At 74.3% G+C, this 56,494-nt stretch carries 45 protein-coding genes and 1 pseudogene (1 of these 46 cut by a window edge); 22 read left to right on the top strand and 24 right to left on the bottom strand.

The window, feature by feature from the left end; all coding sequences use genetic code 11:
• From ACH4SL_RS00230 to ACH4SL_RS00210, 5 genes are all read right to left on the bottom strand, one after another.
• Window positions 1-804 carry the 5' portion of a low temperature requirement protein A gene (locus ACH4SL_RS00230; protein WP_398441010.1) on the bottom strand. 504 nt of this gene lie to the left of the window's left edge, so the window shows 804 of its 1,308 coding nt (coding positions 1-804); it begins with the start codon at window positions 802-804; its stop codon lies beyond the left edge, outside the window.
• Window positions 805-812: 8 nt separating this feature from the next.
• Window positions 813-1,907: a threonine/serine exporter family protein gene (locus ACH4SL_RS00225; RefSeq protein ID WP_398441008.1), complete on the bottom strand. Its 1,095-nt coding sequence runs from the start codon at window positions 1,905-1,907 to the stop codon at window positions 813-815.
• Window positions 1,904-3,319, bottom strand: coding sequence for a dipeptidase (locus ACH4SL_RS00220; protein WP_398441006.1), 1,416 nt, complete (start codon window positions 3,317-3,319; stop codon window positions 1,904-1,906). Before ACH4SL_RS00220 ends, ACH4SL_RS00225 begins: the two co-directional genes overlap by 4 nt.
• Window positions 3,320-3,605: 286 nt before the next feature.
• The gene (gene htpG, locus ACH4SL_RS00215) at window positions 3,606-5,543 is read right to left on the bottom strand and encodes a molecular chaperone HtpG (protein WP_398441005.1); all 1,938 of its coding nucleotides are present in this window, start codon (window positions 5,541-5,543) and stop codon (window positions 3,606-3,608) included.
• A gap of 114 nt (window positions 5,544-5,657) precedes the next feature.
• On the bottom strand, window positions 5,658-6,599 hold the full coding sequence (locus ACH4SL_RS00210; RefSeq protein ID WP_398441004.1) for a DUF5996 family protein: 942 nt from the start codon (window positions 6,597-6,599) through the stop codon (window positions 5,658-5,660).
• Between the two features lie 306 nt (window positions 6,600-6,905).
• On the opposite strand from ACH4SL_RS00210, the gene ACH4SL_RS00205 reads away from it, so the two are divergent.
• A complete protein-coding gene (locus ACH4SL_RS00205; protein ID WP_398441003.1) occupies window positions 6,906-8,540 on the top strand; it encodes a TROVE domain-containing protein in 1,635 nt (544 codons plus the stop codon).
• 119 nt (window positions 8,541-8,659) lie between these two features.
• Here ACH4SL_RS00205 and ACH4SL_RS00200 read toward each other — a convergent pair whose 3' ends face one another.
• Entirely contained in the window at window positions 8,660-10,498 is a 1,839-nt protein-coding gene (locus ACH4SL_RS00200) for a discoidin domain-containing protein (RefSeq protein ID WP_398441002.1), read from the bottom strand.
• Between the two features lie 582 nt (window positions 10,499-11,080).
• Here ACH4SL_RS00200 and ACH4SL_RS00195 point away from each other — a divergent pair.
• Window positions 11,081-12,280 (top strand): Ig-like domain-containing protein, encoded by a 1,200-nt coding sequence (locus ACH4SL_RS00195; RefSeq protein ID WP_398441863.1) that lies wholly within the window; start codon window positions 11,081-11,083, stop codon window positions 12,278-12,280.
• A gap of 178 nt (window positions 12,281-12,458) precedes the next feature.
• On the opposite strand, the gene ACH4SL_RS00190 is transcribed toward ACH4SL_RS00195, so the two are convergent.
• From ACH4SL_RS00190 to ACH4SL_RS00180, 3 genes are all read right to left on the bottom strand, one after another.
• Complete coding sequence (locus tag ACH4SL_RS00190) at window positions 12,459-13,088, bottom strand: hypothetical protein (RefSeq protein WP_398441001.1); 630 nt, start codon at window positions 13,086-13,088, stop codon at window positions 12,459-12,461.
• A gap of 82 nt (window positions 13,089-13,170) precedes the next feature.
• On the bottom strand, window positions 13,171-15,585 hold the full coding sequence (locus ACH4SL_RS00185) for an FtsX-like permease family protein (RefSeq protein ID WP_398441000.1): 2,415 nt from the start codon (window positions 15,583-15,585) through the stop codon (window positions 13,171-13,173).
• A 538-nt stretch (window positions 15,586-16,123) separates the two neighbouring features.
• The gene (locus ACH4SL_RS00180; RefSeq protein ID WP_398440999.1) at window positions 16,124-16,807 is read right to left on the bottom strand and encodes an ABC transporter ATP-binding protein; all 684 of its coding nucleotides are present in this window, start codon (window positions 16,805-16,807) and stop codon (window positions 16,124-16,126) included.
• Between the two features lie 134 nt (window positions 16,808-16,941).
• Here ACH4SL_RS00180 and ACH4SL_RS00175 point away from each other — a divergent pair, with 134 nt between their 5' ends.
• Both ACH4SL_RS00175 and ACH4SL_RS00170 read left to right on the top strand, forming a co-directional pair.
• Complete coding sequence (locus ACH4SL_RS00175; RefSeq protein ID WP_398440998.1) at window positions 16,942-18,222, top strand: sensor histidine kinase; 1,281 nt, start codon at window positions 16,942-16,944, stop codon at window positions 18,220-18,222.
• A complete protein-coding gene (locus ACH4SL_RS00170; RefSeq protein WP_398440997.1) occupies window positions 18,195-18,860 on the top strand; it encodes a response regulator in 666 nt (221 codons plus the stop codon). The genes ACH4SL_RS00175 and ACH4SL_RS00170 overlap by 28 nt, the downstream gene beginning before the upstream one ends.
• On the opposite strand, the gene ACH4SL_RS00165 is transcribed toward ACH4SL_RS00170, so the two are convergent.
• The 3 genes from ACH4SL_RS00165 to ACH4SL_RS00155 form a co-directional block, all read right to left on the bottom strand.
• Window positions 18,857-19,189, bottom strand: a complete 333-nt coding sequence (locus ACH4SL_RS00165; RefSeq protein ID WP_398440995.1) for an MmcQ/YjbR family DNA-binding protein — start codon at window positions 19,187-19,189, stop codon at window positions 18,857-18,859. The genes ACH4SL_RS00170 and ACH4SL_RS00165 overlap by 4 nt on opposite strands.
• Before the next feature lie 10 nt (window positions 19,190-19,199).
• Window positions 19,200-19,949: an alpha/beta hydrolase gene (locus ACH4SL_RS00160; RefSeq protein ID WP_398440994.1), complete on the bottom strand. Its 750-nt coding sequence runs from the start codon at window positions 19,947-19,949 to the stop codon at window positions 19,200-19,202.
• 406 nt (window positions 19,950-20,355) lie between these two features.
• On the bottom strand, window positions 20,356-20,919 hold the full coding sequence (locus ACH4SL_RS00155; protein WP_398440992.1) for a TetR/AcrR family transcriptional regulator: 564 nt from the start codon (window positions 20,917-20,919) through the stop codon (window positions 20,356-20,358).
• A gap of 118 nt (window positions 20,920-21,037) precedes the next feature.
• Here ACH4SL_RS00155 and ACH4SL_RS00150 point away from each other — a divergent pair, with 118 nt between their 5' ends.
• The 3 genes and pseudogenes from ACH4SL_RS00150 to ACH4SL_RS00140 all read left to right on the top strand — a co-directional run bounded on the left by ACH4SL_RS00150 (window position 21,038) and on the right by ACH4SL_RS00140 (window position 22,995).
• Complete coding sequence (locus ACH4SL_RS00150) at window positions 21,038-21,211, top strand: hypothetical protein (RefSeq protein ID WP_398440991.1); 174 nt, start codon at window positions 21,038-21,040, stop codon at window positions 21,209-21,211.
• Window positions 21,212-21,225: 14 nt separating this feature from the next.
• A pseudogene (locus ACH4SL_RS00145) lies at window positions 21,226-22,204 on the top strand (ATP-binding cassette domain-containing protein).
• 11 nt (window positions 22,205-22,215) lie between these two features.
• Window positions 22,216-22,995, top strand: coding sequence for an ABC transporter permease subunit (locus tag ACH4SL_RS00140; RefSeq protein ID WP_398440990.1), 780 nt, complete (start codon window positions 22,216-22,218; stop codon window positions 22,993-22,995).
• Between the two features lie 381 nt (window positions 22,996-23,376).
• Here ACH4SL_RS00140 and ACH4SL_RS00135 read toward each other — a convergent pair whose 3' ends face one another.
• The gene (locus ACH4SL_RS00135) at window positions 23,377-25,701 is read right to left on the bottom strand and encodes a hypothetical protein (RefSeq protein ID WP_398440989.1); all 2,325 of its coding nucleotides are present in this window, start codon (window positions 25,699-25,701) and stop codon (window positions 23,377-23,379) included.
• 220 nt (window positions 25,702-25,921) lie between these two features.
• Between ACH4SL_RS00135 and ACH4SL_RS00130 the strand changes: the two genes are divergently transcribed.
• Entirely contained in the window at window positions 25,922-26,251 is a 330-nt protein-coding gene (locus ACH4SL_RS00130) for a deoxyxylulose-5-phosphate synthase (RefSeq protein WP_398440988.1), read from the top strand.
• An 88-nt stretch (window positions 26,252-26,339) separates the two neighbouring features.
• On the opposite strand, the gene ACH4SL_RS00125 is transcribed toward ACH4SL_RS00130, so the two are convergent.
• Both ACH4SL_RS00125 and ACH4SL_RS00120 read right to left on the bottom strand, forming a co-directional pair.
• Window positions 26,340-26,690, bottom strand: coding sequence for a hypothetical protein (locus ACH4SL_RS00125; protein ID WP_398440987.1), 351 nt, complete (start codon window positions 26,688-26,690; stop codon window positions 26,340-26,342).
• Between the two features lie 135 nt (window positions 26,691-26,825).
• On the bottom strand, window positions 26,826-27,692 hold the full coding sequence (locus tag ACH4SL_RS00120; RefSeq protein WP_398440986.1) for a haloalkane dehalogenase: 867 nt from the start codon (window positions 27,690-27,692) through the stop codon (window positions 26,826-26,828).
• 106 nt (window positions 27,693-27,798) lie between these two features.
• Between ACH4SL_RS00120 and ACH4SL_RS00115 the strand changes: the two genes are divergently transcribed.
• On the top strand, window positions 27,799-28,263 hold the full coding sequence (locus ACH4SL_RS00115; protein ID WP_398440985.1) for a MarR family winged helix-turn-helix transcriptional regulator: 465 nt from the start codon (window positions 27,799-27,801) through the stop codon (window positions 28,261-28,263).
• Window positions 28,264-28,305: 42 nt separating this feature from the next.
• On the opposite strand, the gene ACH4SL_RS00110 is transcribed toward ACH4SL_RS00115, so the two are convergent.
• Entirely contained in the window at window positions 28,306-29,502 is a 1,197-nt protein-coding gene (locus ACH4SL_RS00110) for a methyltransferase domain-containing protein (RefSeq protein WP_398440984.1), read from the bottom strand.
• 364 nt (window positions 29,503-29,866) lie between these two features.
• Between ACH4SL_RS00110 and ACH4SL_RS00105 the strand changes: the two genes are divergently transcribed.
• Window positions 29,867-30,610, top strand: a complete 744-nt coding sequence (locus ACH4SL_RS00105; RefSeq protein ID WP_398440983.1) for a hypothetical protein — start codon at window positions 29,867-29,869, stop codon at window positions 30,608-30,610.
• A gap of 231 nt (window positions 30,611-30,841) precedes the next feature.
• Window positions 30,842-34,456 (top strand): choice-of-anchor D domain-containing protein, encoded by a 3,615-nt coding sequence (locus ACH4SL_RS00100; protein WP_398440982.1) that lies wholly within the window; start codon window positions 30,842-30,844, stop codon window positions 34,454-34,456.
• Between the two features lie 132 nt (window positions 34,457-34,588).
• On the opposite strand, the gene ACH4SL_RS00095 is transcribed toward ACH4SL_RS00100, so the two are convergent.
• A complete protein-coding gene (locus ACH4SL_RS00095) occupies window positions 34,589-35,266 on the bottom strand; it encodes a TetR/AcrR family transcriptional regulator (RefSeq protein ID WP_398440981.1) in 678 nt (225 codons plus the stop codon).
• Window positions 35,267-35,384: 118 nt separating this feature from the next.
• Between ACH4SL_RS00095 and ACH4SL_RS00090 the strand changes: the two genes are divergently transcribed.
• The 4 genes from ACH4SL_RS00090 (at window position 35,385) to ACH4SL_RS00075 (ending at window position 40,542) form a co-directional block, all read left to right on the top strand.
• Entirely contained in the window at window positions 35,385-36,890 is a 1,506-nt protein-coding gene (locus tag ACH4SL_RS00090; protein ID WP_398440980.1) for an MFS transporter, read from the top strand.
• 497 nt (window positions 36,891-37,387) lie between these two features.
• Window positions 37,388-38,023 carry a GNAT family N-acetyltransferase gene (locus ACH4SL_RS00085; RefSeq protein ID WP_398440979.1) on the top strand — a complete coding sequence of 212 codons (636 nt, stop codon included), beginning with the start codon at window positions 37,388-37,390 and terminating at the stop codon, window positions 38,021-38,023.
• Between the two features lie 143 nt (window positions 38,024-38,166).
• The gene (locus ACH4SL_RS00080) at window positions 38,167-38,835 is read left to right on the top strand and encodes a TetR/AcrR family transcriptional regulator (protein ID WP_398440978.1); all 669 of its coding nucleotides are present in this window, start codon (window positions 38,167-38,169) and stop codon (window positions 38,833-38,835) included.
• Between the two features lie 183 nt (window positions 38,836-39,018).
• Window positions 39,019-40,542, top strand: coding sequence for an MFS transporter (locus tag ACH4SL_RS00075; protein ID WP_398440977.1), 1,524 nt, complete (start codon window positions 39,019-39,021; stop codon window positions 40,540-40,542).
• A gap of 91 nt (window positions 40,543-40,633) precedes the next feature.
• Here ACH4SL_RS00075 and ACH4SL_RS00070 read toward each other — a convergent pair whose 3' ends face one another.
• Window positions 40,634-41,083, bottom strand: coding sequence for a DoxX family protein (locus ACH4SL_RS00070; RefSeq protein ID WP_398440976.1), 450 nt, complete (start codon window positions 41,081-41,083; stop codon window positions 40,634-40,636).
• Between the two features lie 230 nt (window positions 41,084-41,313).
• On the opposite strand from ACH4SL_RS00070, the gene ACH4SL_RS00065 reads away from it, so the two are divergent.
• The gene (locus ACH4SL_RS00065; protein WP_398440975.1) at window positions 41,314-41,784 is read left to right on the top strand and encodes a helix-turn-helix domain-containing protein; all 471 of its coding nucleotides are present in this window, start codon (window positions 41,314-41,316) and stop codon (window positions 41,782-41,784) included.
• A gap of 63 nt (window positions 41,785-41,847) precedes the next feature.
• On the opposite strand, the gene ACH4SL_RS00060 is transcribed toward ACH4SL_RS00065, so the two are convergent.
• The gene (locus tag ACH4SL_RS00060; protein ID WP_398440974.1) at window positions 41,848-42,810 is read right to left on the bottom strand and encodes a class I SAM-dependent methyltransferase; all 963 of its coding nucleotides are present in this window, start codon (window positions 42,808-42,810) and stop codon (window positions 41,848-41,850) included.
• Window positions 42,811-42,888: 78 nt separating this feature from the next.
• Between ACH4SL_RS00060 and ACH4SL_RS00055 the strand changes: the two genes are divergently transcribed.
• A complete protein-coding gene (locus ACH4SL_RS00055; protein ID WP_398440973.1) occupies window positions 42,889-43,518 on the top strand; it encodes a helix-turn-helix domain-containing protein in 630 nt (209 codons plus the stop codon).
• A 7-nt stretch (window positions 43,519-43,525) separates the two neighbouring features.
• Here the strand turns inward: ACH4SL_RS00055 and ACH4SL_RS00050 are convergent, their stop codons facing one another.
• Window positions 43,526-45,334: a hypothetical protein gene (locus tag ACH4SL_RS00050; RefSeq protein WP_398440972.1), complete on the bottom strand. Its 1,809-nt coding sequence runs from the start codon at window positions 45,332-45,334 to the stop codon at window positions 43,526-43,528.
• Window positions 45,335-45,830: 496 nt separating this feature from the next.
• Here ACH4SL_RS00050 and ACH4SL_RS00045 point away from each other — a divergent pair, with 496 nt between their 5' ends.
• The 3 genes from ACH4SL_RS00045 (at window position 45,831) to ACH4SL_RS00035 (ending at window position 49,154) form a co-directional block, all read left to right on the top strand.
• Window positions 45,831-46,394 carry a hypothetical protein gene (locus ACH4SL_RS00045; RefSeq protein ID WP_398440971.1) on the top strand — a complete coding sequence of 188 codons (564 nt, stop codon included), beginning with the start codon at window positions 45,831-45,833 and terminating at the stop codon, window positions 46,392-46,394.
• 92 nt (window positions 46,395-46,486) lie between these two features.
• Window positions 46,487-47,797 (top strand): PQQ-binding-like beta-propeller repeat protein, encoded by a 1,311-nt coding sequence (locus ACH4SL_RS00040; RefSeq protein WP_398440970.1) that lies wholly within the window; start codon window positions 46,487-46,489, stop codon window positions 47,795-47,797.
• 52 nt (window positions 47,798-47,849) lie between these two features.
• Window positions 47,850-49,154 (top strand): PQQ-binding-like beta-propeller repeat protein, encoded by a 1,305-nt coding sequence (locus ACH4SL_RS00035; RefSeq protein WP_398440968.1) that lies wholly within the window; start codon window positions 47,850-47,852, stop codon window positions 49,152-49,154.
• A gap of 61 nt (window positions 49,155-49,215) precedes the next feature.
• Here ACH4SL_RS00035 and katG read toward each other — a convergent pair whose 3' ends face one another.
• Window positions 49,216-51,441, bottom strand: coding sequence for a catalase/peroxidase HPI (gene katG / locus ACH4SL_RS00030; RefSeq protein WP_398440966.1), 2,226 nt, complete (start codon window positions 51,439-51,441; stop codon window positions 49,216-49,218).
• A 182-nt stretch (window positions 51,442-51,623) separates the two neighbouring features.
• Here katG and ACH4SL_RS00025 point away from each other — a divergent pair, with 182 nt between their 5' ends.
• A complete protein-coding gene (locus tag ACH4SL_RS00025; protein ID WP_031512347.1) occupies window positions 51,624-52,067 on the top strand; it encodes a Fur family transcriptional regulator in 444 nt (147 codons plus the stop codon).
• On the opposite strand, the gene ACH4SL_RS00020 is transcribed toward ACH4SL_RS00025, so the two are convergent.
• Genes ACH4SL_RS00020 through ACH4SL_RS00010 form a run of 3 tightly spaced genes read right to left on the bottom strand, consistent with a single transcriptional unit; the run spans window position 52,051 to window position 53,477 of the window.
• Window positions 52,051-52,503, bottom strand: a complete 453-nt coding sequence (locus ACH4SL_RS00020) for an SRPBCC domain-containing protein (protein WP_398440965.1) — start codon at window positions 52,501-52,503, stop codon at window positions 52,051-52,053. The genes ACH4SL_RS00025 and ACH4SL_RS00020 overlap by 17 nt on opposite strands.
• 18 nt (window positions 52,504-52,521) lie before the next feature.
• Window positions 52,522-52,983 carry an ArsR/SmtB family transcription factor gene (locus ACH4SL_RS00015; RefSeq protein WP_398440964.1) on the bottom strand — a complete coding sequence of 154 codons (462 nt, stop codon included), beginning with the start codon at window positions 52,981-52,983 and terminating at the stop codon, window positions 52,522-52,524.
• Window positions 52,984-52,985: 2 nt separating this feature from the next.
• The gene (locus tag ACH4SL_RS00010) at window positions 52,986-53,477 is read right to left on the bottom strand and encodes an SRPBCC domain-containing protein (RefSeq protein WP_398440963.1); all 492 of its coding nucleotides are present in this window, start codon (window positions 53,475-53,477) and stop codon (window positions 52,986-52,988) included.
• A gap of 255 nt (window positions 53,478-53,732) precedes the next feature.
• Here ACH4SL_RS00010 and ACH4SL_RS00005 point away from each other — a divergent pair, with 255 nt between their 5' ends.
• Entirely contained in the window at window positions 53,733-56,324 is a 2,592-nt protein-coding gene (locus tag ACH4SL_RS00005; RefSeq protein ID WP_398440962.1) for an FtsX-like permease family protein, read from the top strand.
• Window positions 56,325-56,494 lie beyond the last annotated feature (170 nt).

Raw genomic sequence — 56,494 nt, 5'->3', positions numbered from 1 at the left:
GTCCCACGTCCACATCGTGCCGTCCCGGCCGCCGAGGAGTTCACCCGAAGAGGCGACGGTGCCGACGACGCCCTCCCCCAGGGTGATGATCGCGAAGAGGCTGTAGCGCTCGGCGACATGGTGCGGATGCCACGGGGTGCCGCCCGCGCCGCCCTGGCCGAACACCGGCAGCAGCAGTTCGAGGACCGCCAGGACGGCGAAGACCGTGAAGGCGGCGGCCGGCGGCATCCGCACGAAGCCGACGACCACCCAGCCGGCCTGCACGACCACCGTCCAGCGGATGCTGGCCATGCCGACGTCGTGGAAGTCCGGCGCCGCGCGCGCCGCCCGCCACCACTGGGCGACCATCGCGACGCGCATCACGACGTAGCCGATCACCATCGCCCGCAGCTCCAGATGCCCGCCCTCCTTGACGGAGTGGAACATCGCGGGCAGGCCGAGGGCGAAGACGACGACGCCGATCATCTGGAGCATCGTCAGGAGGCGGTAGAGCCAGTCGTCGGTGCCGAAGGCCGAGGAGAACCAGCTGAAACTGATCCAGGCGACGGAGATCGCGAACATGGCGAGGACGAAGGCCACGACGCCCTTGCCGTAGAGGCCCTCGGCGACCATGTCGGCGAACTGCTCGGCCGCGGTGCCCACGGCGACGACGAAGGTGAGGTCGAAGAGCAGCTCCAGGGGCGTGGAGACGCGGCCGTCCTCCTCGGGGTCGCGGCCGCTCATCGGGACGAGGCTGTGGGCGAGCGCGCCGTCCTGCTCGCCGTCCCGCGTACCGCCGCCCGTGCTGTTGTCGGACTCGCTCATACGCAGCATCATGCCGTGGGCGCGGCTCCCGGCCGGTGTTCCGCGGCGACCGCGCCGACCAGCAGGCCGAGGGCGACGGCGGTGACGATCGTGACCAGCTTCGTCAGGTCGCGGAAGCCCTCCACCGGATATCCGCCCGCGAGCGCGGTCAGGCCGCGCAGGCCCAGCGAGCCGACCGTCAGGGTGAAGAAGCCGGGCAGCAGCAGGACCAGGCGGGGCGGCAGGCGCGGGCGGGCGCCGAGCCAGGTGGCCGCCGCGCCCAGCGCCACCGCCGCGACGAAGGTGCCGCCGACCTCGCCGACGAGCTTGGTGGCGCCGGTCTGGACACCCACCGTCGCGTACACCAGCGCGAGCAGCGGGCCGAGGTGCCGTACGGGGACGGCGAAGGCCAGCACCGTGCCGGCGGTGAAGACGATCCAGGCCAGGAAGAGCGCCCAGCGCGGCAGGTCGGAGGCGGCGGCGAGCGTCGCGGTGATCGCGCCGAGCACGGCGGACGTCCCGACCTCGTACCAGGTGGGCTGCATGAGCGGCGCGAAGCCGACCGCGAAGAGCGTGATGCCCAGCAGCCGCAGGAACCAGGGGTACGGCTGCGGCGCGTCGCGGACGGCTGCGAGGCGGCGGGCGGCGGCGGGGGTGTCCAGGCCGCCCGCCGACACGTCCGCGAGCAGCGGTTTGAGGGCGATGACCTGGTCCATCCGGAAGGCCTCGGGGAAGCCGCGGACGGTCACGGTACTCAGCTCGCCGTGCGAGGTGACGGTGACGGTGGCGCCGTCCGGGACGACGACGAGGTCCGCGTGCGCGCCGAGCCCGCGGGCGGCGGCGCCGACGGAGCGGTGGACCTGCTCGGCTCCCTCGCCGCTGGTGTCGAGCAGGAGGCGGGTGAGGTCGGCGAGGAAGGCGACGGTCGTGCGGTGGGCGGCCAGGTCGGCGGGGGCGGGGGGCGCGCCGGACGGGTCGCCGGTGGGGACGGTCCAGGGGGCGGGGCTGCTGTCGGGGGCGCCTCCGGGGGCACTTTCCGGGGCGTTTTCCGGGGCGTTTTCCGGGCCGTCCGGGACCGGGCCCTGCGGCGTACGGCGCTCCGGGGGCGGCTCCGGGAGGCTCACCGGGGGGAGGCGCCGAAGAGCGTCAGGAAGCGGGCCTCGACCTCGGCCATGAGCTGGATCTCGGCCGGGTCGACGCTCTCGTTGGGGGCGTGGATCAGGCACAGCGGTTCCTCGACGCCCATGAGGATGATCTCCGACCGCGGGTAGCTGTCGGACAGCACGTTGCACAGCGGGATGGAGCCGCCCTGCCCGACGAGGGCCATCGGCTTGCCGTAGACCTTGCGCATCGCCTCGTCGAGCGCGCGGTACGCGGGACCGTCGGTGACGGCGGCGAAGGGCTCGCCGACACCCTCCGGTTCGACGGTGACGCGGACGCCCCAGGGCGCGGCGTTCGCCAGGTGGTCCGTCAGGGAGCGCTCGGCCATGTGCGCCTGGAGCCCCGGCGGGATGCGCAGCGAGACGCGGGCGCGCGCGGTGGCGGGGACGGCGGCGGCCGAGCCGACGACGGGCGGGCAGTCGATACCCAGGACGGTGACGGCAGGGCGGGCCCACAGCCGGTCGGCGACGCTGCCGGTGCCGGTGAGCGGGACGCCGTCGAGCACGCCGGCGTCGGTGCGGAACTGCTCCGCGTCGTACTCCTCGCCCTTCCAGCGGCCGTCGCCGGGCAGGCCCTGGACGCGGGTGCCGCCGGTCTCCGGGTCGCGCAGGGTGGCGAGCAGGTGGATCAGCGCGGCCAGCGCGTCGGGCGCGGGGCCGCCGAACATGCCGGAGTGCACCTCGCCGCCCAGCGTCTCGACGGTCACCACCACGTTGACCAGGCCGCGCAGCGACACGGTGGCCGTGCCCGTGCCGGCCTCGGCGTTGCCGGTGTCGCACACCAGCAGGGCGTCGGCGGTGAAGAGCTCGCGGTTCGCGGCGACGTACCGCTCCAGGCCGCCGGTGCCCTGCTCCTCGGAGCCCTCGGCGACGAACTTCACGCTCACCGGCAGGTCGTCGCCGAGGGCGCGCAGCGCGGTGAGGTGCATGACGACGTTGCCCTTGCAGTCGGCCGCACCGCGCCCGTACCAGCGGCCGTCGCGCTCGGTCAGCTCGAAGGGCGGGGTGCGCCAGGCCTTGTCGTCCAGCGGCGGCTGGACGTCGTAGTGGCAGTAGAGCAGCACGGTGGGCGCGCCGGGCGGACCGGGGCGGTGGCCGAGGACGGCGGCGCTGCCGTCGGGGGTCTCGGCGAGATGCACGTCGTGCAGGCCCGCCTCGGTGAGGGCGTCGGCGACCCACTGGGCGGCGCGGCGGCACTCCTCGGGCGGATACTGCCGCGGGTCGGCGACGGAGGGAATGGCGACCAGCTCCGCGAGATCCGCTTTGGCGCGCGGCATGAGGGCGGCGATCCGCGCGGCAAGGCCTTCGGGGGCCTTCCCGTCACCGGCGGCACCCTCCCCGCCCCCGGCGCCGGCGCCGGGCTGCTGCGCGTTCATCCGCTCTTCCGCCTCCCGGACCGGAACGGCCACCTCCCGGTGGCCCTTCCGGCCAGCATTCGCCCGCGCCGCCGCAGCCGCATGCGGGCTGACCCGAACGGACGACGGACGCGGCCGGCCGCCGGGCCCCCTCCCGCCGAAAAGGCGGCGGCGCGGGGCCCGGCACCGGGCGGGGCGGGGCGGGAGGTCGCCCGGGGAGGGGGCCCGGCGCGTGGGCAACCCGGCGGGGTGCTCGGGGTGGTGCGGTGCCCGGCGCGCGGAGGGTCCGGCGCCGGGCGGGGGCGGGCTAGAGGCCAGCTTGCAGGCGGCCGGTCACGAGGGAGACGAAGCGGGACGGGTCGGTGAGTTCGCCGCCCTCGGCCAGCAGGGCGAGGGAGTGCACGAGTTCGGCGGTCTCGCCGAGCGCGGGGTCGTCGGGGCGGTCGGCGCGGGCCTTGTTGAGCCCGGCGATGAGCGGGTGCCCCGGGTTGACCTCCAGGATTCGCTTGACCTGCGGGACCTCCTGGCCCATGGCCCGGTAGATGTTCTCCAGCGCGGGCGTGATCGCGTCGGCGTCCGAGACGATGCAGGCGGCCGAGACCGTCAGCCGGGAGGACAGCCGGACCTCCTTGACCTTCTCGCTCAGCGACTCGGTCATCCACGCCAGCAGGTCGGCGTACTCCTGCTGCTGCTTCTCCCGCTCGCCCTCGGCCTTCTCCGCGTCCTCCGTGCCACCGAGGTCGACCTCGCCCTTGGCGACCGAGCGCAGCTGCTTGCCGTCGAAGCCGGGCACGACGTCGACCCACACCTCGTCGACCGGGTCGGTCAGCAGCAGCACCTCCACGCCCTTGGCGCGGAAGGCCTCCATGTGCGGGGAGCTCTCCACCGCCTGGCGGGACTCGCCGGTCAGGTAGTAGATGTGCTCCTGGCCCTCCTTCATACGGCCCACGTAGTCCGCCAGCGTCGTCGGCGTGTCCTTGTCGTGGGTGGTGGCGAAGGTGGACGCGGCGAGGATCGCGTCCCGCTCCGTCCCGTCGCCGAGCAGGCCCTCCTTGAGGACGCGGCCGAACTCGCGCCAGAAGGTGGCGTACCGCTCCGGCTCGGCGGTCATCATCTCCTTGACCGTCGACAGCACCTTCTTGGCCAGGCGGCGGTGCATGAGCTGGATCTGCCGGTCCTGCTGGAGGATCTCGCGGGAGACGTTGAGCGACAGGTCCTGCGCGTCGACGACGCCCTTGACGAAGCGCAGGTACGACGGGAGCAGCGCCTCGCAGTCGTCCATGATGAACACGCGCTTGACGTAGAGCTGGACCCCGCGCCTGTAGCCCTGCATGAACAGGTCCTGCGAGGCGTGCGAGGGGATGAACAGCAGGGCCTGGTATTCGAAAGTGCCCTCGGCCTGGAGGCGGATCGTCTCCAGCGGGTCGATCCAGTCGTGGCTGATGTGCTTGTACAGCTCGTGGTATTCGGCGTCGGTGACCTCGTCGCGGGAGCGGGCCCACAGCGCCTTCATCGAGTTGAGCGTCTGCGGCTCGGGGGCGGCGGCCTCCTCCCCCTCCTCCGCGCTCTCCTCGCCGGCCGCGGCGGCGGGCTGCTCGGCGGCCATCCGGATCGGCCAGGTGATGAAGTCCGAGTAGCGCTTGACGATCTCCCGGATCTTCCACGGCGAGGTGTAGTCGTGCAGCTGGTCCTCGGAGTCCTCGGGCTTGAGCTTCAGCACGATCGAGGTGCCCTGCGGCGCTTCCGGGACGTCCTCGATCGTGTACGTGCCCTCGCCGCCGGACGTCCAGCGGGTGCCCTGCGTCTCGCCCGCCCGGCGCGTCAGCAGCGTGACGTCGTCGGCGACCATGAAGGCGGAGTAGAAGCCGACGCCGAACTGCCCGATGAGCCGCTCGCCCGAGGCGGCGTCGCCGGACTGCTGCATCTCCTTGAGGAAGGCCGCCGTACCGGACTTCGCGATCGTGCCGATGAGCTGCACGACCTCCTCGCGCGACATGCCGATGCCGTTGTCGCGGACGGTGAGGGTGCGCGCCTGCGGGTCCGTCTCGATCGTGATGTGCAGGTCGGACACGTCGGCCCCGAGCGTGTCGTCGCGCAGCGCCTCCAGCCGCAGCTTGTCCAGCGCGTCGGACGCGTTGGAGAGCAGCTCCCGCAAGAAGACGTCCTTGTTGGAGTAGATCGAGTGGATCATCATCTGCAGAAGCTGGCGCGCTTCCACCTGGAACTCGAACGTCTCGGCAGACATGGCGGCTGGCCCTTCTCCGGTCACCTATGGGTGGGTTGCACTGACTCCCAGAACCATAGATCAACCGGAGCACCCCCCGAGGCGCCCCGTCCTCAGCCTGTGGATAACTTCCGGTCACGCCGCCAGTCGCGGGTCGGTGACCCCGCCGGGGCACTCGCGGCACTCCGGGCGCCGCGGCCAGCCCGCCAGCTCCGCGCCCGCGTGGTAGGCGCTGTCGTAGAAGGCCAGCACCGTCGCCCACGGGTCGGGCGTCGCGCGCGCGTCGTCGTACATCAGCAGCGCGATGTGGCTGCCGCGCGCCTCCGACCAGCTCGCCTCCGCCGGTTCCAGCGGTCGCGCGGCCAGCCCCGGCGGCTCGGGCGCGGTGTAGGAGTAGAAGGCCGGCGCCGGCACGGTGTCGTCCCCGAACCAGAACCCGGCGCTGATCACCTCGCGCGAGTACGCCTCCCGCGTGACCGGGTCCGCAGTCGCCGGCTGCCCGATCTCGCGCTCGGCGAACCGTGTCACCGCGATGTCGAAGGTGTGCCAGAAGTGGTGGACGGGGCTGGTCTTCCCCGAGTAGCCCGCGGCGAAGGCCTCCAGGACGAGATTCACCTGGCTGAGGATGCGCCAGTAGCGCCCGACCGCGACCGGGTCGTACGTCCGGTGCTCGTGGTCCTCGGCGAACGGCCGCCGGGAGTCCGGGAGATCGTACGGGTACGGGTGCTCGGGCGCCGCGTCGATGTCCAGCGCCACAAGGGCCTTGAGGGTGTCGCGGTAGAAGTCCGCGACCGACCGCCCGGCGAGCGGGAAGGACTCCTCGCGGCCCGCGAGGGTGCGCACCAGCAGGCGGTGCGCGACGAAGTCGAAGTCGATGCAGAAGGCGTCGCCGCCGTGGACCGGGCCCATCGGACGCGTGGTGATGCCGCGCCCGGTGAGGTGGAAGGGCACGTTCCACCAGTGGTTGCGGCGGGGGCTGCCGGCGAGGCGGATCTTGCCGACGATCTGCACGAAGCGGTGCAGCGTCTCCTTCGAGTCGCGCCACTCGTCGAGCGCGAGCGCCGGGAACAACTCCACGTCACCCTCCTCCAGGGCCCGCGGCCCATCGCGCTCCAGCCTCGCCCCCGCCCCACGCCCCGGCCACCCGGGAAGCCCACCCGGGTGAGGGCGCGGATGCCCTGCCGGGCCCGCGCGCTCCGCGTGGCGCAATTGCGCCCCCGGCGGGAAACCGGGTGCCGCCGCCGGGAGGGGCGGGTAACGTCAGGCCCGGCCTCCCGGTGCGCAGGTTGCGGTTACTTCCTTTGTCGAATTTGCCCCCATGGGGCGAATGGGTCCCTCGTGGCCCAGAAACCGTCGCCGACTCGATCTCGGGAGGCCTTTGCCATGGCTCGCTTCAACACCCGCCGCACCGCCGCGGCAGCGGTCGGCTCGCCGGTGCGGACGACCGGGGAGCGGGTCGCGACGTACGAGGGCGCGTCCGGTTACGCGCGCGACGCGCGGTCCGAGCTGTTCCTGCTCGCGGCCGGCAACTACGTGGGCATGGACACCTTCTACGAGCAGGCGGACGCGCGCGACGAGCGGTACGCCTCGCTCGTACGGGAGTTGGCCGTCACCGACCCGGCGTGGACGGCGGCGCTGCTGGGCTGGCTGCGGCAGGAGGCCCACCTGCGGACCGCCGCGCTGGTGGGCGCGGCCGAGTACGTGCACGCGCGGCTGGGCGCGGGCGCGGACGCCGCCCCGGCCGAAGGCGCCGCCGCCCATCGGGCCGTCGTCGCGAGCGTGCTGCAACGCGCGGACGAGCCGGGCGAGTTGCTGGCGTACTGGATCTCGCGCTACGGGCGGCTCGTGCCGCAACCCGTCAAGCGCGGCATCGCGGACGCGGTGCGGCGGCTCTACACCGAGCGGGCGCTGCTGCGGTACGACACCGAAGGCGCCGCCTTCCGCTTCGGCGACGTCCTGGAGCTGACGCACCCGCGGCCGGCCGCGCCGTGGCAGGGCGACCTCTTCCGGCACGCCCTCGACCGGCGGCACGGGCGCGGCGCCGAGATCCCCGAAGTGCTGCGCACGGTACGGGCGAGGGCCGCACTGCTGGCCGAACCCGTCGAGCGGCGGCGGGAGTTGGTGCGCTCCGCCGGAGGAAGGGAGCGGCTGGCGGCGGCCGCCATGTCCTGGGAGGCGCTCGCGGGCTGGCTGCAGGGCCCGATGGACGCGGCGGCGTGGGAGGCGGTGATCCCCGGCATGGGCGTCTTCGCCCTGGTGCGCAACCTGCGCAATTTCGACGAGGCCGGGGTCGGCGACGCGGCGGCCGAGGAGGTCGCCCGCAGGCTGTCGGACCCGGCGGAGGTCGCGCGCTCGCGCATGCTGCCCTACCGCTTCTGGGCCGCGTACAAGCACACCGCGTCGTTGCGGTGGGCGGCTGCGCTGGAGCAGGCGCTGACCCTCTCGCTCGCCAATGTGCCCTCGCTGCCGGGGCGTTCGCTGATCCTGGTGGACCGCTCGCCCTCGATGTTCCCCGGCTACCCCTTCTCGACCCCGAACCGCTCCGACATCCCGCTCGCCGAGCAGGCGGCGGTGTTCGGCGCGGCTCTCGCGGTGCGGGCGCAGGCGCCCACGCTCGTGGAGTTCGGGATCGCCAGCAAGGAGCTGCCGGTGCCGAAGGGCGGCAGCGTGCTGCGGCTGGTGGAGTCCTTCGGGCGGCACGACGGGACGGACATCCCGTCCGCGGTGAAGCGGCATTTCGACGGCCACGACCGGATCGTGGTGGTGACCGACGAGCAGACCCGCAGGGGCTGGCTTCCCTCCAACGGGGCCTCGCACGGCGGCATGCCGCCCACCGAGATCGACGCCCTCGTGCCCGTCGACGTCCCCGTCTACATGTGGAACATGGCCGGTTACGCCCCCGGCGCCACCCCGTCCGGCAGCGGGCGGCGGCACACCTTCGGCGGGCTGACCGACCAGGCCTACGGGATGATCGCCCGGCTGGAGTCCGGGCGGGACGCCCGCTGGCCGTGGGCCTGACCGCTCAACTCCGCTGCCCTGTACGTGCCCTGCGCGGAACGCACGGCGGCCGCTCCGGTACGCGGGGAGGCGTACCGGAGCGGCCGGAATGGCGTCCGTCGTGCGGTGCGGGCGGGGGATCAGGTGCCGTAGACCTGGAACTCCCAGAGCGAGTAGCCGTATTGCGTGGTGCGGGCCGTCCCGTACATCCGGACGTAGCGGCCGGTGCCGCTGACGTTCAGCGTCTGGGTGCCGCCCGTGCCGGCCGTCGTGCTGTAGATGTTCGTCCAGTTGGTGCCGTCGTTGGACGTCTGGATCTGGAACGACTTGGCCGCCGCCGTCTCCCAGTTGAGCACGACCTGGCTGACGGTGTGGCTCGCGCCGAGGTCGACCTGGAGCCACTGCGGGTCGGTGAAGCCGCTCGACCAGCGGGTGCCGGTGTTGCCGTCCACCGCCATCGGCGCGGTGAAGCTGCCGTTCTCGCTGGACGACGCCGTGGCGGTCTTGCCCTGCGAGAGCAGGGTGGCCTGGCCGGGGCCGCCCGGGTCGCCGCCGCCGGAGGTCGGGGTGCCGAACAGGGCCAGTTCGTACAGCGAGTTGCCGTACGCCGAGGCTCTGGCGGTGGAGTAGACCCGGACGTATCTGGCGGTCGCGTTCAGGTTGGTGTCCTGGATGTCGGCCGGTGAGTTGTTGTTGCTGTAGACCGTGGTCCAGGTGCTGCCGTTGGTCGACGTCTGCAACTGGTAGGCGGAGGAAGCCGCCGCCTCCCAGGTCAGGGTCGCGTGGTTGAGGTTGTAGTTCTGGCCGAGGTCGACCTGGAGCCACTGCGGGTCGGAGAAGCCGCTCGACCAGCGGGTGGTGACGTCGCCGTCGGTCGCGTTGGAGGCCGGGAACTGCGCGCTCTCGTTGGACGACGACGTGGTCGGCTTGCCCTTGGCGATGTTCGTGCCGTGGTCGGGCGTCTTGTTGTAGACGGCCACGTAGTCGATGTTCATCTGGCCGCCGGAGACCGTGGCGGCGTTGGGGCCGCCGCCGAAGGCCGCGGGGAAGCCGCCGCCGATCGCCAGGTCGAAGATGATGTAGAAGCTGTGGTCGACCGCGTTGGCCCAGGTGGCGGCGTCGACCTGGTTGGAGTTGATCGTGAAGTAGTTCGCGCCGTCGAGGTAGTAGCGGATCTGCTCGGGGGAGGTCGAGCGGTCGATCTCGACGGCGTAGGTGTGGTAACCGGTCTGGCAGCCGGAGCAGGCGCGCTCGCCGCTGCCGATGCCGGTGGTCTCGTTGCAGGGGCCGCCCGAGCCGACACCGCAGTGCAGGGTGCCGAACACGGAGCTGCGGCCGTTGATGTCCTCCATGATGTCGACCTCGCCGGAGCCCGGCCAGGTCACCCCGACGCGCAGCGGCGCACCGAGCATCCAGAAGGCGGGCCAGTAGCCCGCGCCGTTGGCGGTCGAGACGTTCGGCTGCTGGATCGAGGCCTGCATCCGGACGACACCGCCGGGCGGCGCGCCGAAGCCGTCCGCCTGCGTCTCGACGCGGCCGGACGTCCAGCCGGTGGCCGGGTCGCTGCCGTCGTGCAGGGCACGCAGCACCAGGTGGCCGTTGCCGTCGGTGTAGACGTTGGACGTGCTGTTGGTCATCGTCTCGATCTCACCGGTGCCGAACGTCCAGCCCGCGCCCGCGTCGTAACGCCAGGTGTCGGTGTTCAGCCCGGTGTTGGCGGCGCCGTTGAAGTCGTCGCTCCAGGTGGTGGTGAAACCGGACGGAGCCGCGGGGACCGCCGAGGGGGCGACGGCCGCGGGCTGCGCGGCGGGCTTCGCGGCGGTCGGCGCGGCCGAGGCCGGGCCGGATCCCGTGAAGGTGACCGCCGCCATCGCGGCGGCGGCGAGCAGCCCCACGCCGAGGCGTCGGAAGAGCCGCTGCGGGGAATTGCTGGTTCTGCCCCGGATGCCTGAGATGTCTCTCATGTCTGTCGTCGACATGCGGAACGTACTCCTTCTCCTGTGGGGGGCGGCAGCACAACGTGCGTGGCGCGCTGCCGGGTTGGGGAGTGCTGAGAGCGCTCTCAGGAGCGTCCCGTCCCGCATCCGGCGTGTCAAGACAACCGGCAACGTTTACGGAACGAACCCGCCGCCCCGAACGTCCGTACGATGAGGGCAACCGGAACGGCGAGGTGGCCGGTTCAACGGTCAGGGACCGGCGCCGCCCGTCGCGGGCGACGTCAGCGGTACGTGCGGCAGCTCACCCGTAAGCCGACGCTTCGGACACGGCGGCGGCGGGGAGAGTCGGGAAGGCGGTCCGGGCGGGGCAGGAACCGCCCTGGTCAGGTCGCACACAGGAACGTGACGTATCAGTCATGCAACAGCCGCAACCACGGACCGGGAATGCGGTCTCCTAGAGTGCGACCTTTGCGGAAATGGGGAGACACGAGAGTGATGACGGACAAGACGGCGGCCGACACCGCCACCGGGGCGGAGGCGGCCGCGCCTGACGGCTGGACAACCCGGGCGATATCGGGCACTTCACGGATATTCGGCACCCGCGGGCGGCGCCTCCGGCACGGTATGACGGCGCTCGCGGTCGGCGCGGTGCTGCTCGGCGCGGCGGCCTGCGGCGGCAACGCGGACGCGCACTCCGACTCGTCCGACGGCAAGAACGGCTCCGCCGCCCAGGGCCAGGCCGCGGACAACGCCTCGCAGGCCAAGCTCACCGTGACCCCGGCGAACGGCGCGACCGGCGTCGACACGTCCGGCGCGCTCAAGGTCGCGGCCGCGCAGGGCAAGCTCACCAAGGTCGCGGTGACGGCGAAGGACGGCACCGCGGTCGACGGCACGATCTCCGCGGACGGCGCCACCTGGACGCCGAAGAGCAACCTGCGCACCGGCACGCAGTACGCGGTCGCCGCGACCGCGACGGACGCCAAGGGCAAGGAGGCCACCACGCAGTCGGCCTTCACCACCCTGACCCCGACCGACTCGACGGCCAACTACGGCGTCTTCAACGTCGCCGCGAACGCCACGTACGGCGTCGGTATGGAGGTGTCGATCCACTTCAACAAGGCCGTCACCAACCAGGCCGACGTGCGGCACGCGATCACCGTCACCGCCGAGCCGAACGTGCCGGTCGAGGGCCACTGGTTCAGCGCGCAGCGCCTGGACTTCCGCCCCGAGGCCTACTGGGCGCCCGGCACCAAGGTCACGCTGCACCTGAAGCTGGACGGCGTGAAGATGTCCAAGACGACCTACGGCAAGCAGTACAAGGACGTCAGCTTCACGATCGGCCGCTCGCAGACCTCGGTCGCCGACAACAAGGCGAAGACGCTCACCGTCTACCGCGGCAACAAGGTGCTGCGCACCCTGCCCGCGAGCCTCGGCGACGCGCAGAACACCACCTACAACGGCAAGATGGTGATCGAGGAGAAGTCCAAGGTGGTGGACATGGACTCGCAGACCGTGGGTCTGGGCAACGCCTACCACATCAAGGACGTCCCGCACGGCATGCGGCTCTCCGACTCGGGCACCTTCGTCCACGGCAACTACTGGCGCCCCGCCTCGGTCTTCGGCCACGAGAACACCAGCCACGGCTGCGTCGGCCTGCACGACGTCAAGGGCGGCAACGACCCGAGCACCCCGGCCGCGTGGTTCTACAACAACTCGCTGATCGGCGACGTCGTGACGGTGGTCAACTCCCCGGACAAGACCATCCCGCCGAGCAACGGTCTCAACGGCTGGAACATGTCCTGGACGAGCTGGGTCGAGCACTGATCCACCCCGCGGGCCGGACACCGACCCGCCCCTGAGGCCCTCCCGGCCTCCCCTGCCGCAACCCCGCAGGCCCCGCCCCGCGCCCTCCGCGCCGGGCGGGGCCTGCGGGGTTCTGCGCGTGGGGGGTTCGCGTACGGGCAGGCCCGCGTCAGCCGTACGCGTACGGGGGCGGTCCCGGCTACGGGGCGGGTATCGGCACCTCGGCGGGTATCGGCACCTGCGCGGGCGGGAAGCCGAGGGCGTCGAGCAGGTCGCAGAACAGCTCCTCCGCGAAGGGGTCCGGGGTCGTGCGCAGCAGCGCCTCGATCGCGGCCGCCTCCACGCCCGAGCCGACGCCGGCCGCCGCCGCCCACGCGAGCGCGTCCCGCGCGTCCCCGGGGACGTCCGCGTCGAACTCGGCGACCTTGCGGGCGATCGCCTCCGCGCATTCGGCCGAGGAATACCAGGAGATCGGGTCGCCCGGCAGATCGTCCGGCGGCTCGACGCGCAGTCCCGCCGCGATCTCCATGCCCACGGTCGCCCCCCACTCCTGCCCGCCCGGGGTCAGCCCGCGCACGTAGACGACGTCGCTGTCGTACACGTACCCCAGGCACGCCGGAGCGCCTGACCACTCGACGATCTCGCGCAGGATCTCCTCGTCCCAGTAATCCCCGCCGACGCTCGCCGTCCGCCAACCCCCCGGTCGTGGCCACCATTCGCCGTTGGCGACCAGCTCCTCCCGGACCTCCTCCTGCAGCGTGTCGAAGACCTCCGCCTCCGCCAGCGGACGCTCGCTGCGGCAGAAGACCAGCGTTCCCGAGAAACCCATGTGCCCCACCCCTGAGATCGTTCTGTCCTGCTTTGACAGTAGGGGTGGGGTCTGACACAGGCCCTGACCAGCGCGAACGGTTCTACGGGCGCGCCCGGGTCCGGCGCAGGTGGAGGAGGACCGGGACCGCGGTCGCTGCGACCGCCGCCGCCGCGCACACCGTGGTCGTCAGGGTCAGCTCGCGCCAGGGAAGGGCCAGGGGGTGGGGGACGGAGAGGCGGGAGAGGGCGGCGTGGAGGGTGGCGAGGTCGAGGGCCGCCGCCAGGAGGCCGATCGCCGCGCCGACCGCGACGGGGAGGAGCGATTCGGCCGCGGTCAGGCGGAGGAGCTGGAGGCGGGTCGCGCCCGACCGGCGCAGGAGGGTCAGCTCGCGCGTGCGGGCCGCGGTGGACATGGCCTGGGCGGTCGCGAGGGCGAGGGTGGCGTAGAGGAGGGCGATGCCCAGGGTCAGGGCGAGGCCGAGGCGGGTGGCCGCGGTGGCGTGCGGGGCGGTCGCCCGTACCCACGCGGGCCCGGTACGGACATCGGCGCCCGGCACCGCGCGGCGCAGCTCCGCCGTCACCGCCGCCGGGGACGCGCCCGGGGCCAGGCGGATGCGGACCAGGGCGGGGGCCGCGCCGGGCGGGGCGTTGCGCGGGGTGAGGTAGACGCCGTTGTCGCCCGTGCCCTGCGCCAGGACGGCGGCGATCCGCAGCCGCCGCTTCGTGCCGTCGGCGAGCCATACGGTCACGGTCTCGCCGGCCGTGTGCCGCTGCCATTCCGTGGTGACGACGATCGAACCGTCGTCGAGGTCGGCGAGGCGGCCCGCGACGACCGGCAGCCGTACGGTGTCCGGCAGCGTCGCCGGGTCAACGGCCCAGCCCTGCGCGCGGATCAGCGCGACGCTGTCCTCAAGGGTGGTGACGGACGCGGCGGTTGCGGCGGAGGCGGTACGTACGCCCGGCGCGGCGCGGACGCGGGCCAGTTCGGTGGCGTCCAGGCCGCCCGCCGCCGTCAGGACGAGGTCGGCGGTCGTCGCGCGGGCGATCTCCGCGGACTTCGCGGCGTTCACGGTCGCCGTCGCGCCGGGCAGCGCGCCCGCGAGCGCCACCACCGCCACAACCGGGGCCGCCACCGCGGCCGTACGCCGGGCCGCCGCGGCCGCCTGCGCCCGGACGAGCCTGCCGTGCGCGCCCAGCAGCCGCAGCAACGGCCGTACCAGCGCGGGCGAGAGCGCCGCCGCCGCGGCGACCAGCAGCATCGGACGAGACACGTACGACTTGCGGTGCAGCAGGTCGGCGGGGCCCGCGGGGTCGGCGTACAGGGAGTACGCGGCCAGGCCGAGGGACGTCGCCAGCAGCGCGCCGCCCGCGAGGGCGCGGCCCCGGGTCAGGGCGCGGACCTGCGTGTCCGCCTCCCGCAGGGCCTCCGCCGGTGCGGTGCGGCCCGCGCGCCAGGACGCGGCCGCGCTGCCGCACAGCGCGGCGGCGACCGCGGTGGCCATCGCGGCGGGGTACGGCCACAGGTGGCCGCGCGTGTCCGCGGCGAACCACGCGGGCGCGAGGCTCTTGTCGACCATCCAGCGGGCCAACACCCCTGCCCCGTACGCCCCGCCGAGCGCGCAGCCCGCCGCCGCAGCCGGGATCGCGAGGAGCAGCTGCTCGATGAGGACGCGGCGGCGCAACCGCCCCGCGGTCGCGCCCGCGAGCCGCAGCAGCCCGAACTCCCGGCGGCGCGCCGCCACCGCGAGGGCCGTCACGGACGACACAGCGAAGACCACGACGAAGCCCGTGACGCCGGCGGCTGTGCCGAGGACGACCTCCACGCCGGTCAGGGCGGTACGGTCCGCCGCCGCATGCGGGTCGGCGGCGCGTCTGGCTCCGCCGGTGAGCACGGTCGCGCCGGGCGCGCTCGCCTCGACCGCGCGGCGGACCGCGGCGGGGTCGGCGTCGACCGCTACTTGGCGTGTGGGCGGGTTGAGTTGGGCCGCGCGGGCGTCGGTGAAGAAGAGGGCGTGCTCGAAGGGGTGGGGGGCTTCGACGGTGCCGACGACGTGCAATGTGCCGTGGGCGGTACGGAGGGTGGTGCCGGGCGGGGCCCAACTCCCGGTGGCCGCGACCTCGTCGGGGGCCTGCGGGGCCCGGCCGCCGGTCAGGCGGTAGCCGCCGAGCGGGGCGGCGGACCAGGGGTGGCCCGTGAGCGGGGCTGCGCCGCTGCGTGTGGTGCGTACGGCGAAGGAGCGGTCCTCGACGACGTGGCCGAGGGCTCGCAATTCATCGAGCAGGGCGGGCGGGAGGGCCCGCGGCTCCGGGAGGGCGGTGGTGCGGGTGCCGTGCGCGGTGCTGACGCGCAGGGTGGCGTCGCCCCTGACCACGGCCCGGGCGCGGGCGAAGCGCTCCGGAGCGGCGGTTGGGGGGCCGGCGAGGGCGCTGGCCAGTGCCTGGAGCAGGGCGCAGATGAGGGTGCCGGCGGTGAGGAGGGCCACCACGGTGGCCCAGCGGGGGCGGGATGAGGTCACGGGGTCACCTGGCTGGGGGTTGGGCTGTTGCGTTTCCTGTCCGCCGGTGGCCGTGGGCGGTCGGGGGTGCGGCGTTCCGCCGGTGGCGGGGTGCGGGTGCGTGGGTGGTTGCTCGCGCAGTTCTCCCCCAAGGCTGCGCATGGGAGGTACCCCCACGCGCCCCCGGTGTACCCGGCGGGGCATCGCGCCCCTGCCCGGGGGCTGGGGTCGGGTGCCGCCACGGGGGCACCTCCTCGGAATGCGCGTCCGACCTCTCCCCGAACTGGCAACCGGCGAGGTGCGCATTCCTGCGGGGGCACCCCCGTACCGTCCCCCTCCGGCCGGTATGGCGGCTGCCTGCCGGTGAGGGTGACGTGTGGCGGGAGGGCGAGCGTTTTTAGGGGCGCGAGGAACTGCGCGGCCAGCCACGACGGCGGGAAGGCGGACAGGCCACCGCAAGAGGCACCCCCCAGGGGCGCGAGGAACTGCGCGACCAGCCACCGCGGCGGGAAGGCGGACAGGCCACCGCAAGAGGCACCCCCCAGGGCACCCGCAGGGATCAGCACGGGGAGCCCTGCGTGACTCGGCCCGCCGCCAAGGCGATTGTGTGGGTGATGTAGGGGGCGGCCGCCGCCGGGGAGTGGGTGATCATCACTACCGTGCGGCCCGCCAGGGCGATGTCGCGGAGGAGGGTGAGGACGTGCTCGGCCGCGGGAGCGTCAAGCGCGGCCGTGGGCTCGTCGGCGAAGAGGACGGCGGGGCGGGTGACGAACGCGCGGGCGAGGGCGACGCGTTGTTGCTGGCCGCCGGAGAGGTGGGCGGGGTGGTGGTGGGCGCGGTCGGCGAGGCCCACCGCGGTGAGGGCGTCGTGGACGGCGTTGGGGGCGGGGCGGCGGCCCGCGAGGCGGAGGGGGAGGGCGACGTTCTGCGCGGCGGTGAGTCCGGGGAGCAGGTTGTAGGCCTGGAAGACGAAGCCGATGCGCTCGCGGCGCAGCCGCGTGAGGCGGGCGTCGCGGAGCCGGGTGAGGTCGGTGCCGTCGAGCACGACCCGTCCGGCGGTGGGGCGTTCGAGGCCTGCCGCGCAGTGCAGGAGTGTGGTCTTGCCGGAGCCGGAGGGTCCGGTGACAGCGGTGAAGGTGCCGCGGGCGAAGCGCAGGGACACCTTGTCGAGCGCCGTCACCGTACCCCCGGCGGCCGGGTAGGTCCGGCTGACCTCGTGGAGGGTGAGCACGTCGTCGTTCATGGTCGACAAGCCAACTCGGCGCGGGCGGCGGGGACATCACGGCTGGGGCGACTTCCCGGGGTATGCCTGGCACTACCCCGGAGGTGGGGCCCGCCCGGTCGCGGGGTCCGGGGGCGCGCTCCTACGGTGGGCGGATGCGTGACCGAACTGTGTGGCAGGCCCTGGCCAGGGGGCGTTTCCTGGTGTCGGCGTGGCCGTGGCGAGCGGCGGCGTACATGGTCGCGGGAGTGCCCGCGGGGGTACTGACGCTGGTGGCGCTGGCGTTGCTGCTGGCCGTGGGCGGAGCCCTGTCGCTCGTGCTGGTGGGGCTGCCGGTGCTGGCGCTGGCGGCGTTCGCGGGGATCCCGGTGGGGGCGGTGGAGCGGCGCCGGCTGCGGCTGGTGGACGCGGCGCCCGCGCCGTCGCCGCACCGGGCACCTCCCGTGACGGGGCCGGGGAGTTGGGCGCTCACGCGGGCCCGGGAGGGCGCGACGTGGCGCGAACTCGGGTACGCCGCGCTGCTCGCGCTCGTGCTGTGGCCGCTGGACGCGCTCGTGCTGGTCGGTGCGGTGCTCGTGCCGGGCGCGCTGCTCGCCGCGCCGGTCATGCTCGCGGTGAACGGCGGTACGTCGACGAAGGTGCTCAAGTCCTGGACGGTGGAGGGCTGGCCGCCCGCCGTGGGAGTGGCGCTGCTGGGTGTACTGGGCCTGGCGGCGGGCGGTTACGCGGTGGGCGCGGCCGCGGGTGTCCGGGCCGCGGCGGCCCGCGCCCTGATCGTACCGGCGGACGCACAGACCCGTATCACCGAACTGACCAGCTCCCGGGTGCGGTTGGTGGACTCCTTCGAGGCGGAGCGGCGGCGGATCGAGCGCGACCTGCACGACGGCGCGCAGCAGCGGCTGGTCGCGCTGACGATGACGCTGGGCCTCGCGCGGCTGGACGCGCCGCCGGGGCCGCTGGCCGAGCAGTTGGCGAAGGCCCACGAGCAAGCGGGCGCCGCGCTCGCGGAGTTGCGCGACCTCATCCACGGCATCCACCCGCGGGTGCTCGCCGACTACGGCCTCGCGGCGGCCCTCACCGACGCCGCCGACCGCTCCCCCGTGCCCGTCGACGTGACGCTCGACCTGGACGTACGGCTGCCGCCCGCGGTCGAGGCGGCGGCGTACTACGCGGTGTGCGAGGCGCTCGCGAACATCGCCCGGCACAGCCGCGCCACCCACGCGGAGATCACCGGCGGCTGGGCGCGCGGCCTGCTCACCCTCTGCGTGGACGACGACGGGTGCGGCGGGGCCGACCCGGAGCGCGGCAGCGGCCTCGCGGGGCTCGCTGACCGGGTGGCCGTGGTGTCCGGCACACTGGCTCTGACCAGCCCGCCCGGCGGTCCGACCCGACTGCGAGTGGAGATCCCGTGCCGACCGTCCCGACCGGCGGACTGACCGTCGTCGTCGCCGAGGACAGCGTTCTACTCCGGGACGGCCTGACGGGCCTGCTGACCCGCTTCGGCCACCGGGTGGCGGCCGCGGTCGGCGACGCCCCCGCCCTCGTCGCGGCGGTCGAGGGGCACCGCCCCGACATCGTGCTCACCGACGTCCGGATGCCGCCCGGCTTCCAGGACGAGGGCCTGCGCGCGGCGGTCGCGCTGCGCGCCCAACGCCCGGACCTGCCCGTGCTGGTGCTCAGCCAGTACGTGCAACGCGCCTACGCCGTCGACCTGCTGGACTCCGGTGACGGCGGCGGCGTCGGCTATCTGCTCAAGGACCGGATCGGCCAGGTCGAGGACTTCGTGGCCGCCGTCGAGGACGTCGCGGCGGGCGGCACGGTCGTCGACCCCGAGGTCGTACGGCAGTTGCTGCGGCGCCGCCGCGACCCGCTCGAACGCCTCACCCCGCGCGAACGCGAGGTGCTCGCCCTCCTCGCGCAGGGCCGCTCCAACCGCGCCGTCGCGCGCGAACTCGTCGTGTCCGAGGCGGCGGTGGGCAAGCACATCGGCAGCATCCTCACGAAGCTGGACCTGCCGGTGACCGACGACACCCATCGGCGGGTGCTGGCGGTACTCGCGTTTCTGCGTTCCTAGTCGGGCGATTCCGCGTCCGGCGGGGCAGCCTGGCGCCAGGAGTCGAGCAGGATGTCGTGCAGCTCGGCCCGGTCGTCGAGGGCCGCGAGCCGGGCCCGTACCCACGAGGAGTGCGCCTCGTGCGCGGGGACCCAGAACTTGCGCGGCTCGGACGCGATCAGCTCGGCCCGCTCGGCGCGCGGGCAGCGCACCGCGAAGGACGTCCCGTCGTCCGGCACGGTGACGAACATCCGGCCCGCGACGTGGAAGGTCGGGATGCTCCACAGCTCCTTCTCCGCGGTGAGCGGGAAGGAGAGCGCGATACGGCGGACGTCCTCGGGACCGAGCATTCTCCGCATGCTAACCGGCCGCCCGGTGGCGGCGCGGGACGAGCGCCCGGAGGTCGGCGAAGAAGCGGTCGTGGGCCGCGGCGGCGGCCGGGTCCGTCAGATCCATGCCCTGGATGAAGCCGTGTTCCAGGCCCGGTTCGCACCGGTGGCGTACGGACACGCCCGCGGCGCTGAGGCGTTGGGCGTACGCGTCGCCCTCGTCGCGCAGCGCGTCGTGCTCGGCGGTCACGATCAGCGCGGGCGGCAGCCCGGAGACGTCGGCGGCGTGCAGCGGGCTCACGGCGGCGCGGCGTGCCGGGTCGGGGACGTACGCGGCCGCGAAGTACGCGAGCGCGTCGGCGTCCAGCCCGTGGCCGGTGCCCTTCTCCTCGACCGAGGGCAGGGCGAGGGTCAGGTCGGTGTTCGGGCACACCAGTGCTTGGAGGCCAGGCAGCGGGCCGCCCTCGTCCCGCAGCGCCAGGCACGCGGCGGCCGCGAGGAAGCCGCCCGCGCTGTCCCCCGCCACGGCGGCGGGGCGCGCCCACCGCAGCACCGCGAGCGCGTCGTCGAGCGCGGCGGGATGCGGGTGTTCGGGCGCGAGCCGGTAGTCGACGGCGAGCACGTCCACCGCGCAGGCGCGGGCGATGCGGCGGCAGGTGCGGTCGTGGGTGTCGAGGTCGCAGAAGACGAAGCCGCCGCCGTGGAGGTAGACGAGCAGCGGAACGCCCTCCCGGGCGGGGGAGTTGGTGGCCGTTGCTGAACCGTGGGGGGTGGCGGGCACCGAACTGCTCTGGGGGACAGGCGTACTGGCGCCGAGGGCCGAACCGGCGGACGAGCTGGGCGTGTTGGGGTCCGTGGCCGGGGCGGGCGGCGCCTCGGGCGTGCAGCGGTAAAGGCGGAGCCGTAGGCCGCCGGGCCCCACGAGGTCCCGGACGGCCGGGAGTTCGGGCCCGCGCGGGCGGGTGGCGGCGCGGTCGAGGGCCCCGCGGCGGAGCTGGTCGTGGAAGTCGGGGGGCAGCAGGGCGTTCAGCGCTCCTCGGTCGTACGGCGCGGGGCGCCTGCGGCGGGCTCGGGGGCCGGGGTGGGCTCGGGAGCCGCCACGTACGCACCTGGCCCGTACGTATCCGCGGCGTCCGCACCCGCGGGAAACGCACCCGCCACGTACGCACCCGACCCGTACCGCGGCCTCATCCGCGCAGCCCCGCGAGGGTGGCCCGCACCAGGCGGTGGACGGCGGCCTTCGTCGGGAGGGCGCGGGCCGCGGTGGCGGCGGCGAGGCAGTAGCGGGCCAGCTCGTCCGGCGGGATGTCGTCCCGCACCTCCCCCGCGGCGGCCGCCTCGGCGATGAGGCCCGCGAGGAAGTCGGCGAGGTGCTGCTCGGCCCCCGCGACGTGCTCGCCGCGGTGCAGGGCGGCCGAGAGGTCGTGCGCCGGGTGCTCGTGCTGGATGAGCGCGTACGTGTCCAGGACGGCGGCGAGCCGCGCGGCAGCGTCCCGCGCGCCCGAGCCCGTCGCGGTGAGCTGCGCGAGGTGCGCGGCGACCTGGCGTTCGTGCCACGCGGTGAGGATCGACTCGACGTCCGGGAAGTACTTGTAGAGCGTGGCCCGCCCGATCCCGGTGCGCTCGGCGATCAGCGACATCGTCACGCCGGTCAGCCCGCGCTCGGCGACCAGCGCCGCCGTGGTGTCCAGCGTCGCGTCCCGGACCGCGCTGCGGTGCGCCTCGATCGTCTCGTTCCACAGTTTCGGCACGTCGGCAGTCTAGTCCTTACACCTTGCCGTTGCTACGACAGAGCGCATTGATGAAGACAGTGTGTATCGATAACTTGGCCCGGACCCGTCCACCCACCCCGTTCGGAGGCCGCGCCCCATGCCCCAACTCCCTCTGCACAGCGACACGGAGGACCGTGAAGGCCCCCCGCCGGACCCGCGCCGCCGCCGGGCGAAGGCACTGTGGATCGCGGCGGGAGTCGCGCTCGTCGCGCTCGTCGTCGTCCTGCACCTGACCGGCGTCATCGCCGAGTCCTCCTCGTCGCACGGCTGAGCGGGGCCGCGACGATGATCGAGGCGGAAGGCCTCAGCAAGCGCTACGGTGCCGCGCTCGCGGTCGACGGGCTGTCGTTCACCGCCCCTGCCGGGCAGGTCACGGGCTTCCTCGGGCCTGGGGGTCCCCCCACCGGAGGTAGGGGGAGGTTCGGGCAAGTCGACGACGATGCGGATGGTGCTGGGCCTGGACGCGCCCACCGGCGGGCGCGTCACCGTGAACGGGCGGTCGTACGCCGGGCTCCGCCGCCCGCTGCGCGAGGTCGGCGCGCTGCTCGACGCGCGGGCCGTGCATCCGGGGCGCACGGCGTACGAGCACCTGCGATGCCTGGCGGTGAGCAACCGCATCCCGGTCGCCCGGGTCGGCGAGGTGCTGGAACTGGTGGGCCTGCGCGGTGCGGCCCGACGGCGCGCCGGGGGCTTCTCGCTCGGGATGGCGCAGCGGCTGGGCATCGCGGCCGCGCTGCTCGGCGATCCGCCGGTGCTGATGTTCGACGAGCCGGTCAACGGGCTGGACCCGGAGGGCGTGCGGTGGATCCGTGAGCTGCTGCGCTCGCTCGCCGCCGACGGGCGGACCGTCTTCCTGTCCAGCCACCTGATGAGCGAAACCGCCCTGACCGCCGACCGGTTGGTGATCATCGGGCGAGGGCGGCTGATCACCGAGACGACCACCGCGGAATTCCTCGGCGACGGGGGTGGGGGCGGGTCCGGTTCCGGAGGTGGGTGCGGCCACGTACGCGTCCGCACCCCGCAGAGCACCGAACTGCTGGCGCTGCTGCGGGCCCGCGGAGCCCACGCCGAGTCCGGGCCGGACGGGGCGCTGCGGATCACCGGCACGGACATCGGCACGGTGGGGGCGCTCGCCCATGAGCACGGCATCGCGCTGCTCGAACTGACCACCGGACAGGTGTCGTTGGAGGACCGCTACCTCGAACTCACCGGCTCCGCCGTCGACTACCGCCCCACCACCCCGCCCGCCGCGGAACCGAAGTGAGGCCGCACACCATGGAAACCCTCGCCGACTTCGGCGACGTCCTGAAGTCCGAGTACGGCAAGCTGCGTTCGGTGCGCTCCAGCGCGTACACGCTCGCCGCCGCCGCGCTCTTCACCGTTGTGCTCGCCGCGGTGATCGCGGCGTTCGTGCCGCCGCACCTCAGCGCGGCCGACCGGCGCACGGTGGACCCGGTGCAGCTCGGCCTCGGCGGCATGCACCTCGCGCAGGTCGCGGTCGGGGTGCTGGGCGTACTGGTGATCACCGCGGAGTACGCGAGCGGCACGATCCGCGCGACCTTCGCCGCGGTACCGCGCCGCCGCACGGTGCTCGCCGCGAAGGCGGTCGTGGTCGCGTGCGCCGCGGGCGGTGTCGGCGTCGCCTCGTGCTTCGGGGCCTTCTACGCCTTCGAGGCCTTCCTGGGCGTGGACGCGATGTCCGTGTCGCTGGGCGACCCCGGCGTGCTGCGCGCGGTCGTCGGCGGCGGGCTCTACCTGGCGGTGCTCGCCCTGCTGGGGCTCGGCCTCGGCGCCGTACTGCGCACCTCCGCGGGCGCGACGGCGACCCTCCTCGGGCTCCTCTTCGTCCCCGCCCTCCTCGTCGACCTGCTCCCGTCCGGCTGGCGCACGACGATCGGCCCCTACCTGCCCATGCAGGCGGGCACGCAGGTCTTCGTCGCCGCCCCGCACGAGGCCCACGCCCTCGCCCCCTGGCCCGGCTTCGCCGTCTTCTGCGCGTACGCGGCGACCGCGCTGGCGGCGGGCTTCACCCTGATCACCCGCCGGGACGCCTGAACCGCCACCCGCCCGCCTGCGGCTCGGCCCGGAACGCCTGAACCGCCACCCTCCCGCCAGCGGCTCGGCCTGGGACGTCGTCCGCGGGTCCCCGGAGGGCGCTACCGGCGGACCGCGGGGTCGCACGAGGGCCGCAGGGGGCTGCGGGATCCCGCACGCGCGGGCGGACTGCGGAATCGTCCGGAGGCCGCAAAGGGATGCGGTCAGACCCCGCACGCGGGGCGGACCGCGGACTCGCACACGGGCCGCAAGGGGCTACCGGGTCCCGCACGCGGGGGTCGGCCCGCGACGTCGTCCGGCGCGCCGCCTGTGCCCCGGCGGCCGGCCGTCGCCGGAGTCGCCGCCGCGCCGAGCCGGCCCACGGCCCCCGTGCCGGACGCGTCAGGGCAGGACGACGTCGTGGCCGCCCGCCGCCTCGATCAGCCACCGCAGCGCGGCGCCCCCGCCGTACGGGTGGCCGTCCACGGTGACGCGCACGCGCCCCTCCTCGCGCCAGGTAACCGCGTCCCACCAGCGCCAACTGCGGCTGTCGGCACCGCCGTCGGGGTCGAAGAGGCCGATCCAGTCCAGCAGCCGCCAGGGCGCGTCGGCTTCCGCCGCGCGCTTCTCGTGGCCGAGTCCGCGCCACCGCATGAGGCGCCGCGCCGCCGTGCCCTTGTCCGCGGGAGCCGCCGGGGCCTCGTCCGCGAGGGGGGCGCACCGGGCCGTGAACCAGTCCGGGAGCAGGCCCGGCCAGGCGTCGTCCGCGGGCCAGTCGGCGGCCGGACCGGCCGCGTACGGGAGGACGGCGCGCAGGACCTCGCGGATGCGGGTGACCGTGTCCGCGGCGTCCTGCGCCCGGAAGGTGGCCTCGACGAGGAGCAGCGGGCTGCGCGCGTGTGAGGGCACGCCGTGCCGGACGCGGAGCAGTTCCGTCAACGGGGCCATGGGCGCGAGGACTTCGTGCAGGACCTGGCGCTGGCCGTGGCCGAGCCGGGCGGCGGCGCGCTCCGCCAACTCCAGTACCTCGGCGGCCTGCTCCGGCGTGGGGTCCAGCGGGACGTAGGGTCCGCGCCGCCAATCCCAGGTCATGGGCCGGGCCTGCTGGATGACCCGCACCGCGGCGTCGGCGGCGCTGCGTGCGACGCCCGGTTCCGGGCCCGCGGCGGCCCGCAGCAGCACGGTCAAGTGCCGTACGGGGTCGCGCTCGTCGAGCAGCCGGAGCCCGGCACGGCTCACCACCACCCGCGAGGTGTCGGCGAGCAGCGACTCCGCCAGCCCGGCGGGGAGTTGGCCGCTACGGGTCGCGAGCGCGGCCGCGGCCTCGCGGACCACCGCGGCGTAACGGTCGTGCAGCAGCGGTACGACGTCGCCGACCGGCACGGCGTCCAGCGTCCGCAACCCGCGCAGGGCGGCGGCCCGCACCCGGTGCTGCGGGTGCGCGAGCAGCTCCGCGAGCCGGTCGGCGTCCTCCCTGCGCCCGCACTCGGCGAGCCCGGCGACGGCTCCGGCCGCAGCGATCCCGCTCGCGCGCGACGACGGGGCGTCCTCCGCCGCAGGGCGGGCCCGCGCGGGTACCCCGGCAAGCCGATCGGCGTCTTCCCCCGCCGGGCGGCCCCGCGCGGGCACCTCGGCAAGCCGATCGGCGCCCTCCCTGCCCCCGCGCTCCGCGAACCCGGCGTCCTCCCCCGCCGGGCGGCCCCGCGCGGGCACCTGCGCGACCAGTTCGGCGACCGCGTCGAGGTACCACTCCCGCGCGTCCGCGCCCGTGCGGCGGGCGGCGTCGCGGGCCGTGGCGCGGACCAGCGGCGAGGGGTCGGCGAGGTGGCGGGCGGCCTCCTCCGGATGACCCGCGCGGACCATGCCGGTGAGGGCGAGCGCGCGGACGTCCCGGTCGACGGTGGTGGTCAACCGGCGCAGGACGTCGAGGCGTTCGGACCAGACCGCTTCGCGGGCGGCGGCCTGCGCGGCGGGCACACGGCAGCGCCGCTCTGGGTCGTCCGTCGCGAGCGCGGCCAGCCGCTGGAGCGGCAGCCGCCCCGCGGCGACGGCGGTGCGCACGGCGAACACGCGCACCCGCGGATCCGGCGCGGACGTCAGCTCGTCCAGCACCGCGGCCCCGTGTACGGCGGTCAGTGCGGACACGGCCTGCTGCCGGACGAAGTCCCCGCGCTCGCGCCGGGCCAGCAGTTCCGCGACGGGCACGACGAGCGGTACGTACCGCCCCGGGGCGGCGTGCAGCAGGACGGCGAGCGCGCCGCGGGCCCGGTCGCGCACCGGGCCGACCCAGTCGGCGGTGCGCAGGGCCAGGAAGACCACGAGGCCGGGCGGCACCTGCGGTTCGGCCAGCCGCGTCACGATCCGGCGTACGGCCGCCTCCCGCGTGCGGCCGTTCGCGTCGCAGGAGGCGAGGGCGAGCGTGAGCGGGCCGGCGTCGTACGGGTCGTACGGGTCACATGCGAGGGGGTTGTGCGCCCGGTGCCCGGCGCCGGAGCGCGGGGGAAGGCCGGTGCGCAGTGCGCGGTCCAGGAAGAGCACGGCCTGCGGCGTGCGGGCGAAGACCCGCACCCCGTGGTCGGCGAGCCCGATCGCCTCCAGCGCCCGTACGGCGTCCGCGAGCCGCACTCCCGCGTCGGGCCCGCGCTGCGCGGCCCGCGTGACGGCGTGGTCGAACGCCACGCGGACGTCGTAGGTCTCGACGGCGGAGGGCGGCGGCGTGGTCGGCATGCGCCCCATCGTGCCTGGCCCCGGGCGCCGCCACCTGCCATTTTCGCGGCGCTCCCGCGCCCTCAGCGGCCACGCTCCCCGCTCCCGCGCCCCTCCGCGGCCGGGACCCGAGCCTTTGGCCAACCGGCCGAGCAGTCGGCGGCCCGCGCACCACCGGCGTCCGGCTGTTCGTCCGGTGAATCCGTTGGCCGGCCTCCCCACCCGTCTCTAGGCTGACCGCATGGGCCACGCGAAAACCTCGTACGTCTGCCTCGCCTGCCGGGCCTCGTACAAGCAGCCGTACGACCGGACGAGGCAGCGGCTCTGCCCGCGCTGCGCGGAGCCGATGATCCATGCCGGTTCGGCGTTCGCCGCGCCCCGGCGGCGGGACGTCGCCGCGTGGCGGACGCTCACGGTCCTGTTCAACGCGGGCGTGGGCTTCCACAAGAGCTGCTGCGGCGGGCCCGGGTACCGCCCTCGGACTCTGCGCGAGGTGCGTGAGCGGATGACGCACGCCCGGCGTAGTGGCGAGCCGGTCGCGAGGGCGCTCACACGACGGGACGTTCCGTGACGTCGCGCTGACGGCCCCTCCGGCGCAGGCCCGGCCCCGCCCGCGACCGGGGCCGCGGGGCCGACACCCCCGCGACCCGGTACCGGCTTCAGCTGAAGACGACCGAGCGGAGCTTGAGCCGGTCGCTCGCGCGGCCGCCAGGACGGAGGCTGTAGTAGTCGCCGTCGCAGTCGGGGCCGGTGAACATCGTGACCGTGCTGCCGGTGAAGTTCTCCGGGGCGAAGGCCGGTTCGGTGGTGGCGGGGTCGGCCACCTCGGGCAGCGTCAGGCAGACGCGGCTGTCGGGGTCGAGCAGCACGCCCACGGCACGGTTGCCGGAGTCGTCGTACGTGTAGCGGAATTCGCCCTGGGCGGCGTGCGCCGCGGACGTCGGCAGCGCGAGGGCCACGGCGAGGGAGGCGGCAGCGGCGGCGACCGCCCGGCGCATACGAATCGACATTCGACACCTTCTGTGGTGAAGCGGTGGATATCAGCGCACACACCATAGAAGCTCCACCGGGTGGCGAAACGTTCCCTTCGGGCGCCGCGCGGCGGACGCGCCTCGGCGTCCGCCCCACCCGCCGCACGCGCGGCCTCAGCCCAGCCCCTCCTTCGCCGCCCACGCGGTGACCGCCGACGCGATCTCGGACGGGCGGTCCTCCGCCGCGTGGTGGCCCGCCTCGCCGGACGGGATCGTGGTCAGGGCGGCGATGTTGGCCGCGCACCAGGCCGCCGTCCGCTCGGTGACCGCGAGGGTCGGGGAGCCGGTGAAGGTCAGCAGGAGCTTGGGGACGTCGTGGGAGGAGGCGAGCCAGGGGCCGTACGCGGCGATGCGGGCGACGGTGTCGGCGGGCTCGCCGTCGATGGGCATCTGCCGGGCCCAGGCCAGCAGGGGGCGCCGGTCGGCCTCGGTCGGGTAGGGGGCGAGGAAGAGGTCGAGCTCGGGCTCGGTGAGGGGGGTCAGGACGCCGCGGGTGAGCGCGGAGCGGACGAGCTGGTTGTCGCCCGCGACCATGGCCTCGCCGACGCCGGGGGTACGCAGCGTGCGGGTGCGCTCGACGGCCTGCGGGGTGAGGTCCGCGCTCGTGAGGGGGCGCGGGAAGGTCTCGAAGAAGGCGATGCCCGCGACGCGTTCGGGGTGCCGCGCGGCCCGGTCGAAGGCCAGGACGCCGCCCCAGTCGTGCCCGACGAGCACGACCTTCTCCAGGCCGAGCGCGTCGAACCAGGCGTCGAGGTAGCGGGCATGGTCGGCGAGGGCGTACGGGATGTCGGGCTTGCCGGAGCCGCCCATGCCGATGAGGTCGGGCGCGAGCACGCGGTGCCCGGCGAGGCCGGGGGCGACCTTGCGCCAGCTGTGCGAATTGCCGGGGTTGCCGTGCAGCAGGACGTACGGGGTGCCGGGGGCGGTGGGCTCGAACTCCGCGTAGTGCATGGTCGAGTCGAGGACGGTGACAGTGGGCATGCGGCGCCTTCCCGGGGTCGGGACCAAACGTTAGTCCGACGAACGTTTATGACGCGAACGAACGTACATCGTTAGTCCGACTAACGCAACGGCGTACACTTCCCCCATGACCGCAGCCGCCTCCTCCGACCGCCGCACGCCCGCCCGGCTGCGCACGCTGCCCAGCAGGCTGCTCGGGCTCGCCGGGATGTGGAGCGACCGGCGCGTCACCGACGGCCTCGCGGCGATCGGCGCGCGCAAGTGGCACTACGCGGTGCTCGCCGCCCTCCAGGAGTACGGCCCCGCGAGCCAGGCGGAGTTGAGCGACCGCTCCGGCATCCACCGCTCCGACATGGTCGCGGCGATCAACGAACTCGCCGCCGAGGAGTACGTCGCCCGCACCCCCGACCCGTCCGACCGCCGCCGCAACGTCATCACGATCACCCCCCGCGGCCGCCGCCGCCTCGACCGCATCGACGCGCTCCTCACCGACCTCCAGGACGTCGTCCTCGCCCCGCTGAGCGCGACCGAACGCGCGGAGCTCACGCGGATGCTGGGCCTGCTGGTCGCGCACCACGGCGACGCGATGTGAGCCCACCCGCAGGCCGTCTACGACTGGAAGTACGACGGCCCGTCAGGTCTCGGCCCCCGTGCAGGCGGTCGGGGATGCGTGGGCTGCCGGCTGACGGTGTGGAGGCGCGGTCGTCGCGGGCCAGCGCGGGCCGGTGACCGGGTCGTTGGCCCACACGACCTGGCCGCGTGCGGTCACGGTCATCCCGAAGTCGTAGACGGTGGGGGAGCCGGCCCGCTCCCAGGTGTCCCAGGCGTTCTCGACCTCGTCGGCCAGGCGGCGGGGTCCGGCTTGGTAGGCGATCGTGCGTCCTGTGCCGGCCGCCGAGAGTGCCGCCCACGAGGAGAGGCCGTCGTGGAGCCAGGCGTTGACGCCGTCCTGGTCGGTGCCGGTAGTGATCCGTACCTGCGGCAGGGCAACCCGTAGCGCGAACAGCAGGTGCTGGCTGTCACGCAGCGGCGACAGCTCCCGGGTGACCACCCGCTCGTCCTGGGCAGGGGCTCCGCCGCGGACCTGGGCGAAGGTCCGGTCCGGGGTGCCGGTGCCGCGGGCGGGCATGAACTGGGCCAGGCCCTGGAACCACCCCTGGGCGTACTGCCCGTTGTCGGCGACTGTCAGCGCGACGTGGCCCAGCCGCCCCCAGGGGGCGACGATCCGCCCGCCGGGCCGGGTCCCGGCCACCCACGCCCACGGCACGCTGTCCACGGCGTAGGTCGCGATCACCCGGTCGTACGGCCCGCCGTCCGGCCACCCGTCGGCACCGTCCGCGACGTGGACATCCACCGCGGTACCGGCGGCACGCAGGCGGGACCGCGCCTGTTCGGCGAGGCCGGCGTCCACCTCGATGGTGACCACACGGCTGCTCCCGGCGCGCCAGGCCAGCAGCGCGGCGTTCCATCCGGTGCCGGTGCCGAGTTCCAGCACGCGCTGACCGGGCTCCAGGAGCAGCGAGTCCAGCATGTCCACCACCACCGCCGTGCACGACAGGCTCGACGTCGCCAGGCCGCCGCGCACCTGGGTGACCGCGGCCGCGAACGGATCGCCGTAGACCTCGCCGGCCCACCCGCGTGGCTCGGTGGCCCGGTCGACGGGCACGTAGGCGTGCCCGTCCCAGCGCCAGACCCGGTCCGGAGCGAAATCCTCGCGCGGTAGCGCGTTCACGGCGGCACCGAGCCACGGCGAGCGCGCGGGCCAAAGCCTCCGCTGCTCCATGGTCTCGTGCTGGAGGACGCGCTGCTCGGCGATGACGGCAGGGGTCACTTCTTGTGCTTGCCCTCTGGCTCCGGTGCCGGCGGGACCTGCCCGTCGGCGTTGCCCGGCGGCGGCCGGCCCTCTTCCAGCGGTGGCTCGTCCTTCGCGTGCTCGCCGTCCATGCAGATCCTCCAGAGGTCTGGCAACGGCTCCAGAATGACCGGTCGCCCACCGGGGCGGAAGGCCGTTGCTCGTCTCGTGTGGCGTGTCGGACGGCGCGAAGGAGCGCGTGGGGCGTGCGGCGCGGGCGCCCGGGCTCGTGCCGCTCCCTCCGGCAGGCCCGGGCAGGACGACGGGATGTGACCTGGGCGGAAGCGGAATCGCGGCGTACGGTCGTGGCGAGGGCACCGCGGGAGGTGGGGAGGGAGCGGGTGTGATAACGGAACCGGAGCTGATAGGTGGGGGGGACGACGGGCCGGGGGAGGTCATCGGGGGTGGGGAGGACGCGCCGGCCTCGGGGGTAGGGCGGCGGGTGTGGGTGTGGGGGGTGTGCGGGGCGCTCGTGGCCTCCGCGGTGTGGGGGGTGGGGGTGCGGGTGTGGCAGGCGCGGCATGACGGGCGGCCGGATCTGCACGGGTACGCGCTGGGGGACAGCCCGTGCACGAGCGGGACGATGAAGCCGCTGCTCACGGCGCTGGGGGCGACGGAGACCGCGGTCGTCACGCCGACGGACGCGCATCTGGGGAAGGCGGTCGACACCGCGCGCTGCACGATGGAGCTGTACGCGCCGGACGGCTCGGGGGGCGTGGACCTCTTCCAGCTCGCGGTCACCGTCGACCTGCACAAACGCACCGACCCGCGGGGGGAGTTCGAGGACCTGGCGGGCGTCGACCCGCAGACCCTCGCGCCCGCGGACGAGGTGCACCGGGTCCCCGGGCTCGGTGACGAGGCGGTCGCGCAGGCAACGGGCCGCAGCGAGGAGCTGCAAGTCCTGCACGGGGGCGCGGTGTTCACCCTCACGCTCACCGGGTACGCGGCCGGGGCCGTCTCCGAGGACACCCGCGGCGCGCTGCACGGCGGGCCGCGGACGGCCGCCTCGGACGTCGGGCGGTTCGAGCCGGCGCTCGTCGGGGCGATGCGCAATGTCATGAAAGGGCAGCAGACGTCCGGGCATTGACCCGGTGACCCGGTGACCGGTTGCGGCGGAATCCTCCCCTCCGCCGGGCTCCCGCGCGCCCTCCCGCACCCGCACCGCACTCAACGCAGAATCTTGCGCAAGAAAGTTACTTTCTATCAATGCTGAGCACGGATATTGCGGTGCGGTATCCGTGAGATTACGGTGCCCCTTGCGTCGACGCTCCATCCCCCACCGGTGCAGATCGGGATCTGTGCCCGAAAGGAGCACCTGATGTTCCGCATGTCCCCCCTCCCCCCACGCCGCAGAAGGCAGGGCCCGCCGGGCGGCGGCAGCGCGGGCGCCCCGCGGCTGCGCCGGGCGGTCGCGATCGCCGGCAGTACCGCGCTGCTGACCAGCGGCGGGCTGCTCGCCCTCAGCAGCTCGCCCGCGTACGCCGCCGGTGCCACCGGCGGCAGCGGTGCGAGCCTGCCCTACGTCGAGGTCCAGGCGGAGAGCTCCGCCACCAACGGCACGGTGATCGGCCCCAGTTGGGCCGCGGGCCAGCTCGCGGACGAGGCCTCGTACCGCAAGGCCGTGACGCTCTCGGGCAGCGGCAAGTACGTCACCTTCACCACGCCGGTGGCGACCAACTCGATCGACTTCCGCTACAGCATCCCGGACACCTCGGGCGGCTCCGTCTACACCGCGCCGCTGTCGTTCGCGATCAACGGTGCCGCGCAGCCGGACTTCACGCTCACCAACGCCTACAGCTGGTACTACGGCAGCTACCCCTTCACCAACTCGCCGGGCAGCAACCCGCACCACTTCTACGACGAGGTCCACCGGCTGCTGCCGCAGACGTACCAGGCGGGCACCACCTTCACCCTCCAGGTGCCCTCCGGCGGCACCGCGACGACGATCGACTTCGCGGACTTCGAGCAGGTCGGCGGGGCGCTCGCGCAGCCGTCCGGCTCGGTGTCGGTGACGAGCAAGGGCGCCGACGCGACGGGCGCCGCCGACTCCACCGCGGCCTTCAACGCGGCCATCGCGGCGGCCGGTTCGGGCGGCACGGTGTGGATTCCGCCGGGCACGTTCAAGATCCCCGGGCACATCATCGTCAACAACGTGACGGTCGCCGGTGCGGGCATGTGGTACTCCACCGTGACGGGCGCCGCGCCCGGCTTCTACGGTGGCTACCAGCCGAACCCGAGCGCGAACGTCCACCTCAAGGACTTCGCGATCTTCGGCGACGTCCAGGAGCGCAACGACGGCGACCAGGTCAACGGCATCGGCGGCGCCCTCAGCAACTCCACCGTCGACCGGGTGTGGATCGACCACATGAAGGTCGGCGCCTGGATGGACGGGCCGATGGACAAGCTGACCTTCAGCGCCATGCGGATCCGGGACACCACCGCGGACGGCATCAACTTCCACGGCGGCGTGACCAATTCGACGATCACCAACAGCGAGATCCGCAACACCGGTGACGACGGCATCGCCACGTGGGCGGACTCCGCGCTCGGCGCCGACGCCAACGACACGATCTCGAACAACACGGTCGAGACGCAGATCCTCGCCAACGGCATCGCGATCTACGGCGGCCACGACAACACGGTGAGCGGCAACCTGGTGCAGGACACCGGCCTGGCGCAGGGCGGCGGCATCCACGTCGGCCAGCGCTTCACCTCCACGCCGGTCGGCACCACCAACATCACCAACAACACGATCATCCGGGCCGGCAGCCTCGACCCGAACTGGCAGTTCGGCGTGGGCGCGCTGTGGTTCGACGGCTCGCAGGGCGCCATCACCGGACCGATCAACGTCAGCAACGCGCTGATCCAGCAGAGCCCGTACGAGGCCGTGCAGTGGGTCGAGGGGACCGTCTCCGGCGTGAACCTCAGCAACGTCACCATCGCCGGCACCGGCACCTTCGCGCTCCAGGAGCAGACCGGCGGCGCCGCGAAGTTCACCAACGTCACCGCCACCGGCGTGGGCGCGTCCAGCCCCGTCTACTCCTGCGAGGGCGGCAACTTCGCCGTCACCGACGGCGGCGGCAACTCCGGTATCTCCGGTACGCCGTTCTGCGGCGGCTTCCCGACCCCGAACTTCCCGCCCTACCCGGTGACAGGGGTGACAGCGTCCCCGGGCGCCCTCAACTTCGGTTCCGTGGCGACGGGTTCGACCTCGGCCGCACAGACCGTGACCGTCTCCAACCCGACCGGCTCGGCCGCGTCCGTCAGCGCGCTGGCCGCCTCCGGCGACTTCGCGCAGACCAACACGTGCGGCAACTCCGTTCCGGCGAACGGCTCCTGCACGGTCAGCGTCACCTTCAAGCCGACCGCGGCGGGGGCGCGCAGCGGAACGCTCACCGTCACCGCGGGCGGCAACACCAGCACCGTCACGCTGTCGGGCACCGGCACCGCGCCCGGCCCGGTGCTGAACACCAACCCGGGGAGCCTGTCCTTCCCGGCCACGGTGGTCGGCTCCACGGCGGCCTCGCAGACGGTGACGGTCACCAACTCCGGTACGACCGCGGCCACCATCTCCTCGGTGGCGGCGACCGGTGACTTCACCCAGTCCAACACCTGCTCCTCGCTCGCGGTGGGCGCGTCCTGCACCGTGACAGTTGCCTTCAAGCCCACCACGGGCGGCACCCGCAACGGCACGCTCACGCTCACCGGCAACGCCAACAACAGCCCCACCACGGTGGCGTTGAGCGGCGCGGGCATCGACAGCAACACCGACATCGCGGCCGGCCGCCCGGCCACCGCCAGCTCCGTCAACGGCACCTTCGCGGCGGGCAACGTCACCGACGCGGACGCCTCCACCTACTGGGAGAGCGCGAACGGCGCCTTCCCGCAGTGGGTGCAGGTCGACCTCGGCCAGGCCACCAGCGTCGGCAAGGTCACGCTGAAGCTGCCGCCGTCCACGGCGTGGGCGACCCGCAGCGAGACGCTGTCCGTGCAGGGCTCCACCGACGGTTCGAGCTTCAGCACGCTGTCGGCCTCCGCGGCGCGCACCTTCGACCCGAGCGCGAACAACAACACGGTGGACATCACCTTCCCGGCGGCCACCGCGCGCTACGTCCGCATCAACGTCACCGCCAACTCCGGTTGGAACGCTGCCCAGTTGTCGGCGCTCCAGGTCTTCCCGAGCGGCGGCGGCACCAGCCCGACGTCGGCGACGCTCGCGGCGAACCCGTCCTCCCTCACCTTCGCCACGCAGACGCCCGGCACGACCAGTGCCGCGCAGAACGTGACGCTGACCAACACCGGTTCCGCTGCGGCCGCCATCTCCTCGGTCGCGGTCTCCGGTGACTTCTCGCAGACCAACACCTGCGGGTCGTCGCTCGCGGCGAACGCCAGCTGCACGGTCGCGGTGAAGTTCGCCCCGACCGCGTCCGGCGCCCGCTCCGGCACCCTCACGGTCACCAGCAACGCCGGCAACAGCCCCACCACCGTGGCCCTTTCCGGCACGGGTACGGGCGCGGCGAACACCAACCTGGCGGCCGGCCGCACCACGAGCGAGTCCAGCCACACCGACGTCTACCCGTCGTCCAACCTCACGGACGGCAACCAGGCCAGCTACTGGGAGAGCGCCAACAACGCCTTCCCGCAGTGGGCCCAGGTCGACCTCGGCTCGGCGGCGAGCGTCAGCAAGGTCGTGCTCCAGCTGCCCGCGGGCTGGGGTTCGCGCAACGAGACGCTGTCGGTGACCGGCAGCACGAACGGCTCGACCTTCAGCACCCTCAAGGCGTCCGCGTCCTACGCGTTCACGCCGGGTGCGAACAACACGGTCACGATCACCTTCCCGGCCGCGACCGCGCGCTACGTGCGGGTGACGGTCACCGCCAACGACGGCTGGCCCGCGGCCCAGCTGTCCGAGCTGCAGGTCTGGAACGCCTGACCGTCCAGCCTGCGTGACGCACGGTGCCGCCGGGTGCATGGGACCCGGCGGCACCGTGCGTTGTCGTTACGGGGGCCCGCGGGGCGCGGGGCGGTGTCCTTGTCACGGGGCCTGCGCGGCGCGTTGTCGCCGTTACGGGGCCTGCCCGGCGCGGTGCGCGCGGACGACGAGACCCGCGGTCTCCGCCGCGATGCGCGCGTACTCCGCCTCCGGCAGCGGCAGGGTGCCGTGCAGCGAGGCGACCCGGCCCTCGGTGGCCAGCAGCAGCACGAACTGCCGGGCGGCGGTGGCGGGTTCGGGCACGTCGAGAGTGCCGTCGCGATCCCGGTCGGCGAGGTACGCGGTGAGGTCGTCGAGGGTGCGGCGGGGGGCGTTGGCCCGCCACAGCTCCTGGAGCCGGGGATGCCGGGCGAGTTCGGCGATCGTCATACGGTGCAGGGCCGCCGCCTCGGGCGCGAGCACCGCCCGCAGGATGCGCAGGCCCGCCGCCGTCAGGTCCGCGAGCGGGTCGCCCGTCGCGGGCAGCGGGCTGCGCCACGCGTCCGGGGTGTCGCCGAGCAGGCCGCCCGCCGCCTCGGCCGCCGCGAGGAAGAGCGCCTCCTTGTCGCCGAAGTGCCCGTAGACGGTCTGCTTCCCGACGCCCGCGGTCGCCGCGATCACGTCCACGCTCGCCCCGGCGAAGCCCTCGCGCAGGAAGACGGTGAGCGCGGCCCGCAGGATCGCCTCGCGCTTCGCCTCGCTGCGGCGGCGCGGCCTGCCGCCGGCGGGGGGCGGGGAGTCGGAGACGGAGTCGGGTGCGGATGCGGGCATGGGCGTCATCGTACCCCGCTTGCGAGACGGAACTGTTCCGTCTAGTTTAGCGAGTGTTGACGAGACTGGACCGTTCAGTCTCGTCAGCTCGGAGGGAATCGTCCGCAGGAGGGGACCCATGCACCGCGAAGCCGCACCCGTGCCCGCACCCGCGTCAACGTCAGCGTCCGCGTCCGATGCGCTCGGCGGGCGGGCGTCACCGCAGGTCGGAGCCGTCCGGGGGCGGGGCCTCGCGGTCGCCGTCGTCATGCTGGCCGTCGCCCTGGACCTGGTCGACACCTCCGCCGTCAACGTCACGCTGCCGTCGCTCCAGGCGGGCTTCGGGCTCGGCAGCGCCGGAATGCAGTGGGTCGTGACCGGCTACACGCTGCCCTTCGCGGTGCTTCTCATCGCCGGCGGGCGGCTCGGCGACCTCCTGGGCTACCGGCGGGCCTTCCTCACCGGCACCGCCCTCTTCCTCTGCGCCTCGCTGGCCTGCTCCTTCGCCCCGCACCCCGGCGTGCTCATCGGCGCCCGGGCCGTACAGGGCGCGGCGGCGGCGCTGATGGTGCCGCAGGCCACCTCGCTGCTCCAGCTCATGTACGCACCCGGCGAACGCGCCCGCGTCATGGGCCTGTTCGGCGCCCTCGCCGGACTCGCGGCGGCGTTCGGCCCGCTCGTCGGAGGCGCCCTGCTGCGGCTCGACCTGCCCGGCGCGGACTGGCGGCCCGTCTTCCTGATCAACGTCCCCGTCGCGCTCGCCGCCCTCGGCGCGGGAGCGGTGCTGCTGCCGCGCGGCGGCTCCCCCGCCCCCGTACGGCACGACCCGCGCGGCACCGTACTCGCCGTCACGGGCATCGGGCTGCTCGTCCTGCCCCTGGTCCAGGGGCCCGAGCTGCACTGGCCCGCGTGGTGCGTGCTGTCGCTCGCCGCCTCCGTACCCGTCCTGGCCCTGCTCGTCGCCGACCAGCGCGGGCGCGGGCGGCGCGCACCGGGGACGACCCTCGTCGACCCCGCGCTCTTCCGGCACCGCTCCTTCCGCTCCGGGCTGCTGCTCAGCCTGCTCGTGGAGGCGGTGATGGGCGGCGTGATGATGTGCCTGACGCTCACCCTCCAGGACGGCCTCGGCCTGCGCCCGCTCGCGGCCGCCCTCACCACGCTGCCGCTGGTCGCGGGCATGGTGGTGGGCGTGGCGGCCCTCGCGGAACCGCTCGTCCCGCGGCTCGGACGGCACGTCGTGACCGCGGGCTGCGTGCCGCTCGCCGCCGGGACGGCCGCGCTGGCGTGGGTGCTGCGCCGCTACGGCGAGGCCACGCACGCCTGGCAGCTCGCACCGCCGCTGCTGGCGACGGGCGTGGGCCTCGGCATGATCATGGGCCCGCTCTTCGCGATCACCCTCCAGCACGTGGCCCCGGCGCAGGCAGGCTCGGCGTCGGGGGTGCTGGAGTCCGTCGAGCAGCTCGGCGGCGTCCTCGGCGTCGTCTCGATCGGCTCCGTCTTCCTCCATCGCGCCTCCCCCCACGGCTACGTCCCCGCCTTCACCTGGGCCGCGGCAGCCGCCCTCGCCGTCCTCGCCCTCGCGGCGACGGCGATCCCCGCGCTCCCGCGGCGCTTCCGCAGCGAGGAGGAACTGGGCCTGGAGTAGGCCCCGCGGTCCGCACCGCGCAGGAGGGGACGGCCCGGCCCGCGGCACTTGAGCCCGCCCGGAACCCGCGGCACGCGCCGCCCGTACGCGTACGTCCGTCCCGCGGCCCCGCGCCCGCCCGGGACCCGCGGCGCACAACAGCCCGCACGCGTACGTCCATCCCGCGGCCCGCCGACCACGCCCCCCGAGCAGCCCCACCGCGTACCCCGTACGTCCAGCCCCCGCGGCACGCACACCCCGCACGCGTGCGTCCGAGCCCCGCGGCCCCGCTGACCGCGCCCCCGAGCAGCCGGCACCGCGTACCCCGTACGCCCAGCCCCGCGACGGCACGCACACCCCGCACCCGTACGCCCAGCCCCCGCGGCGTCACGCCACACCCCGCCCCCGCCCCCGCCCCCGTAGCCCCGCCGCGCGGGCGCACCGGGCGGCGGGGCGGCCGCCGGGCCCGGCTCGTATCGCCGCGGCCCCCCGGCGGCAGCCGGATACGCTGCAGCCCCATGGGACGCACACTGCGCGACATCCTGGACGGCGCCGCCCGCGGGGAATTCCCGGCGGCGGACGGCGGGACGACGGTCGTGGCGCCGCACGGCGAGCGGGACACCGGGGTCATCGCCTTCACCGCGCACGCGGTGGTCTTCACCGGCGAGGACCCTGCGTGGGTGCGCGCGCAGCTCGCCGCGGTCGACAGCGACCCGCTGGCGGCCGCCCTGCACCCGCGCTTCCTGACCGCGCTGCTCGACCGCACCGGCCGCCGTACTGACACGATCGACCTGCTCACCGTCGCGTCGCCGCTGCCCGGCCCGCCCCCGCTCCCGCTCGTCGAGATCGACGACCCGGCGCACCCGCGGGTGGCCCGCGCCCTGGAGCACCGCGACGGCGTACGCGTGTGGGGGGCGGACGGCGGCGGCGTTCTCGTCCTCGGCCGCGGTGTCGCGGACCGCTGGGAGGTCGCGGTCGAGGTCGACCCCGCCGCGCGCGGCCGCGGCCTCGGCGCCGCGCTCGCGACCGCCGCGCGCCATCTGGCCCCCGGCCCCGTGTGGGCCCAGCAGGCCCCGGGCAACGCCCGCGCCGTCCGCACCTTCCAGGCCGCGGGCTTCCGCCCGGTCGGCGCGGAGTCCCTGCACATCCGCTGAACCACAGCACATGAGCACGTGACGCAGGTCACTTTCCGGCCGGGAAATATCCGGGGACTCCCTCCCCGTTACATGCACGTGAATGAAAATCCGGGGAGCACTTCCCCGGTTCGCCGAGACGGACGCGGAAAGAGGTGACCGGCGTGACCACCGTGGCAGACGCGATCGAGACCGCGGGTCGTCCCGCAGGTCGTCCCGCGCGTACCGAGGACGCGACCGGGGGGAGCAGGCCGCACCGGCCGCGGGCCGACGCGGTGCGCAACCGGGAGCGGATCGTGGCCGCCGCGCGGGACGCCTTCGTCGAGTACGGGCCCGAGGCGCCGCTCGACGAGATCGCCCGGCGCGCGGGCATCGGCAACGCGACCCTCTACCGGCACTTCGCCGACCGCAACGCGCTCGCGCACGCGGTCCTGCTGAGCGTCGTGACGCGCACCGCGGACAGCGCGGCGGCGGAGGCGGGGACCGCCGCCGGCGGCGGTGACGCGCTCGCGGCGCTCGGACGCTTCGCGCACGAGGCCGTCGACGCGAACGTCGGCGCGCTGTGCGGCCTGCTGGTCGGCTGCGCCGAATCCCGCAGCCCCGAACTGACCGCGCAGAAGGCGCGGTTCGAGGCGGCCGTCGACGAGCTGATGGCACGGGCCAGGAGCGTCGGCGCGCTGCGCGCGGACGTCACCCGTACCGACCTGATGGTCGTCCTCTCCCGCCTCACCCGCCCGCTGCCCGGCATCGACTGCCCGGGCGACGACGTCCACCGCCATCTCCAGCTCTTCCTGGACGGCCTCACGCCCCAGCACCTCACGACCCCGCAGTAATCCCGACCTCCCGCGGGCGCAACGGAGCGCCCGGCCACCGGCCGACCCCCGACGCGAAGGCCCGACGCCGAGCGCCCGGCCCCTCCTTGCCTTTTTCACCTGCGGCCCGCCGACGAAGCACACGAGTCACGAGCACACGAGCCCCGCAGGACCACCGCACCACGTACCGAAGTGGATACCCTCATGCCCGGAACAGCCGTCCAGCCCGATCCGCGGCGCTGGAAAGCGCTCGTCTTCATCTCCCTCGCCCAGCTCATGGTCGTGCTCGACTCGACCATCGTGAACATCGCGCTGCCGAGCGCCCAGCACGACCTCGGCATATCCGACGCCAACAAGCAGTGGGTCATCACCGCGTACGCGCTCGCCTTCGGCGGGCTGCTGCTCTTCGGCGGGCGCATCGCCGACCTGTGGGGGCGCAAGCGCGCCTTCGTCACCGGCCTGACCGGCTTCGCGCTGGCCTCCGCGCTCGGCGGCGCCGCGACCAACGAGGCGATGCTGCTCAGCTCGCGCGCCGCGCAGGGCGTCTTCGGCGCGCTGCTCGCACCCGCCGCGCTGTCGCTGCTCGCGACGACCTTCACCGACGCCAAGGAGCGCGCCAAGGCCTTCGGCATCTTCGGCGCCATCGCCGGCGGCGGCGGCGCGGTCGGCCTGCTGCTCGGCGGTGTGCTGACCGAATACCTCGACTGGCGCTGGACGTTCTTCGTCAACGTCCCCTTCGCGGTGATCGCCGCGCTCGGCGCCAACTTCGTGATCCGCGAGCCGGCCGGCGGCCGCAACCGCTCGCCGCTGGACATCCCCGGCGTGCTGCTGTCCAGCCTCGGCCTGATCTCCCTGGTCTACGGCTTCACCCGCGCGGAGACCGCGGGCTGGGCCGCCGCCTCCACGATCGCGCTGCTGGTCGGCGCGGTGGTGCTGCTCGCGTCCTTCGTCGCCGTCGAATCCCGGGTGCGCTTCCCGCTGCTGCCGCTGCGCGTCGTCGGCAACCGCAACCGCGGCGGCGTCTACGCCTCGCTCGCGCTGGCCATCATCGGGATGTTCGGCGTCTTCCTCTTCCTCACCTACTACCTCCAGGTCGTCCAGGGCTACTCGGCCGTCCGCACCGGCTTCGCCTTCCTGCCGATGGTCACCGCCTTCGTGGTCGGCTCCACGCAGATCGGCGCCCGGCTGGTCAACCGGCTGCCCGCCCGCGCCCTGATGGCCCCCGGCTTCGCCACCGCCGCGGTCGCGATGCTGTTCCTGACCCGGCTCGGCGTCGGCTCCTCCTACCCGGGCGTGATCCTGCCGGGCCTGGTGCTGCTGGGCCTGGGCATGGGTACGGCCTTCATGCCGGCGATGTCGCTGGCCACCTCGGGCGTCGAGCCGCGTGACGCGGGTGTGGCGTCGGCGATGGTCAACACCTCGCAGCAGGTCGGCGGCGCGATCGGCACCGCGCTGCTGAACACGATCGCCGCCTCCGCGACCACCACCTACCTCGCCGCCCACCACGCGGCGACCCCGGCGGCCGCGAAGCTCACGCAGTCCCACGCCCTGGTCCACGGCTACACCCACGCCATCTGGTGGGCCTTCGCGATCGAGGCCGCCGCGGCCCTGATCGCCCTGACCGTCGTCCGCGCCCCCCGCCCCTCCGCCATCCGCATCGCCTCCAGCTCGGACACCCCCTCCGACAAGACGGCGGAGGCCGACCAGCTCCCGATGGTCGTGCACTGACCCGAAGCGTCGTGCACTGACCCGAAGCACGGAACCGCCCCCGCGATCGATGCCGGTCGCGGGGGCGGTTGCGTGTCGGGGACGGGGGAGGTCAGGCGGCTTCCGGGTCGGGGGTGGGGGTGGGGGACCTGCGGGGGAGGCGGGCGCGGGCGAGTTGCCAGGCGCCGGGGCCGGTCACGGCGATCAGCAGGAGGCTCCAGCAGAACATCGCGGCCGCCTCGCCGCCGTTCTCGATCGGCCAGAGCGCGCGCTTCTGGTGCACGGTGAAGTAGGCGTAGGCCATGGCGCCGGAGCCGAGGACGGCGGCGACGCGGGTGGTCCGGTCGCCGGAGCCGGCGCAGACGAGAACGCCGCAGACGAGCTGGATGAGTCCGGCCCACCAGGAGGGCCAGGCGCCGGCCTGCGGGCGGCCGCCGTCCGGGCCGCCGAACATGCCGAGCACGGTCGACGCGCCGTGGCAGGCGAAGAGCAGCCCGACGACGATGCGGTAGAGCGATAAGACGTAGGGGCGTGCGGTGTCGATCCGCCTGTCGAGATCCAAGGTGTGCTCCTTAGGTGTGGGGGGAGCAAGCGGTGCCGGTCCGGCGCAGGGCGCCGCCCCGGCGCCAGGAGGTACGGCCCCCACGCCGAAGTCGTTCACCACAAAACGAAATCCCTCCCACCCGCCCCGCCGACCCCTCTGTTTTCGGCCATCACGCGCGCCCGGCGGGCGGGCCACTCTTTCGGGGGATTCGGTGGACGGGGTGTGCGTAGTGGTGCGAAGCTCGGCGCATGACTGAGCCATTGGCTGCGCCACCCGAGGGTCTGCTGATCAAGCAGGCCCAGATGGAGATGAACATCTCGCAGCGGGAGGCCGCGCGGCGGGCCCGGATGAGCGAGGCGCGCTGGCGGCAGCTCGTGTCGGGCTACCAGCTGGTGCAGCGCACGCATGTCGCGGTGCGCAGCCCCGACAAGACGCTGGCGCGTATGGCGCGGGCGGTCGGGGTCACCGCCGAGCAGCTCGCCGGCGCGGGGCGGGAGGACGCGGCGCAGGCGCTGCGCGGCGTCGAGCAGGAGGAGGCGGCGGAGGCCGCCGCCGAGCTCGCCGCGGCGGAGGCACTGGGGGACACCGGGCCAAGCCGGGTCGACGAGCGCTGGAATCTGGTCGAGGCGGTCCTGCGGCAGGCCCGTTCCGGCCTCACGAAGGGCGAGTACGCGGTCCTCGCCGACCGTGTGACCTCGTACATGGCGCCGCGGAGCTGACCTACGGCCGCGCGCCGGGGCCGGTACGGGCGAGCACCCGTACCGGCGGCGGAAAATCGCGGCTCAGCTCGGGCGGCGGCCCACGTGGACGGTGATGCCCATCAGGAGATACGCGTCCGGGCGGTGCAGGATGCTCTCGGGCGCGTCGGGGTCGGTCAGGACGGCGAGGGTCTCGCGGTCGGCCGGCGAGAGCAGCTCACCGCCGACCTTCTCGCGGATACGGGTGAGGAACGCGAGCAGGTAGTCCCGCCCGGCGGGGGTGAGCGGCGCCGGCAGGTCCAGCAGGCAGGTGAAGCTCGTGACGCCGGTGAGCCCGGCCGTCCGCAGCATGCCGGGCCAGTCCTCGACGACGGACTTGCTGCCGGGCAGCTCGGCCCGCATCGCGTCGAACCACTCCTCCCCCACGGCGTCCAGCCGCGCGGTGAGGCCCGGGGTGCCGCGGCCGATGTCGCGCGGCAGGAACCGCACCGGCAGCCCGCCCTCGGCGACGGCGAGCAGGCCGCCGGGGCGCAGCACGGCCGCGAGCGCGTCGAGCGCGCCCTGCTGGTCGCCGAGGTGGTGCACGGCCTTGCTGCTCCACACCAGGTCGGCGGGGCCGAGGTCGGCGGGCAGGCCGCCGTTCAGCTCGGCGGCCCGCACGCCGATCCGCCCCTGGAGACCCAGGGCGGCGGCGCGGGTGAGGGCGCGGTCGAGCAGCGGCTGCGAGCCGTCGACGGCGACGGCCTCGGCGGCGCCGAGCTCCTCCGCGAAGACGCAGGTCATGACGCCCGGACCGCTCCCGACGTCGAGCACCCGGCGCACCTCGTGGGCGGGGGCTTCGCCGTCGCCGTCGAGCAGTGCGTGCAGCCGGGCGGCGACGTCCCGCAGGACCGGCAGCTGCAGCTCACCGGCGGCGATCAGATGGTCGGACATCTCCTCCCAGTCGATCTCGGTGTCGTGGCCGTGTCCGTGTCCGTGGGCGTGGCCCTGGCCGCTGGGGGAGTGGGCGTGTCCGGCGCCGTGGCCGGGGTCCGTGTGAGGGCTCATGCCGGGCAGCGTGCACCCGTGACGTACCGGACGGCAATTAATGTTGCCGTTTCCGGGACGGCGCGGTGGAATGCCCGTATGCCGATACCCGAGCCTGACCCCGGACCCGTCGAACCGCCCTCCCACCGCGCCGTGCTCGACGAGGTCGGCCCGCGGCTGAAGCGGCTGCGGGCCCGGCGCGGCCTCACGCTCGCCGCGCTGTCCGAGACGACCGGCATCTCCAAGAGCACCCTCTCCCGGCTGGAGTCCGGCCTGCGCCGCCCCAGCCTGGAGCTGCTGCTGCCGCTCGCCGCCGCCTACCGGGTGCCGCTCGACGACCTGGTCGGCGCCCCCGAGGTGGGCGACCCGCGGGTGCGGCTGACCCCGCGCGCACTGCCGGGCGGCGGCACGGTCCTCCCGCTGTCCAGCACCCCGGGGCCGCTCCAGGCGTACAAGATGCTCGTCCCGGCCCGCCCCGGCGAGCCGGACCTGCGTACGCACGAGGGCTACGAGTGGCTGTACGTCCTGCACGGGCGGCTGCGGCTGGTGCTGGCCGACCACGACCTCGTCCTCGGGCCCGGCGAGGCCGCGGAGTTCGACACCCGCGTACCGCACTGGTTCAGCGGGGCGGACGGCCACCCGGTGGAGGTGCTCAGCCTCTTCGGCCGGCAGGGTGAGCGCATGCACGTCCGCGCCCGCCCCGGCCAGGCTTCACCCCAAGGTAATTGACGTTCCGTCAGCGCTTGCGGTAGCACAGCGTGTAGGCGAGCGACGCGTAGTCGGTGGGCTTCCAGCTGGTCCACGCGTCGTTGCCGCAGAAGGTCTTGGCGTTGTACTTGCTCGTGCGCCCGGTGACGATGACGTTCGCGGCCGAGCACGACACGGACTTCATGTGCGGCTGCGCGTACGAACCGGTGAACTTGAGGCACTCGTTGAGCACCGCGTGCCCGGCGTCGTCCGGGTAGACCATCGACAGGCACAGCGTGACGTCGAGGTCGGAGCGGCCGGTGATGCCGAAGTGCTCGGACCAGTCGTAGTCGCGCAGGCCCTTGCACTTGGCCGAGCTGGTGGTGCCGGTGTAGCGCGCGATGACGGTGAACGCGCCGGTCTGGCAGTCGGTCCGGTCCCAGTCGCTGGTGGCGCTCTCGCCGTAGACGCATTCGCCGGACGTGGCGTGGTAGGCGGTGCCGTGCTCGTACTGGTAGCTCAGGCACAGCACGAGGTCGCGGCCGGGGTAGCTGACGTTCCAGTCGTCGTCGGGGATCTTGTCGCAGCTGTGGGTGTCGCTCGTGCCGTGCAGCACGTCGACGGCCTTGAAGGTGCCCGACTCGCAGAGGGCGGAGGTCAGTTCGGGGCTGGTCGCGGTGCCGGAGTTGTCGAAGCAGTCGCCCGTCACGGCGTCGGCGACGGGATCGGCGGAGGGCGGGTCGCTGGGCAGGTCGCTGCCCAAGTCGTCCCCGCCGTCCGAGCTTCCGCCGTCCGAGCTTCCGGCATCGGAACTGTCGCTGCTGTCGCTGCTGTCGCCGGGCAGGGTCGGCAGCGACGGCAGTCCTGACGCGCTCACCGTGGGCTTGGCGGTGGTGGACGAGCCGCCGCTCGTACCGGTGGTCGCGACGCCGATGGCGATGACGACGGCCACGACGGCGGTGATCGCCACCAACTGCCCGTTGCCCGTACGCCACCAGGACCGGTTCGCGGGTATCGGCGCCGGCGGTATGCCCCCGCCGGGCGGGGGCGGGAAGCCTCCCGAGGCGAAACCGGGCGGCGGCCCCGGCGGCATGCCCGGCCCGGCGGCCGGGCCGAAGCCGGGCGGCGGGGCCATGGCGGGCGGCACCGCGCCGTTCAGCCGCTCGACGACGGTGTCCAGGCCCGGCCCGGAGGGCTGCGCGGCCAGGCAGTCGGCGACGATCGAGGCCAGGACGGGGTCGGCGATCCGCGGGCCGGGCTGCTGCCAACCGCCGCCCGCGGGGGCCGGCTGCCCGGTCGCGGCGAAATGCAGCACCCGGCCGAGCGCCCGCACGGCGTCGGCGTCGGAGGGCACGGCGGCGATCGTGCTGCCCGGGCCGACCATGGGCTGGGTGATCCCGAAGTGCGTCAGCCGCGGGCCCTCGGGCGTCAGGAGCACCTGCGAGGGCTCGATCCCGGTGAGCTTCGCGCCCGCGGCCTGCACCGCGCGCAGCGCGTGCGCGAGCGCGAGGCCCACGTCCCGTACGGCGGCGGGCGGCAGTGGGCCGCTGCCGGCGACGGTGGCGAGGCTCGGGGCGTCGGCGCTGCCGGTCGCGACCCACGGGGCGTCGCCCTCGGTGTCGGCGGCGACCGGCGCGAGCGACGGGCCGGTGATGCGGCGGGCGCTCTCGACGTCGCGGCGGAACTGCTCGCGGTATTGCGGGTCGCCCGCGAGCCGGGCGTGCAGCACCGTCACCGTCGTCAGCCGCCCGTCCGGGCCGCGCCCGGCGAAGACCTGCCCGAGCCCGCTCGTGCCGAGCCTGGCGACCAGCTGATACGTGCCGACCTGGGCCGGGTCGCCGGCCTTGAGCGGTTCCATCGAGATTGCCCCCGTAACGATTCACGGCGCCCGCGGCCGGCGCTCGTCATACGCCCCGCACGCCTGGTCCTGCGACTGCCGGTGCGACTGCCGGTGCGCATGCCGGAGACCGTCCGGCGCGCCGTCCGGAGTGGACACTGTGGCACTGACGCCCGCGCGGGCGCCACTGCCGTACCGAGGCAGGACCGGGGCCGTACCGCTGCTGTGCCACGGTCGCGACACCACCGAGACACCACGGCGACATCACCGGGGCACGCCGGGGCACCACGTCACTGCCACCGCGCCCCGCTCCCACCATGCGCCCCGGCGCCGTACCCCGGACGGCGCTCCCGCGTGGCCGGGCGCGCGGGCCTGGCGTGTAGTGGGCTGTGCGCGGCCCCGCCCCTGCGCCGCCGCGCCCCGCGCGTCCCGTGCGCACACGGCCCGCCGTCCCCCCGGCGTGCGCCGCCGTACGGCACACCCCCCACACACCGTCACGACCGCCCGGAGGACATCCGTGAGGCACCACGCCACCGCCACGACCGCCGTCGCCGCCGCCCTGCTCGCCGCCACCGCGACCGCCTGCTCCGGCGGCGGGAACACGAGCGGCAGCACGAGCGGCAGCCACGACACCGGGACCGCCGCCACCGTGACCGCGAGCCCGGCGGGGCAGGACGCGCAGTCCACGCCCGCGACGGTCACCACCAAGGACGTCTCGCCGTTCGGCAAGATCCTGGTCGGCGGCGACAAGAACCGGACGCTCTACCTCTTCCTCGCCGACAAGAAGAACCAGTCGACCTGCACCGGCGCGTGCGCGAAGGTGTGGCCGCCGCTGCTGGTCAACGGCAAGCCGACGGCCTCCGGTGGCGCGGACTCCAAGAAGCTCGGCACCACGAAGCGTTCGGACGGCGGCACCCAGGTCACGTACAACGGCCACCCGCTCTACCTCTTCGCCGCCGACACCAGCTCCGGCAACACCCGCGGCCAGGGCCTGAACAACTTCGGGGCCAAGTGGTACGTGCTGGGCACCGACGGCAAGCAGATCACCACGTCCGGCTCGTCGAGCGGCGGGGGCTACTGATACGGCAGTTGCTGTGGTTGTCGTCCCGGCGGCTGCCCACCCGTCGTAGCCTGGGCGGGTAATCGACCGGTCCGACAGGGGTGGGGACGGACATGGCACCGGCGTGGACCAGAACGCGCTCGGCGGTGGTCGGCGTCGTGGTGATCGCGCTCGCAGCGGGGGGCTGGCTGTGGGCGCGGCACGGCGACGGCGACGGCGGCTACCACGAGCAGATCACCGCGGCGGCGGGCGCGTATCCGACCGCCCCCGGCACCGCACCGCCGGACGCCCCGGCCAGGGTGCTGCCCAAGACCTCGGGGACGTACGGCTTCGCGGGCGCCCTGTCCGTCGACCGCGCGCAGGGCCACGGCCGGGACGGCGTCACGGCGCACGACCTCCGAACGGGCAGCGCCTACTGGACGTACGCGCGCGACGGCGAGTCCCTCGGCCTGGTCGCGACGGGCGACGAAAACGCGGCCGCGGGAACGGACAGCGGCGGCACCGTGGCCATGTGGTGGCAGGACGGGCTGGTCGTGGCCGTGGACGCCCGGACCGGCAAGCCGCGCTGGCGCAGCAGGCTCACCGCGGCGTGGGCGCACGGCTACCGGGGCCACCGCGGTCTCTCCCTCGCCGGCGGCCTGGTGCTGGCGGCCGGCGAGGACACGCTCACCGCCTACGACGCCACGGCCGGCGGGCACGCCTGGACGGCCCGGCCCCCGCAGGGCTGCACGTTCCAGGACGGCGCGGTCCTCACGATGACGCACGCCGTCACGGCCGAGGTGCGGTGCGGCGACCGCGGCAAGCGCGTCGGCTACGACCCCGGCAGCGGCGCCGTCCGCTGGCAGGTCGCCGACGGGGGGACGGCCCCGCTGCGGCCTGCCGACGACCACACGCTGGTCACGTCGCTCGACGGGAGCGGCCTCACGAGCGGCAAGGTCGTCGACGTGTCGGGCGCCCGGCCGGTCGAGCACGCGTGGCGGACGCCGGACGGGCACCCGTCGGTCGGGGCGGGCGCGGGCATCGTGCTCTGCCAGAGCCCCGGCGTCGCGGTGCTGGAGGGCTTCGGCCTGACCGACCCGAAGCAGCACTGGAGTTACCCGGCGGCGAAGGGCACCCGCTTCGGCGGGGCGCTCCAGGCCGGGGACCGCGTGTACGTCGTGCAGCAGCCCGAGCGGGCCTACGACACCAACGCGAAGCCCGTCCCGGCGGACAGCTACAGGGCGACGCTGCTGGTCCTCGACGCGCGGACCGGACAGCGGCTGGGCGCCACCGCGCTGCCGCCGTTCCCGATCGGCAGCGGGCTCCCGCCCCAGGTCACCCGCTCGCTCCAGCCCTGGCACGCCGCCGGCGGCGTGGTGGGCGTGGTGTGGGGCACGGACGGCATCGCCCTCCCGCCGGCCGACGCGGTCGTACTGGGGCAGTGAGAAGGGCCCCGGCGACGGGGCCGACGGCAACACCACAGGGGGGACGACAGATATGGCACGGAGCAGAGGCCGCACGGCGGTTACGGGCGTCGTCGTCGTGGCGGTCGCGGCGGGCGGGTGGCTGTGGGCGCGGCACGGCGACGACCGCCACGAGACGATCACCGCGGCGACGGGGGCGTACCCCGCCGCCTTCGGCAGCGCGCCACCCGACGCGCCGGGCACGGCAGTACGGCGGACGGCCGACTCGTACGGCGTGACCGGCGCGCTGTCGGTCGACGAGATCGCCGACCTGGATCTGCACCACGACGGCGTCGAGGCCCACGACTTGCACACCGGAAAGTCCTACTGGCGCTACACGCGCACCGGCGCCGACCTGAACCGCGTCGCGCTCTCCGGGACCGGCGACACGGTGGCCCTGTGGTGGGAGGACGGCCTGATCACCGCCCTCGACGTCCGCACGGGCAAGCCGCGTTGGCGGCACACGCTCACTTACGGCGACCTGCCCGGCGACAGCGGCGGCATCGCCGACCTGCGGATGAGCGGCGGCCTGGTGCTGGCCCAACGCCGCGGCGACCTCACGGCGTTCGACACCGTGAGCGGTAAGAAGCGGTGGACCGCCGAGCTGCCGGAGGGCTGCGGCCAGACGTACGGCATGGTGCGGCTCATGGACAAGACCGTGGTGGCGGAGGGCAGTTGCGGCAAGGACCAGGAGAACCAGCTCTTCGGCTTCGACCGGCAGAGCGGCGAGCTGCGCTGGAAGCTGGCGTACAAGTTCCTCTCCCCGGTGCCCGCCGGCGACCACACCCTGGTCAGCACCATGTGGTCGGGCGGGGACTCCGGCGCGACGGTGGACATCTCCGGTGCGAAGCCCGCCGTCACCACCTACTCCGTGCTGTCGGACCAACCGGTGGTCGCCGCCGATGACGACGTCGTGCTGTGCGTGGACAACACCGAGCGGAACGACGAACACGAGGGCTCGCTCGTGGCGTTCGGCGTCGGCGACCACCGGCAGCGGTGGACCGCCCAGCCCGCGAAGGGCCTGCGCTTCGGCGACCCGCTGCTCGCCGGCAACCGCGTCTACGTCGTCGAGCAGCCGAGCCGGGTCGACATCGACGACGACCTCAAGCCGCTGCTCGACCACTACGACGCCCGGCTCGTCGTCCTCGACGCCGCCACCGGGCGGCAGTTGAGCAGCACCCCGGTGCCGGTACCGAAGCCGGACGCCTCCTGGCACGACGTCCAGTCGGACTCCGAGCTGATGCCGCAGCAGGCGACGAGCGGCCTGGTGACCGTCGCGTGGGTGGGGATGGGCATCGGCAGCAGCCTGCTGCACGACCTGAGCGTGCTGGCGGAGTAGGACGACGCGGCGGGGCCCCGCGGTTCGGCCGAACCGCGGGGCCCCGTGGAGAGGGTGGACGTCAGACCAGGTCGAAGCGGTCCAGGTCCATGACCTTGGCCCACGCCTGGACGAAGTCCGTGACGAACTTCGCCTTGGCGTCGTCGCTCGCGTAGACCTCGGCGAGCGCGCGCAGTTCGGAGTTCGAGCCGAAGACCAGGTCCGCGCGGCTGCCCGTCCACTTGACGGCACCGGCGGCGTCGCGGCCCTCGAAGGCCGTGGCGTCCGCGGAGGTGGCGTGCCATGTGGTGTCCAGGTCCAGCAGGTTGACGAAGAAGTCGTTCGTCAGGATGCCGGGCCGGTCGGTGAACACGCCCTGCTGCGAGGCGCCGTGGTTGGCGCCCAGCACGCGCAGGCCGCCGACCAGGACGGTCATCTCGGGCGCGCTCAGCGTCAGCAGGTTGGCGCGGTCGACGAGCAGGTACTCGGCCGGCAGCCGCTGGCCCTTGCCCAGGTAGTTGCGGAAGCCGTCGGAGAGCGGCTCCAGCGCGGCGAAGGACTCGACGTCCGTCAGCTCCTGCGTGGTGTCCACGCGGCCCGGCGTGAACGGCACGTCGACGCTCACCCCGGCGTCCGCGGCGGCCTTCTCGACGCCCGCGGCGCCGGCCAGCACGATCAGGTCGGCGAGCGAGACGCGCTTGCCGCCGGACTGCGCGGAGTTGAAGGCCTCCTGCACGCCTTCGAGGGTGCGCAGCACGAGCGCCAGCTCGTCGGGCTGGTTGACCTCCCAGCCGCGCTGCGGCTCCAGGCGGATGCGGGCGCCGTTCGCGCCGCCGCGCTTGTCGCTGCCGCGGAAGGAGGACGCCGACGCCCACGCGGTGGACACCAGCTGCGCGACGGTCAGGCCGGAGGCGAGCACCTTCTCCTTGAGCGCGGCGGCGTCGGCGGCGTCGATCTGCTCGCCCTCGGCGGCCGGCAGCGGGTCCTGCCAGATCAGCGTCTCGGCCGGGACCTCGGCGCCGAGGTAGCGGACGACCGGGCCCATGTCGCGGTGGGTGAGCTTGTACCAGGCGCGGGCGAACGCGTCGGCGAATTCGGCCGGGTTGTCCTTGAAGCGCCGCGAGATCTGCTCGTAGGCCGGGTCGAAGCGCAGCGACAGGTCGGTGGTGAGCATCGTCGGGGCGACGCGCTTGGCCGGGTCGAACGCGTCCGGCACGGTGTCCGCGCCCGCGCCGTCCTTGGGCCGCCACTGGTTGGCGCCCGCGGGGCTCTGGAAGAGCTCCCACTCGTAGCCGAAGAGGATCTCGAAGAAGCTGTTGTCCCAGGTGGTGGGGGTGTCCGTCCAGATGCCCTCGAGGCCGCTGGTGATCGCGTCGGCGCCCTTGCCGGAGCCGTACGTGTTCGCCCAGCCCAGGCCCATGGCCTCGACCGGCGCGCCCTCGGGGGCGGGGCCGACGTTGTCGGCGGGGCCGGCGCCGTGGGTCTTGCCGAAGGTGTGGCCGCCGGCGATGAGGGCGACGGTCTCCTCGTCGTTCATCGCCATCCGGCGGAAGGTCTCGCGGATGTCGCGGGCGGCGGCGACCGGGTCCGGGTTGCCGTTGGGGCCCTCGGGGTTGACGTAGATCAGGCCCATCTGGACGGCGCCGAGCGGCTCCTCCAGCTCGCGGTCGCCGGTGTAGCGCTCGTCGCCGAGCCAGGTGGTCTCCGGGCCCCAGTAGACGTCCTCGTCGGCTTCCCACACGTCGGGGCGGCCGCCGGCGAAGCCGAAGGTGTCGAAGCCCATCTGCTCCAGGGCGACGTTGCCGGTGAGGATCAGCAGGTCGGCCCAGGACAGGTTCTGCCCGTACTTCTTCTTGACCGGCCACAGCAGGCGGCGGGCCTTGTCCAGGTTGCCGTTGTCGGGCCAGCTGTTGAGCGGGGCGAAGCGCTGCTGCCCGGCGCCGGCACCGCCGCGGCCGTCGCTGATGCGGTACGTGCCCGCGCTGTGCCAGGCCATCCGGATCATGAGCGGGCCGTAGTTGCCGAAGTCGGCCGGCCACCAGTCCTGCGAGGTCGTGAGCACCTCGGCGATGTCCTGCTTGACCGCGGCCAGGTCGAGGGAGAGGAAGGCCTCGCGGTAGTCGAAGTCCTCACCCAGCGGGTTCGCGACCGCGGGGTTCTTCGCGAGGATCTTGAGATTCAGCCGCTCGGGCCACCACCCGCGGTTGCCGCCGCCCTGCGTGGGGTGCGGTGCCCGCCCGTGCGCGACGGGGCAGCCGCCGCCCGCGGCCACCGGGGCCGCCTCGAGTGCGTCGTGCTTCTCAGTCATTGTGAGGGTCCTTCCCGACCTGAGACTTGGCTTGTCACCGGAACCGATCCTACGATGGACACAGTCCAAGTCAAGAATTCACCCAGTCGTACACACCGCCCAGTCGTACACATCATCGATTTTCCGACCGCACTTGGTAAACTCTTGGCTACCGGGAGCCTGACCCTGATTGGTGGACCCACATGAGCGACCTGCTGGAGCGGCTGCGCGGCCGCGGCTGGCGGATGACCTCGCAGCGGCGTGTGGTCGCGCAGGTCCTCGACGGCGACCACGTGCACCTCACGGCCGACGAGGTGCACGCGCGGGCCGCGCAGCTGCTGCCGGAGATCTCCCGGGCGACCGTCTACAACACGCTGGGCGAGCTGGTCTCGCTGGGCGAGGTGATCGAGGTCGCCACGGACGGCCGCGCCAAGCGGTACGACCCGAACGCCCACCACCCGCACCAGCACCTGGTGTGCTCGCGCTGCGGCACGGTCCGCGACGTCCACCCGGCGGGCAGCCCGCTCGCGGACCTGCCCCCGGCGGAACGGTTCGGCTTCACCGTGGAGACGGTGGAGGTCACCTACCGGGGGCTGTGCCCGTCGTGCGCGGCGGCGGCCCCCGCGGAGGTCAGTGCCAGTCGCTGACGGGCACGTCGCGGGGGTCGGGGGCGCCCTCGCCGGTCTCGACGAGCTGCTTGAGGCTCATCAGGAACGTCGCCCACTTGGTGCTGCAGTGGGACATGAACTCCACGGGCTCGCGCCAGCCCTCGTGCCGGAAGAGCACGATCGTGAAGTCGCCGTCGCGGGGCTCGCGGCGCAGCTCCCAGGTGACGGTGGTGCCGATCCACTCCTCGGGGCCGTCCACCACCTCCCAGCCGACCCGGCGGCCCGGGTCGGCCTCGGTGACCTTCATGTCGAAGCCGCCGGCGCTGAAGCGGAAGGCGATGACGCCGCCGACGTCGGTGGAGCCGGTCGTCTTCTCCGCCCACCAGCCGGACAGGCCGTCGAGCGTGGTGAGGGCCGCGTAGACCTGGTCGGGGGTGGCGTCCTTGACGCCGATGCGGTGCAGGATGTCGGGCATTGCCGTGCCTTTCGCTCGTCAGGGCTGGTCGTTGTTGCTGGTGCCGCCGGCGTTGTCGTTGCCGGCGCTGCCGTTGCCGTCCGGTGCGCCGGTCGCGGCGCGCGCGTCCTGCTCCTGCGCGTCCTTCCGGCGCTGGACGGTCTCGGCGATGCGCTTGATGCGGCGCAGCCGGCCGTCCCAGGCGGCGCCGACGCCGGTGAGCTGGGCGACCGCGCGGGCGAGCTGCGCCTCGTCGACGCGGAAGTGCTTCTCGCGGCCCGCGGGGGTGGCGTGCACCAGGCCCGCCCGGTCCAGGACGGCGAGGTGCTTGGCGACCGCCTGCCGGGTGACGGGCAGCCGCTCGCTGAGGCCGGTCGCCGTCCCACTGCCCTCACTGAGCAGCAGGTCGAGCATGCGCCGGCGGGTCGGGTCGCCGACCGCGGACCAGAGCGCGTCGTCGATGTCGCCGTCGGCCGTGGCCGCGGCGGTTGCGGCCCCCACGGCTACCTGCCCGCCTGGACCGCGGCGGCGTAGTCCACCAGCCGCGGCAGGTAGTAATTCCAGCCGGAGGTGTGGTCGTTGTAGCGGTCCACGACCTTGGCCTCGTCCCAGCCGCGCTCCCGGAAGCCCGTCTCGGTCATCCGCAGCAGCGTCGCCCCGTCCCCCACCGCCTCCAGCTCGAAGACCACCAGATGGGAATTCCCCCGCCGGGCCGCCTCCCCCTCCGGGTGCGTCCACCGGAAGGAGAACAGCCGCGGCGGCACCGCGTCGACCACGGTGAACTGCATCCAGTCGACCGCGCCGTCCGCCGCCTTCCCGAAGCCGATCCGCCCGGCCACGCCGGGGATCCCCGGGAGGTCCACCTCGTCCGGCCACCACTCCCGCAGGTGCTCGGGACTGCTCACGACGTCGAAGACCACCTCCCGCGACGCCTCGATCCGGATCTCCCGCTCGATCGACCCGTATTCCGTCCGTGTCCCCGTCTCCGTCTCCATGACGGCCACCTCCCGCAACGTTCGGTTGCGCATTACGGTAGCGGCCGCCCGCATGACGCGCAACCGAAGGTTGCCCGTATGTCGACCGGGCGGCGGAGCACGGGAGTTGGTGGGGCTGGCCCCACCCTGAAGGCGCCGGGCGGCCGGAGTGTGCCGGGAGGGGCGCGACGGGATCGTAGAGGGCAGGTCGGGGGATGCCGGCCGCCGGGCCCGGGGGACGGGTCCGGACGCCACTGCCACGAGGACCGGTCCACGATGCTGACGCGTCTCGCGCTGAGAACCCTGAAGGCCCGCAGGAGCGGTTTCCTGGGGGCCTTTCTCGCCCTCTTCTGCGCCGCGGCGCTCATCACCGCGTGCGGCGGGCTGCTGGAGACGGGACTGGTCGGCAGCATCGCCACCGAGCGGTACGGCGCCTCGCCGGTCGTGGTCACCGCCGACCAGAACGTGCACCAGACCACCGTCAAGCACAAGAAGGGCAAGACGAAGGTCAAGCACAAGGCCAAGCCGCTGGCCGAGCGCGTCTGGCTGCCCGCGGACCTCGCCCCGCGCATCGCCGCCGTCCCCGGCGTCCGCGCGGTGGTCCCCGAACTGACCTTCCCCGCCGAGACCTTCCCGGCCACGGGAGCGGGCGGCGGCTCGGGCGCGGGCGGTTCCGGCGCCGCGTCGTACGGCCGGGCGTACGGGCACGGCTGGAGCTCCGCCGTGCTCACGCCCTTCGCCCTCGTCGCCGGGCACGCCCCGACCGCCGCGGACGAGGTCGTCGTCGACCGCGGGCTCGCCCGGAAGGCGCATCTGGCCCCCGGCGACCGGCTGACCGTGCAGTCGACGGCCGCCCCGCGGACCTACCGCGTCAGCGGCGTCGCCGCGCCCACCACGCCGGGCGGCGGGGCGCACGCCGACCTCGCCGAGCAGACCAGCCTCTTCTTCAGCCAGGCCGAGGCCGAGCGGCTGGCCGCCCACCCGGGCCAGGTGGCCGCCTTCGGCGTGCTGCCGCAGGCCGAGGGCGGACCCGACCCGGACGCCCTGCGCACGGCGCTCGACGGCACCAAGGCGCGCGTCCACACCGGCGGCGGGCGCGGCGCGGCCGAATTCCCCGACGCGGCCCGCGCCCGCGTCCAGCTGGTCAGCATGGGCGGGGCCATCGGCGGCACCGCGCTGCTGGTCGCGATCCTCGTCGTCGTCGGCACCTTCGCGCTGTCGCTGCGCCAGCGGCACCGCGAACTCGCCCTGCTGCGCGCCGTCGCCGCCACCTCCCGCCAGCTGCGGCAGCTCATCGGGCGCGAGGCGCTGCTCGTCGGCGCGACCGCCGGGGTGCTCGGCGCGCTCGCCGGACTGCCCCTGGCCCACTGGCTGCTCGGCCGCTTCGTGGCCCTGGGCGCGATCCCGGACACCCTGCACCCCTCGATCGGCTTCGCGCCGATGGCGGCGGGCGCCCTGGCGACGACCGCGGGCGCGTGGGCCGCCGCCCGGATCTCCGCCCGCCGGATCACCCGGCTGAGCCCCGCGCAGGCGCTCGCCGAATCGCTGCTGGAGCGCGGCGCCTCCGCCGGCCGCACCGTCGCGGGCCTGCTGCTGCTCGGCGGCGGGGCGACGCTCGTCGGTGTCCTGCGCTCGCTGCACACCGAACCGGCCGCCACGCCGGTGACCTTCCTGACCGTGATCGTCCTCGCCGTCGCCGTCTCCCTCCTCGGTCCGCTGCTGGTGCGCGGTGGTGCCGCGGTGCTGGCCGGGCCGCTGCGCGCGGCCCGCTTCCCCGGCGTCCTGGCCCGGCGCAACCTGCGGGGCAACGCCTTCCGCAACGCCGCCGCCGTCACCCCGCTCGCCCTGCTCGTTGCCATGGCCTCGACCGTCCTCTTCACCCAGACGACGCTGCAGCACGCCGCCCACGACCAGGCCGCCGCGGGCACCCGCGGCGCCTGGGCGCTGACCTCCGACGGCCTCGGCGTCCCGGGCGCGGCCACCGACGCCGTACGCCGCACGCCCGGCGTCACGTCCGTCACGGAGGTCGTCCGCACCACCGTCCGCGTCGGCCTCGACAAATTCCCCGCGCAGGGCGTCACCGCCGGCTCGCTCGGCCGCGACCTGGACCCGGACGTGGTCGACGGTTCGCTCGCCGGCTTCGGCGACACGAGCGTCGCGGTGAGCGAGACCGCCGCCCGCACCCGGCACGTGCACCCCGGCAGCACGCTGCAGGTGACCCTCGGCGACGGCACGCCGGTGACGCTGACCGTCGCCGCCGTCTACGCCCGCGGGCTCGGCTTCGGCGATCTCACCATGTCCCACGCCCTGGTGGCCCGGCACGTCGACGACCCGCTCGCCGCGGCCGTCCTGGTCCGCACCGCGGCCGGCACCGACCGCGCCGCCCTGGCCGCCGCCGTCCGCGGCTACCCCGGTATCCGCGTCCTCGCCCCCGGGCACGCCGCCGACGCGCTGGCCCCGACCGTGCGGCGCGGCAACGCCGAGGCGCAACTGCTCGCCATGGGCCTGGTCCTGGTCTTCACCGCCATCGCCGCCGTCAACACCCTGGCCATGTCGACCGCCGAGCGCGTACGGGAATTCGCCCGGCTGCTGCTCGCGGGCGCCACCCGGCGGCAGGTGCTCCGCATGCTGGCCTGCGAGGCAACCGCCGTCGTCGCCCTCGCGGGCCTGCTCGGCACCGCCATCTCCCTCGCCGTCCTCACCGCTTTCAGCACCGGCATGACCGGCGCCTCCTCCCCGACCCTCGCGCTGCTCCCCTACCTGTCCGTCCTCGCGCTCGCCGCCCTCCTCGCCCTCCCCGCGACCGCCCTCCCCGGCCGCTTCGCCCTCCGCCCCCGCCCCGTCGACGTGATGGCCGCCGCCGACTAGGGGTGCTTCGTTAGGTGTTCCGATCATGGCTGGTCGGGAGCATGTTGGGGGTATGAGGCTTGCGGAAGTAGATGCTCTGCGTGGTGAGTTAGCGGAGTTTGTGGGTGATGTGTTCGGCTCGGTGTCGCGGCGTGATCAGCGGCGGTGGGGCGAGTGCTACATGCGTGGGC

Origin of the sequence: Streptomyces sp. NPDC021020 (genome assembly GCF_044333285.1) — a bacterium.
GTDB lineage: Bacteria > Actinomycetota > Actinomycetes > Streptomycetales > Streptomycetaceae > Actinacidiphila.
This window is presented reverse-complemented; position numbering and strand designations above follow the sequence as displayed.

What these genes read in the sequence shown, in the direction of transcription:
- ACH4SL_RS00220 (WP_398441006.1), bottom strand. Translation starts at nt 3,319, where the DNA reads ATGAACGCGCAGCAGCCCGGCGCCGGCGCCGGGGGCGGGGAGGGTGCC.
- htpG (WP_398441005.1), bottom strand. Translation starts at nt 5,543, where the DNA reads ATGTCTGCCGAGACGTTCGAGTTCCAGGTGGAAGCGCGCCAGCTTCTG.
- ACH4SL_RS00205 (WP_398441003.1), top strand. Translation starts at nt 6,906, where the DNA reads ATGGCTCGCTTCAACACCCGCCGCACCGCCGCGGCAGCGGTCGGCTCG.
- ACH4SL_RS00200 (WP_398441002.1), bottom strand. Translation starts at nt 10,498, where the DNA reads ATGTCGACGACAGACATGAGAGACATCTCAGGCATCCGGGGCAGAACC.
- ACH4SL_RS00195 (WP_398441863.1), top strand. Translation starts at nt 11,081, where the DNA reads ATGACGGCGCTCGCGGTCGGCGCGGTGCTGCTCGGCGCGGCGGCCTGC.
- ACH4SL_RS00190 (WP_398441001.1), bottom strand. Translation starts at nt 13,088, where the DNA reads ATGGGTTTCTCGGGAACGCTGGTCTTCTGCCGCAGCGAGCGTCCGCTG.
- ACH4SL_RS00180 (WP_398440999.1), bottom strand. Translation starts at nt 16,807, where the DNA reads ATGAACGACGACGTGCTCACCCTCCACGAGGTCAGCCGGACCTACCCG.
- ACH4SL_RS00175 (WP_398440998.1), top strand. Translation starts at nt 16,942, where the DNA reads ATGCGTGACCGAACTGTGTGGCAGGCCCTGGCCAGGGGGCGTTTCCTG.
- ACH4SL_RS00165 (WP_398440995.1), bottom strand. Translation starts at nt 19,189, where the DNA reads ATGCTCGGTCCCGAGGACGTCCGCCGTATCGCGCTCTCCTTCCCGCTC.
- ACH4SL_RS00150 (WP_398440991.1), top strand. Translation starts at nt 21,038, where the DNA reads ATGCCCCAACTCCCTCTGCACAGCGACACGGAGGACCGTGAAGGCCCC.
- ACH4SL_RS00140 (WP_398440990.1), top strand. Translation starts at nt 22,216, where the DNA reads ATGGAAACCCTCGCCGACTTCGGCGACGTCCTGAAGTCCGAGTACGGC.
- ACH4SL_RS00135 (WP_398440989.1), bottom strand. Translation starts at nt 25,701, where the DNA reads ATGCCGACCACGCCGCCGCCCTCCGCCGTCGAGACCTACGACGTCCGC.
- ACH4SL_RS00130 (WP_398440988.1), top strand. Translation starts at nt 25,922, where the DNA reads ATGGGCCACGCGAAAACCTCGTACGTCTGCCTCGCCTGCCGGGCCTCG.
- ACH4SL_RS00125 (WP_398440987.1), bottom strand. Translation starts at nt 26,690, where the DNA reads ATGTCGATTCGTATGCGCCGGGCGGTCGCCGCCGCTGCCGCCTCCCTC.
- ACH4SL_RS00120 (WP_398440986.1), bottom strand. Translation starts at nt 27,692, where the DNA reads ATGCCCACTGTCACCGTCCTCGACTCGACCATGCACTACGCGGAGTTC.
- ACH4SL_RS00115 (WP_398440985.1), top strand. Translation starts at nt 27,799, where the DNA reads ATGACCGCAGCCGCCTCCTCCGACCGCCGCACGCCCGCCCGGCTGCGC.
- ACH4SL_RS00100 (WP_398440982.1), top strand. Translation starts at nt 30,842, where the DNA reads ATGTTCCGCATGTCCCCCCTCCCCCCACGCCGCAGAAGGCAGGGCCCG.
- ACH4SL_RS00095 (WP_398440981.1), bottom strand. Translation starts at nt 35,266, where the DNA reads ATGCCCGCATCCGCACCCGACTCCGTCTCCGACTCCCCGCCCCCCGCC.
- ACH4SL_RS00090 (WP_398440980.1), top strand. Translation starts at nt 35,385, where the DNA reads ATGCACCGCGAAGCCGCACCCGTGCCCGCACCCGCGTCAACGTCAGCG.
- ACH4SL_RS00085 (WP_398440979.1), top strand. Translation starts at nt 37,388, where the DNA reads ATGGGACGCACACTGCGCGACATCCTGGACGGCGCCGCCCGCGGGGAA.
- ACH4SL_RS00075 (WP_398440977.1), top strand. Translation starts at nt 39,019, where the DNA reads ATGCCCGGAACAGCCGTCCAGCCCGATCCGCGGCGCTGGAAAGCGCTC.
- ACH4SL_RS00065 (WP_398440975.1), top strand. Translation starts at nt 41,314, where the DNA reads ATGACTGAGCCATTGGCTGCGCCACCCGAGGGTCTGCTGATCAAGCAG.
- ACH4SL_RS00060 (WP_398440974.1), bottom strand. Translation starts at nt 42,810, where the DNA reads ATGAGCCCTCACACGGACCCCGGCCACGGCGCCGGACACGCCCACTCC.
- ACH4SL_RS00055 (WP_398440973.1), top strand. Translation starts at nt 42,889, where the DNA reads ATGCCGATACCCGAGCCTGACCCCGGACCCGTCGAACCGCCCTCCCAC.
- ACH4SL_RS00050 (WP_398440972.1), bottom strand. Translation starts at nt 45,334, where the DNA reads ATGGAACCGCTCAAGGCCGGCGACCCGGCCCAGGTCGGCACGTATCAG.
- ACH4SL_RS00040 (WP_398440970.1), top strand. Translation starts at nt 46,487, where the DNA reads ATGGCACCGGCGTGGACCAGAACGCGCTCGGCGGTGGTCGGCGTCGTG.
- ACH4SL_RS00035 (WP_398440968.1), top strand. Translation starts at nt 47,850, where the DNA reads ATGGCACGGAGCAGAGGCCGCACGGCGGTTACGGGCGTCGTCGTCGTG.
- katG (WP_398440966.1), bottom strand. Translation starts at nt 51,441, where the DNA reads ATGACTGAGAAGCACGACGCACTCGAGGCGGCCCCGGTGGCCGCGGGC.
- ACH4SL_RS00025 (WP_031512347.1), top strand. Translation starts at nt 51,624, where the DNA reads ATGAGCGACCTGCTGGAGCGGCTGCGCGGCCGCGGCTGGCGGATGACC.
- ACH4SL_RS00020 (WP_398440965.1), bottom strand. Translation starts at nt 52,503, where the DNA reads ATGCCCGACATCCTGCACCGCATCGGCGTCAAGGACGCCACCCCCGAC.
- ACH4SL_RS00010 (WP_398440963.1), bottom strand. Translation starts at nt 53,477, where the DNA reads ATGGAGACGGAGACGGGGACACGGACGGAATACGGGTCGATCGAGCGG.
- ACH4SL_RS00005 (WP_398440962.1), top strand. Translation starts at nt 53,733, where the DNA reads ATGCTGACGCGTCTCGCGCTGAGAACCCTGAAGGCCCGCAGGAGCGGT.